This is a genomic window from Rhodospirillales bacterium, assembly GCA_016710335.1.
Lineage (GTDB): Bacteria > Pseudomonadota > Alphaproteobacteria > Rhodospirillales > Defluviicoccaceae > JADJXQ01.
The window spans coordinates 572,997-630,373 of sequence record JADJXQ010000001.1 but is presented as its reverse complement, the minus strand read 5'-3'; the positions used below and the strand labels follow the sequence as shown (position 1 = coordinate 630,373).

At 65.9% G+C, this 57,377-nt stretch carries 52 protein-coding genes, 1 tRNA gene and 2 pseudogenes (2 of these 55 cut by a window edge); 43 read left to right on the top strand and 12 right to left on the bottom strand.

Going from position 1 to position 57,377, the window contains the following annotated elements:
• The 10 genes and pseudogenes from IPM60_02910 to IPM60_02865 all read left to right on the top strand — a co-directional run.
• Positions 1–1,066: the 3' portion of a hypothetical protein gene (locus tag IPM60_02910; protein MBK8906870.1), read on the top strand. It extends 644 nt beyond the left edge of the window; the window shows 1,066 of its 1,710 coding nt (coding positions 645–1,710); its start codon lies off the left edge, out of view; its stop codon occupies positions 1,064–1,066.
• A gap of 45 nt (positions 1,067–1,111) precedes the next feature.
• Positions 1,112–4,084: a virulence factor SrfB gene (locus IPM60_02905; protein ID MBK8906869.1), complete on the top strand. Its 2,973-nt coding sequence runs from the start codon at positions 1,112–1,114 to the stop codon at positions 4,082–4,084.
• Positions 4,081–6,771: a putative virulence factor gene (locus IPM60_02900; GenBank protein MBK8906868.1), complete on the top strand. Its 2,691-nt coding sequence runs from the start codon at positions 4,081–4,083 to the stop codon at positions 6,769–6,771. The genes IPM60_02905 and IPM60_02900 overlap by 4 nt, the downstream gene beginning before the upstream one ends.
• Before the next feature lie 29 nt (positions 6,772–6,800).
• Positions 6,801–7,904, top strand: a complete 1,104-nt coding sequence (locus IPM60_02895) for a sel1 repeat family protein (GenBank protein MBK8906867.1) — start codon at positions 6,801–6,803, stop codon at positions 7,902–7,904.
• 41 nt (positions 7,905–7,945) lie between these two features.
• Positions 7,946–9,951, top strand: a pseudogene (locus IPM60_02890) (VWA domain-containing protein).
• A 57-nt stretch (positions 9,952–10,008) separates the two neighbouring features.
• Positions 10,009–10,737: an ATP-binding cassette domain-containing protein gene (locus tag IPM60_02885; GenBank protein MBK8906866.1), complete on the top strand. Its 729-nt coding sequence runs from the start codon at positions 10,009–10,011 to the stop codon at positions 10,735–10,737.
• Between the two features lie 29 nt (positions 10,738–10,766).
• Positions 10,767–12,011 (top strand): ABC transporter permease, encoded by a 1,245-nt coding sequence (locus tag IPM60_02880; protein ID MBK8906865.1) that lies wholly within the window; start codon positions 10,767–10,769, stop codon positions 12,009–12,011.
• A gap of 46 nt (positions 12,012–12,057) precedes the next feature.
• Positions 12,058–13,619, top strand: a pseudogene (locus tag IPM60_02875) (SUMF1/EgtB/PvdO family nonheme iron enzyme).
• A 21-nt stretch (positions 13,620–13,640) separates the two neighbouring features.
• Positions 13,641–14,384 (top strand): hypothetical protein, encoded by a 744-nt coding sequence (locus IPM60_02870; protein MBK8906864.1) that lies wholly within the window; start codon positions 13,641–13,643, stop codon positions 14,382–14,384.
• A 64-nt stretch (positions 14,385–14,448) separates the two neighbouring features.
• Positions 14,449–14,940, top strand: coding sequence for a hypothetical protein (locus tag IPM60_02865; GenBank protein MBK8906863.1), 492 nt, complete (start codon positions 14,449–14,451; stop codon positions 14,938–14,940).
• Between the two features lie 81 nt (positions 14,941–15,021).
• On the opposite strand, the gene IPM60_02860 is transcribed toward IPM60_02865, so the two are convergent.
• Positions 15,022–15,282: a hypothetical protein gene (locus IPM60_02860; GenBank protein MBK8906862.1), complete on the bottom strand. Its 261-nt coding sequence runs from the start codon at positions 15,280–15,282 to the stop codon at positions 15,022–15,024.
• A gap of 349 nt (positions 15,283–15,631) precedes the next feature.
• On the opposite strand from IPM60_02860, the gene IPM60_02855 reads away from it, so the two are divergent.
• Both IPM60_02855 and IPM60_02850 read left to right on the top strand, forming a co-directional pair.
• A complete protein-coding gene (locus IPM60_02855) occupies positions 15,632–15,832 on the top strand; it encodes a hypothetical protein (protein MBK8906861.1) in 201 nt (66 codons plus the stop codon).
• Positions 15,833–16,527: 695 nt separating this feature from the next.
• Positions 16,528–16,614 (top strand) — tRNA-Leu (locus IPM60_02850).
• Positions 16,615–16,655: 41 nt separating this feature from the next.
• Here the strand turns inward: IPM60_02850 and IPM60_02845 are convergent.
• Positions 16,656–17,669, bottom strand: coding sequence for an asparaginase (locus IPM60_02845; GenBank protein MBK8906860.1), 1,014 nt, complete (start codon positions 17,667–17,669; stop codon positions 16,656–16,658).
• 111 nt (positions 17,670–17,780) lie between these two features.
• On the opposite strand from IPM60_02845, the gene IPM60_02840 reads away from it, so the two are divergent.
• The 4 genes from IPM60_02840 (at position 17,781) to IPM60_02825 (ending at position 20,252) form a co-directional block, all read left to right on the top strand.
• A complete protein-coding gene (locus tag IPM60_02840; protein MBK8906859.1) occupies positions 17,781–18,317 on the top strand; it encodes an invasion associated locus B family protein in 537 nt (178 codons plus the stop codon).
• A 31-nt stretch (positions 18,318–18,348) separates the two neighbouring features.
• Positions 18,349–18,795 carry a rhodanese-like domain-containing protein gene (locus tag IPM60_02835; protein MBK8906858.1) on the top strand — a complete coding sequence of 149 codons (447 nt, stop codon included), beginning with the start codon at positions 18,349–18,351 and terminating at the stop codon, positions 18,793–18,795.
• Between the two features lie 99 nt (positions 18,796–18,894).
• Complete coding sequence (locus IPM60_02830; protein MBK8906857.1) at positions 18,895–19,563, top strand: EI24 domain-containing protein; 669 nt, start codon at positions 18,895–18,897, stop codon at positions 19,561–19,563.
• Between the two features lie 287 nt (positions 19,564–19,850).
• Positions 19,851–20,252, top strand: a complete 402-nt coding sequence (locus IPM60_02825; protein MBK8906856.1) for a polymer-forming cytoskeletal protein — start codon at positions 19,851–19,853, stop codon at positions 20,250–20,252.
• Positions 20,253–20,393: 141 nt separating this feature from the next.
• Here IPM60_02825 and nth read toward each other — a convergent pair whose 3' ends face one another.
• Positions 20,394–21,059, bottom strand: coding sequence for an endonuclease III (nth, locus tag IPM60_02820; GenBank protein ID MBK8906855.1), 666 nt, complete (start codon positions 21,057–21,059; stop codon positions 20,394–20,396).
• Positions 21,060–21,154: 95 nt separating this feature from the next.
• Between nth and IPM60_02815 the strand changes: the two genes are divergently transcribed.
• From IPM60_02815 to IPM60_02805, 3 genes are all read left to right on the top strand, one after another.
• Positions 21,155–21,640 carry a DUF2244 domain-containing protein gene (locus IPM60_02815; GenBank protein MBK8906854.1) on the top strand — a complete coding sequence of 162 codons (486 nt, stop codon included), beginning with the start codon at positions 21,155–21,157 and terminating at the stop codon, positions 21,638–21,640.
• Positions 21,641–21,817: 177 nt separating this feature from the next.
• A complete protein-coding gene (locus IPM60_02810; protein MBK8906853.1) occupies positions 21,818–22,024 on the top strand; it encodes a hypothetical protein in 207 nt (68 codons plus the stop codon).
• Positions 22,025–22,113: 89 nt separating this feature from the next.
• Positions 22,114–22,314, top strand: a complete 201-nt coding sequence (locus IPM60_02805) for a hypothetical protein (protein MBK8906852.1) — start codon at positions 22,114–22,116, stop codon at positions 22,312–22,314.
• 169 nt (positions 22,315–22,483) lie between these two features.
• Here IPM60_02805 and IPM60_02800 read toward each other — a convergent pair whose 3' ends face one another.
• The 3 genes from IPM60_02800 to dnaK form a co-directional block, all read right to left on the bottom strand.
• Positions 22,484–23,284: a 4-hydroxy-tetrahydrodipicolinate reductase gene (locus tag IPM60_02800; protein ID MBK8906851.1), complete on the bottom strand. Its 801-nt coding sequence runs from the start codon at positions 23,282–23,284 to the stop codon at positions 22,484–22,486.
• An 11-nt stretch (positions 23,285–23,295) separates the two neighbouring features.
• On the bottom strand, positions 23,296–24,414 hold the full coding sequence (gene dnaJ / locus IPM60_02795; protein MBK8906850.1) for a molecular chaperone DnaJ: 1,119 nt from the start codon (positions 24,412–24,414) through the stop codon (positions 23,296–23,298).
• 106 nt (positions 24,415–24,520) lie between these two features.
• Positions 24,521–26,467: a molecular chaperone DnaK gene (gene dnaK / locus IPM60_02790; protein ID MBK8906849.1), complete on the bottom strand. Its 1,947-nt coding sequence runs from the start codon at positions 26,465–26,467 to the stop codon at positions 24,521–24,523.
• Positions 26,468–26,658: 191 nt separating this feature from the next.
• Between dnaK and IPM60_02785 the strand changes: the two genes are divergently transcribed.
• Positions 26,659–27,243 carry a TIGR00730 family Rossman fold protein gene (locus tag IPM60_02785; GenBank protein MBK8906848.1) on the top strand — a complete coding sequence of 195 codons (585 nt, stop codon included), beginning with the start codon at positions 26,659–26,661 and terminating at the stop codon, positions 27,241–27,243.
• 18 nt (positions 27,244–27,261) lie between these two features.
• Entirely contained in the window at positions 27,262–28,239 is a 978-nt protein-coding gene (locus IPM60_02780; protein ID MBK8906847.1) for a ChaN family lipoprotein, read from the top strand.
• A 10-nt stretch (positions 28,240–28,249) separates the two neighbouring features.
• Here the strand turns inward: IPM60_02780 and fabD are convergent, their stop codons facing one another.
• The 3 genes from fabD to IPM60_02765 all read right to left on the bottom strand — a co-directional run bounded on the left by fabD (position 28,250) and on the right by IPM60_02765 (position 32,502).
• Complete coding sequence (gene fabD, locus IPM60_02775; GenBank protein ID MBK8906846.1) at positions 28,250–29,254, bottom strand: ACP S-malonyltransferase; 1,005 nt, start codon at positions 29,252–29,254, stop codon at positions 28,250–28,252.
• A gap of 261 nt (positions 29,255–29,515) precedes the next feature.
• Positions 29,516–31,150, bottom strand: coding sequence for a cation:proton antiporter (locus tag IPM60_02770; GenBank protein MBK8906845.1), 1,635 nt, complete (start codon positions 31,148–31,150; stop codon positions 29,516–29,518).
• Positions 31,151–31,302: 152 nt separating this feature from the next.
• Positions 31,303–32,502 carry a class I SAM-dependent rRNA methyltransferase gene (locus IPM60_02765; GenBank protein ID MBK8906844.1) on the bottom strand — a complete coding sequence of 400 codons (1,200 nt, stop codon included), beginning with the start codon at positions 32,500–32,502 and terminating at the stop codon, positions 31,303–31,305.
• A gap of 326 nt (positions 32,503–32,828) precedes the next feature.
• Here IPM60_02765 and ccoN point away from each other — a divergent pair, with 326 nt between their 5' ends.
• From ccoN to IPM60_02720, 9 genes are all read left to right on the top strand, one after another.
• Positions 32,829–34,298, top strand: a complete 1,470-nt coding sequence (gene ccoN / locus IPM60_02760) for a cytochrome-c oxidase, cbb3-type subunit I (GenBank protein MBK8906843.1) — start codon at positions 32,829–32,831, stop codon at positions 34,296–34,298.
• Between the two features lie 12 nt (positions 34,299–34,310).
• Positions 34,311–35,036 (top strand): cytochrome-c oxidase, cbb3-type subunit II, encoded by a 726-nt coding sequence (gene ccoO, locus IPM60_02755; protein ID MBK8906842.1) that lies wholly within the window; start codon positions 34,311–34,313, stop codon positions 35,034–35,036.
• A gap of 30 nt (positions 35,037–35,066) precedes the next feature.
• Positions 35,067–35,228 carry a cbb3-type cytochrome c oxidase subunit 3 gene (locus IPM60_02750; GenBank protein ID MBK8906841.1) on the top strand — a complete coding sequence of 54 codons (162 nt, stop codon included), beginning with the start codon at positions 35,067–35,069 and terminating at the stop codon, positions 35,226–35,228.
• Positions 35,228–36,088 carry a cytochrome-c oxidase, cbb3-type subunit III gene (gene ccoP, locus IPM60_02745; protein ID MBK8906840.1) on the top strand — a complete coding sequence of 287 codons (861 nt, stop codon included), beginning with the start codon at positions 35,228–35,230 and terminating at the stop codon, positions 36,086–36,088. Before IPM60_02750 ends, ccoP begins: the two co-directional genes overlap by 1 nt.
• A gap of 78 nt (positions 36,089–36,166) precedes the next feature.
• Positions 36,167–37,696, top strand: a complete 1,530-nt coding sequence (gene ccoG, locus IPM60_02740) for a cytochrome c oxidase accessory protein CcoG (GenBank protein MBK8906839.1) — start codon at positions 36,167–36,169, stop codon at positions 37,694–37,696.
• Positions 37,697–37,713: 17 nt separating this feature from the next.
• Positions 37,714–38,316 (top strand): FixH family protein, encoded by a 603-nt coding sequence (locus IPM60_02735; protein ID MBK8906838.1) that lies wholly within the window; start codon positions 37,714–37,716, stop codon positions 38,314–38,316.
• Positions 38,210–40,744: a cadmium-translocating P-type ATPase gene (gene cadA / locus IPM60_02730; GenBank protein ID MBK8906837.1), complete on the top strand. Its 2,535-nt coding sequence runs from the start codon at positions 38,210–38,212 to the stop codon at positions 40,742–40,744. Before IPM60_02735 ends, cadA begins: the two co-directional genes overlap by 107 nt.
• 11 nt (positions 40,745–40,755) lie before the next feature.
• Positions 40,756–40,950 carry a cbb3-type cytochrome oxidase assembly protein CcoS gene (ccoS, locus tag IPM60_02725; GenBank protein ID MBK8906836.1) on the top strand — a complete coding sequence of 65 codons (195 nt, stop codon included), beginning with the start codon at positions 40,756–40,758 and terminating at the stop codon, positions 40,948–40,950.
• A 146-nt stretch (positions 40,951–41,096) separates the two neighbouring features.
• A complete protein-coding gene (locus IPM60_02720) occupies positions 41,097–41,564 on the top strand; it encodes a hemerythrin family protein (GenBank protein MBK8906835.1) in 468 nt (155 codons plus the stop codon).
• A gap of 211 nt (positions 41,565–41,775) precedes the next feature.
• Here the strand turns inward: IPM60_02720 and IPM60_02715 are convergent, their stop codons facing one another.
• On the bottom strand, positions 41,776–42,261 hold the full coding sequence (locus IPM60_02715; GenBank protein MBK8906834.1) for a peroxiredoxin: 486 nt from the start codon (positions 42,259–42,261) through the stop codon (positions 41,776–41,778).
• Positions 42,262–42,474: 213 nt separating this feature from the next.
• On the opposite strand from IPM60_02715, the gene IPM60_02710 reads away from it, so the two are divergent.
• Positions 42,475–43,047, top strand: coding sequence for a YqgE/AlgH family protein (locus IPM60_02710; GenBank protein ID MBK8906833.1), 573 nt, complete (start codon positions 42,475–42,477; stop codon positions 43,045–43,047).
• Positions 43,048–43,072: 25 nt separating this feature from the next.
• On the opposite strand, the gene IPM60_02705 is transcribed toward IPM60_02710, so the two are convergent.
• Positions 43,073–44,335, bottom strand: a complete 1,263-nt coding sequence (locus IPM60_02705) for an insulinase family protein (protein MBK8906832.1) — start codon at positions 44,333–44,335, stop codon at positions 43,073–43,075.
• Entirely contained in the window at positions 44,332–45,741 is a 1,410-nt protein-coding gene (locus tag IPM60_02700; protein ID MBK8906831.1) for a threonine synthase, read from the bottom strand. Before IPM60_02700 ends, IPM60_02705 begins: the two co-directional genes overlap by 4 nt.
• A gap of 504 nt (positions 45,742–46,245) precedes the next feature.
• On the opposite strand from IPM60_02700, the gene rpsF reads away from it, so the two are divergent.
• The 12 genes from rpsF to IPM60_02640 form a co-directional block, all read left to right on the top strand.
• Positions 46,246–46,842 carry a 30S ribosomal protein S6 gene (gene rpsF / locus IPM60_02695; protein MBK8906830.1) on the top strand — a complete coding sequence of 199 codons (597 nt, stop codon included), beginning with the start codon at positions 46,246–46,248 and terminating at the stop codon, positions 46,840–46,842.
• On the top strand, positions 46,839–47,072 hold the full coding sequence (locus IPM60_02690; protein MBK8906829.1) for a 30S ribosomal protein S18: 234 nt from the start codon (positions 46,839–46,841) through the stop codon (positions 47,070–47,072). Before rpsF ends, IPM60_02690 begins: the two co-directional genes overlap by 4 nt.
• A 180-nt stretch (positions 47,073–47,252) precedes the next feature.
• Positions 47,253–48,140 carry a DUF2232 domain-containing protein gene (locus IPM60_02685; protein ID MBK8906828.1) on the top strand — a complete coding sequence of 296 codons (888 nt, stop codon included), beginning with the start codon at positions 47,253–47,255 and terminating at the stop codon, positions 48,138–48,140.
• Positions 48,140–48,736 carry a 50S ribosomal protein L9 gene (gene rplI, locus IPM60_02680; GenBank protein MBK8906827.1) on the top strand — a complete coding sequence of 199 codons (597 nt, stop codon included), beginning with the start codon at positions 48,140–48,142 and terminating at the stop codon, positions 48,734–48,736. Before IPM60_02685 ends, rplI begins: the two co-directional genes overlap by 1 nt.
• A gap of 221 nt (positions 48,737–48,957) precedes the next feature.
• Entirely contained in the window at positions 48,958–50,187 is a 1,230-nt protein-coding gene (locus tag IPM60_02675) for a class I SAM-dependent methyltransferase (GenBank protein ID MBK8906826.1), read from the top strand.
• 150 nt (positions 50,188–50,337) lie between these two features.
• The gene (locus IPM60_02670; protein ID MBK8906825.1) at positions 50,338–51,780 is read left to right on the top strand and encodes a replicative DNA helicase; all 1,443 of its coding nucleotides are present in this window, start codon (positions 50,338–50,340) and stop codon (positions 51,778–51,780) included.
• 9 nt (positions 51,781–51,789) lie between these two features.
• Positions 51,790–52,905 carry an alanine racemase gene (alr, locus tag IPM60_02665; protein ID MBK8906824.1) on the top strand — a complete coding sequence of 372 codons (1,116 nt, stop codon included), beginning with the start codon at positions 51,790–51,792 and terminating at the stop codon, positions 52,903–52,905.
• Positions 52,902–53,675 carry an ABC transporter permease gene (locus IPM60_02660; protein ID MBK8906823.1) on the top strand — a complete coding sequence of 258 codons (774 nt, stop codon included), beginning with the start codon at positions 52,902–52,904 and terminating at the stop codon, positions 53,673–53,675. The genes alr and IPM60_02660 overlap by 4 nt, the downstream gene beginning before the upstream one ends.
• The gene (locus tag IPM60_02655; GenBank protein ID MBK8906822.1) at positions 53,672–54,448 is read left to right on the top strand and encodes an ABC transporter ATP-binding protein; all 777 of its coding nucleotides are present in this window, start codon (positions 53,672–53,674) and stop codon (positions 54,446–54,448) included. Before IPM60_02660 ends, IPM60_02655 begins: the two co-directional genes overlap by 4 nt.
• Before the next feature lie 30 nt (positions 54,449–54,478).
• Positions 54,479–55,885: a DNA repair protein RadA gene (gene radA / locus IPM60_02650; GenBank protein MBK8906821.1), complete on the top strand. Its 1,407-nt coding sequence runs from the start codon at positions 54,479–54,481 to the stop codon at positions 55,883–55,885.
• Positions 55,878–56,600: a CvpA family protein gene (locus IPM60_02645; protein ID MBK8906820.1), complete on the top strand. Its 723-nt coding sequence runs from the start codon at positions 55,878–55,880 to the stop codon at positions 56,598–56,600. Before radA ends, IPM60_02645 begins: the two co-directional genes overlap by 8 nt.
• Positions 56,600–57,377 carry the 5' portion of an amidophosphoribosyltransferase gene (locus IPM60_02640; protein MBK8906819.1) on the top strand. 695 nt of this gene lie beyond the right edge of the window, so only the first 778 of its 1,473 coding nucleotides appear in the window; the start codon lies at positions 56,600–56,602; its stop codon lies beyond the right edge, outside the window. The genes IPM60_02645 and IPM60_02640 overlap by 1 nt, the downstream gene beginning before the upstream one ends.

The following is a 57,377-nucleotide window of genomic DNA, read 5'->3' as shown; positions in this document are numbered from 1 at the left end:
GCTGTTCGGCCTGCAGGAGTGCGGGTATTACGACGTGCGGGGGCTGTTAGGTCTTGCGCCGGACAAGCCGCCGGTGATCGAAGAGACGCTCGAAGAACCCGGGGTGGACGACCGGACGGATCAGGTCGAGATCCACGACGGCGCCGCTGGACTTCATGATCGCGACACGGTGGTCGATCGCGACACTGTCATCGACCGCGGCGTGGTCATCGACCGCGACGGCACTGCAACGACAACCGTGATCGACCGGGACGGTGGTGGCGTCGTCGATGACGGGATCGTCGGCGACCAAGCCGTCACCGGCGACACCGGAACCGCGGTCGAGGGCGATGCAGCAGCGCTTCCCCCGGAGGGCGAAGCGGCCATCCCTGATGCCGAGGGCGCCGGCGCCGAGGGCGAACAACCGCTGGCCGAAGGCGAGGCGACCGCCGAACCGGACGCGGGCGCGCCCACCGAACCAGACGCGGGCGCGCCGGCCGAACCAGATCCGGGCGCGCCGGCCGACGCGCCGGTTCCGGCGGACGAACAGGCGGCGCCATCGGAGGCTTCGGCCGACGCGCCCGTCCCACCCGAACTCACGCCTCCTCCTGGGAGCGCTCCGCCCGGGTCGCCTCCGGAGGCCGCGCCCGGCGCGCCGCCGCCGGACGTGTCGGCGCAGCCGGGTGCCTCCGGAAGCGCGGCACCGGCGAGCGACCCGTTGCGCATCCCGGCCGGCGCCGCCGCCCAGGGGTCAACGCAATTTCTCGATGGGCAGTGGCGGTCGGTCACCGGCCTGCAGGACGCCGAGGGCCGGCCGATGCAGCTTCAGTATCAGTTCAAAGACGGCCAGGGTACTGCCAACCTTCGCTATCAGGTTGGCTCCGAGCAGCGCACCTGCAGCGCTCCGGTGAACTCGCAAATGAAGGACGGCAAGCTGGTCATCGAGGGGCAGCAGGATTTCCGCTGCCCCGACGGGCGCACATTCCAGCGATCGCGGGTGGAATGCACGCCGGGCGAACAGGGGCGCGCCCGATGCCGCGGCGTTAATCAGGACGGCTCCAGCTATGGCGTGCGGATCGTGAAATAACACGGAACAAGGCCGTCGCAGAACGCTCGCAGGGAAACACGGAGCATGCTGGGGGAACTCGTCACTTTTTCGGAACAAGCAACGCTGATCATGCGGAGCGGCGTGCAGTTCATGGACTTCGGCCTGACGCTCGATCTGCGCAAGGAGCCGTCCGGAGAATTCGCAATCCAGGCCAGTCGCGGCTCGCTTGCGCGCCTGGAGTACGATGAGCGCGGCGATCGCTATGTCCATCCCGGCAACCCGACGGTGTCAGTGACTCCAAAAGAAAGCATCGCGGTCGACGAGACGTTCAAGCTGCTGGAGGGCTGCTGGCTGCCGCTGCCGGTGCTCCGCGCCGGACCCCAGCGACAGTTCGCGGAGGGTCCGACCACCTGGGCGCGCGGGCGCATCGTGCGGGTGGCGGAGGGCGAGGACCTGCAACGCCACACCCATCGCCTCACCATCGCGTTCGACACCGGCATCTTCGAGTCGATCGAGGACCTCGCTTACCTCGCGCCGACGCGCGCCGACGTGCAGACCGGCGCCTCGTTCCTGCTCGCCCACCGAGCCCACGAGATGGGCTGGTTCACGGAGGTTCCGTGGGTCAAGGAGTGGATCAAGGAGGTCTATCAGGATCAGGCCGCGCTCCGTCTCGGCATGGCCCGCGAGGACATCGACGACGAACTCGTCAAGCTGATCCATCACGCCCACTACCTCAATTTCCTGGCGATGATCGGCGCGCACGCGGACATTCCCGAGATCCGCATCCGCTCCAACGCCCGCGACGACGTTCTTGCGCCGATCCCGGTCGACATGGTGCTCGACGTCGGCAATTCTCGGACCTGCGGCATCCTTATCGAGGATCACCCGCAACAGGAACACGGCCTCAAGAACCGCTATCAACTCGCGCTGCGCGACCTGACCGAGCCGCATAAGATCTATGCGGAGCCGTTCGAAAGCCGCATCGAATTCGCCCAGGCCATCCTCGGCAAGGAGCACCTCGCCTGCCAGAGCGGCCGCAATGACGCCTTCGTGTGGCCGACCATCGCCCGCGTTGGGCCGGAGGCGGCGCGCCTCGCCAATCGCCGCCGCGGCACCGAAGGCTCGACAGGCCTCTCCAGCCCCAAGCGCTACCTGTGGGACGAGGACCGCTACGAGCCCGGCTGGCGTTTCAACGTCGCGTTCAGCGGCTCGGAAATCGAGCCCCATGCGACCGGCGCACCGTTCGGCAACCTGATCAACGAAATCGGCGACGCGCTCTATCTGCTCGATCCCGAAGACCGCATGCCGGTGTTCATGCCGCACTATTCGCGGAGCGCCCTGATGACGTTCATGCTCGCCGAAGTGCTGGTGCACACCCTGGTGCAGATCAACAGCCCGGCGCAACGCCTCAAGCAGGGCGATCCCGAGAAGCCCCGCCACCTGCGCTCGATCATCCTCACCGTGCCGCCGTCGATGCCGAAGCCGGAGCGCGACATCTTCGCCGCCCGCATGGAACAGGCCATGGCGCTGGTGTGGAAGGCGCTCGGTTGGCACCCGGAAGACGACACCATGGACGCCGATGGGCAAAGCACGGCTTGGCCGCCGTTTCCCGCCGTGCACACCCATTGGGACGAGGCCACCTGCGCGCAGGCGGTCTATCTGTTCAGCGAGGCGCACGAGCATTTCGCCGGGCGCGCCGAAGACTTCTTCCGGGCCATCCGGCGCAAGGCCACGGGGGACGACGGCAGCCGCATTACGGTCGCTTCGATCGACGTCGGCGGCGGCACTACGGACCTCGTGGTGAGCGACTACCGCCTCGATACCGGACAGGGCGCCAACGTCTACATCCTCCCGGAGCAGCGCTTCCGCGACGGCTTCAAGATGGCCGGTGACGACATCCTGCTCGAGGTCGTGCAGCGCCTGGTGGTGCCGGCGATCGAGGACAGTCTACGCGAGCGCGGCGTCAACGATCCGGCGCCGCTGCTCTCGCGGCTGATCGGCTCGGAGCCCATCCCGGTGCAGCAGAGCGCGCTCCGCCAGCAACTGGCGCTGCAGGTGATGTACCCGCTGGGGCTCAGGATTCTCAAGGACTACGAGAACTTCGATCCGGTCGCAGGCGCCGAGGTGGAGACGCTCACCATACGTGACATGCTGGCCGGGCGGGATGCGCCGTCGCCGCAGGTGCTGCACTACTTCGCCACCGGCGTGCGCCGCGAGATCGGTTCGGCGGGCGGCGACTTCGACCTGATGAGCGTGCCGATCGCCAAGGACCTCGGCCGCCTCCACCGCGGCTTTCTGGAGGACCAGTTCGAGATCTGCAAGGTCATCCAGTCGCTGTGCGAGATAGTCCACCTCTACAATTGCGACGTGCTGTTGCTGAGCGGCCGACCGTCGCGCCTGCCGGGCATCCAGGCGCTGTTCCGGCTGTTGCTGCCGCTGCCGCCCGACCGCATCGTTCCGCTGAATGGCTATCGCACCGGCACCTGGTATCCGTTCCACCGCGACGGCCGGGTGCAGGATCCAAAGACGACGGCGGCGGTGGGGGCGATGATCTGCAAGGTCGGCGGCGAGCGGCGCATCCCCAACTTCAATTTCCTCGCCAACACCTTCGCGGCCTATTCGACGGTGCGCAACATCGGCCTGATGGACCAGAACATGGTCATCTCCGACGAGAACGTTTTCTACCGCAATGTCGATCTCGACGACGAGGACTACGAGCTGCCGGAAACGCCGTTCGAGGTGCGCTCACGGATGATCCTCGGCTTTCGGCAATTGGATAGCGAACGCTGGGGCGCGAGCCCGCTTTATGTCCTCGACCTGACCGACAAGGCGAAGCGCGCCCTGGGGCGAGCCGACCGCGGCGAACCGGCGGTCCTCAAGGTGCAACTGAAGAAGGACAAACGCCGTCGCGCCGAGCGCTTTGAGGTCGCCAGCGTCACCTCGGAGCAGAACGTCAACGTGAACCGCCAGGATCTGATCCTAAAGTTGAGCACGCTTACCACCGTCGGCATGGGCGAGAACAGCTACTGGCTGGATACGGGCAGCATCATCCGATGAGCACTAACACGCCGGAAGCGCTCAGCGCCCGCTGCAAATCCATCTTCAAAGGCGCCGGCGAGGCCATCTCCTGGGTCGCGGAGGTTCGCGGCAACTCGCAGCGCCTCGATCGCGACGCCGATGGCCTGATCGAGCGGCTGCGGCGCACGCGCAACCTGTCGCGCCGGCTTGGCGCCGCCGCCAAGCGGCCGTTCTCGGTCGGCGTGTTCGGCATGTCGCAGGCCGGCAAGTCGTACCTTGTCTCGACGCTGGCTCGCGGTGAAGACGGCAACATCAAGACCAGGCTAGAAGGTCATGATCTGCAGTTCATCGGACACGTCAATCCGCCCGGCGGCGGCAAGGAGGCGACCGGGCTGGTCACCCGCTTCACCCGCCAGACGATCGAAGCCCCAAAAGGCTATCCCATCGAGTTGACGCTGTTCTCGGAGGCCGACGTCGCCAAGATCCTCGGCAACAGCTTTTTCAACGATTTCAATCGGGAAAAGGTCAAGTTCAACACCGAGGCGATCCATATCCGCCAGCATCTGGCGGCGCTCGAAAAGCAACGCCAGCCCAATCCCACCGGCGGCATCAGCGAAGACGACATGGTCGACATCCGCGACTATTTCGAAAACCGCTTCGAGCAGTCGATGGCGCCCCTCAGCGCCGACTTCTGGCCCGCCGCCATCGAACTGGCGCCGCGGCTGCCGCCGGCGGCGCGGGCAAAGTTGTTGTCGGTGCTGTGGAACGAGATCCCCGAACTCACCGATGCCTACCTGCTGCTCCGCAACGCACTTGCAGAGGTGTCTTTCGCCGGGCGTGTCTACGTGCCGTTGGAGGCGCTGGTCATGGGCAGCGGCGCGAACCTCGAATGGCGTCCGGACAGCATCCTCAACGTCGACGTGCTCAACCGTCTCGGCAAGGACGGGAGTGGGCCGCTCGCCGTGCTGCCGGTGACCGACGAGGAGGTGCTTCCCGAAGTCGGCGTGGCGCGATCGCTGCTTGCCGCACTCACGGCGGAGATGAAGTTCGTGCTGGCCGACAAGCCGGTGGCGAGCCTGCTCGAAAGCGTCGATCTGCTCGACTTTCCCGGCTACCGCGGCCGCCTCGACGTCGTGGACATGGCCGAGGTGCGGAAGGAGGTGAAGGCGGAAAATGACCCGGTGGCGCAGTTGCTGCTGCGCGGCAAGGTCGCCTACCTGTTCGAGCGGTACACCGAGGACCAGGAAATGAACGTTCTGATGATGTGCACCCGCTCAGACATCCAGATCGAGGTGACGACCCTGGCGCCGGCGTTGTCGGCGTGGGTGCACAACACCCAAGGCATCAAGCCGGAGGCGCGGGCGGCGCGGATGCCGGGTTTGATGTGGGTGCTCACTCAGGTCGATCGCCGCCTTGAAGCCAAGCCGGGACTGACTGCGAGTCAGCAGGCCGAAGAATGGACCAGCATGATCCACATCACCCTGCAGGAAAAATTCGCGGGGTGCGACTGGCTGAACGATTGGGCAAACAGCCAGCCGTTCAACAACGTTTTCCTCGTCCGCAAGCCGGGCATGCTGCCCAGCACCTTCAAGGTCGATAAGAAAGAGCAGGAGTTCGATTTTCTCAATCCGGAAGCACAACAAAGATTGAGCGTGCAGCGGTCGATGTTCGTGGACAACGACGCCATCCGGCGCCACGTGCGGGATCCGGGCGAAGCATGGGACGCCGTCGTCGGCATCAACGACGGCGGCATGAACAGGCTCGCGGATTACCTCGCGGGCGTCGCCGTCCTGCAGACCAAGCTCGACCGGATCAAGGAGCAGATCGACCAGATCACCGAGGAGATCGCCGACCATCGTTTGGCTATCTACTATCAAGCCGAGGGCGCAGGCGAGGTGGAGAAGAAGCAGCGCATCGGCGAGCAGGTGTCGGACGCCATCGTGTCCAACCCGGACGCGTTCGGCGAACTGTTGTTCAGTCTGCAGCCTTCCTCCGAACAGCTCCGCCGGCTCTATCTGCGGGCGGAGGCGAGCCCGTCCGGTGACGGTGCCGGCGGTAACGAGCCGGAGGCCGGGCCGAAGTCAGGGCGCCGCAGAATGATTAACCTGCCGGGCGGGAGTGCGCTGAGCGACGACAAGCGGATGGTCAATGCCGGTCGCGCCGGGGTGTTCGCCAAGGCGGTGATCAGCGACTGGATCCGGCGGCTCCGGGAGATTCCGGACAACCAGCCGCTGGCGCGGCATCTCGACCTTGCCGGAGAGATCCTGCAGGCGCTGACCGACGAACTGGTCACCGGCTCCGACCGCTGCCGGGTCGAGGAAGATCTGGTTGCGGTGTTGCGGCCGCTGGAGGACAAGCGGTCGACGACGCGCATCGGGATCGTCGATCAGCAGGTCACCCTGGCGACGGTGGTGGTCAACGACTTTGTGGACTATCTCGGCTACGCCGGCACGCCCATCGCGGATCGCCCGGACTCACCCATGGACGGCCGCAAGATCTTTCAGCCGCCCGAGCCGCTCGGCCCCAAGGCGCTGCCGCGCCTGGCGCCGGAGGAGCCGCCCTACACCGGCACCTATATCGTCGACTGGCTGGCGGCATTCCGCAAAATGGCGATCGGCAATGCCGGGCACAGCGCCGGCCGCGAGATCACGCCGGAACAGAACCTGCGCTTGGGAACAATTCTAGCGGATGTGCGCGGTCAGGATCCGGCCGCGGCCTCGGCCTGAGCGGTCACGGGACGGGGGAGAGACACGCCTTGGCGATCCAGTGCGATTTGGACAGCGACAAGGACCGCGGCCCCGGCCACGGCGTGCTGAAGATCACCGGGCTCGGTCCGGTGGACGGGCCGTTGGACCTGTCGCTGATGCGGAACCAGGGCACCGCGCCCTATCTTGGCCGCGATGGGCACTGGCAGGCGACGGAGGCTTGGCACACCGTCACCGGTGTGGAGTCGCGGGGGGATGCGTTGATTGCCCGGGTCGGGCCCGGCATCGTGGATGCGATCGTCGCCTTGCCGCCGACGGTTGCCTACCGGCTGACTGCCGCCGACGGCGCCCGCAAGCAGGTCGGGACGCTGAAGGTCAACCGGCCTCTGCTGGGCTCCACCGCCGCTGCCGCGGAAGAGCGACTGCAGCCCGCGCCGCCACCACCACCGCCGCCGGAACCTGAGCCTGAGCCTGAACCTGAGCCGGAACCTGAGCCGGAGCCCCGCCCGGAGCCGATCGCCGCCGCACCGGCGCCGCCGGTCGCCACGGCGGCCTCGTCGCCAGAAAGGCGGCGAGGGTGGCTGCCGGTGCTGCTCGCGATAGCAGTCCTGCTGCTGCTTGTCGGTGGCGGCGTGTACGCCTATCTCAACTGCCTGATCTCCGGCTTCGGGCCGGCGAGCTGTGCGGCGCCGGAACCAGAACCGGAGCCTGAGCCTGAGCCGGAACCTGCCCCCGTGCCGCCGCCGCAGCCGACCGCATGCACCGATGCGGACTCCTGCGTGGCAGCCGCGGCCGCCGCCGTGGAGGCGGGAGAGACGGAACGCGGACGGGAGCTGTACCAGAAGGCGGCGCGCCTCGGCTCGGTCCCGGCCAACGTGCGCATCGCCGAGATGTACGATCCGGATACCTGGTCGGCGGAAACCAGCCCGCAGCCCAACCCGGACTGGGATACCGCCGCGTACTGGTATGAAGAAGCCGCGCGTCAGGGTGACCGGGGCGGACAGATCGGCGCCGGCCGGGTGTTGTGTCGCCATGCGACCGACCGCGTGCAGCGGGAGCGGGGCCTCCGCTACTTGGAGGACGCTGTCGCGGGCGGCGGCGGCGACGATGCGCTGCAACAGCTTGTGAGCGAGTGCAAAGGGAAGCTGGAATGATCGGAACTCGCGGCGCCAGGGCCTGCGTCTTCAGCCTGCTGATGGCGATCGTCGCCCTCGCCGCCGCCGATCTCGCCGCCGCGACGCGGGCGCCGCGCCTCATGGAGGGCAAGCAGACGATCTTCGAGCGGGTCCTGACCCGGCCCGGCGCCGAACTGGTGAACCAGCCTGGGCCGGGCGATGGCAAGGTGCAGCCGGCGCTGTCCCGGTTCTACGTGTACGATCGCAAGACGGTCGGCAGCACCGAGTGGGTGGAGGTCGGCGGCGACATCCATGGCAAGGTCGAGGGATGGATCGACGCCAGCGCCACCCTGCCGTGGAAGCAGCAGATGGCGCTGACCTTCACCAACCCTGCCAATCGCGAGCGGACACTGATGTTCGACAGCCGCGACACGCTCATGGACCTGCTCCAGGCCGAGGATCCCGGCGTCGCTGCGAAGCCGCTCCGTGAAGCCGTGGAGGCGGGGAAGCCCGCACCCGGCGTCGTTTCCATCGAGCCTCGCGAGCACATCGACTTCAGCAAGGAGTTTTACCTCCTGCCGATCCTCGAGGCGAAAGAGGTGGTGACGCACCGGGGATATGTTCGCGCCCTTCAGATCGCCTCGGTCACCGAGGAGGAGGATGGCGTTGATCCCACCGGCGCTGCTTCACAACCAGGCGGAGCCACCCCGGAGATTCATCATCGGGCGAGCCGGCGGCGCTGCGGAGTTTCTCGGCGACGGTGACCTTCGTCATCGACTCGACCATCTCCATGGGCCCCTACATCGACCGGGTGCGCGAAGCGGTGCGGCGGATCTACGACAGCATCGAACAGGCCAACCTCCTCGACCAGATCAAGTTCGGGCTGATCGCCTATCGCTCCAGCATCGAGAAGGCGCCGGGCCTGCAATACGTGTCCAAAGTCTACGTCGATCCGAACGACGTGGCGGGTGGCGAGGATTTCCTCGAGAAGGTCGCCGGTCTCGGCCCCGCCGACGTATCGAGCGCGCGGTTCGACGAGGACGCCTATGCCGGCGTGATGACGGCGCTGGAGACCATCGACTGGAGTGCGTTCGGCGGACGCTACCTGGTGCTGATCACCGATGCCGGGGCCCTCGAGGGCAGCGACGCCCTTTCCGCCACGCAACTCGGGGCCGAGCAGGTCAGGCTCGAAGCCGAAGAACTTGGCGTCGCCATCTACGCGCTGCACTTGAAGACGCCGCAGGGCCGCAACAATCACGCCAGCGCCGAGCGGCAGTACGAGGCCCTGAGCTACAACAAGGTGCTGCAGAAACCGCTATATTATCCCGTCGAATCCGGATCGGTGGCGGCGTTCGGCAGCGTCGTCGACCAACTCGGCGCTGCAATCGTCGAACAGGTGGAAGCGGCGGCGATGGGAGAGGAGGCCGCCGGCAGCGCTCGCACCGCCAGCGGCGCAACGCCGAGCCAGCCGGCGCCGGCGGCCGCGCCGGACGACGTGGCCGCCCAGATCAAGGCGGATGCGCGGTTGCTGGGCCACGCCATGCAGTTGGCCTACCTCGGGCGTCAACAGGGCACCGAGGCACCCGACCTGTTCAAGGCGTGGCTTGCCGACCGCGCCTTCGGCAATCCCGCCGTGCCGACCACCGAGGTGCGGGTGCTGCTGACCAAGAACCAGCTCAGCGACCTCCGCGACGTGGTCAAAGCGATCCTCGACGCCGGCGAACAATCCCAGGATCCCGAGGCGGTGAGCACCGCCGACTTCTTCGATCTGCTGCGCTCGTCGGCGGCGCATCTGGCGCGGGACCCCAACCAGCTCAGCAATCCGGACGCAGCCAAGCTTGGCGAACTGGGGTTGCTCGGCGAATACCTCGACGATTTGCCGTACAAGAGTCAGGTGATGACCTTGACGGCCGATGAGTGGGAGCAATGGAGCATCTCGCAGCAGGAGGACCTTCTGGATACGCTTCGCCGCAAGCTCCGGCACTATCAGATCTACCATGACGACACCGACCGCTGGGTGTCGCTCGGCGGCACCGGCGATCCCGGCGAAGCGGTCTATCCGGTGCCGATCGACGCTTTGCCATGAGCAGCGCATCCGTTGCCCTGTCATGACGGATGCGACGGACTCGCCCGGCTCCCGGCCATGACCGAGCCGCCTGTCGTCCTGGCGTTGCGACAGGTGACGCGGCGCCGGGGGACGGGTCCGGACGGGTTCACCCTGGAAATCCCGTCGTTCACGGTGCGCCGCGGCGAGTTCGTGGCGCTGACCGGCCCCAGCGGCTGCGGCAAGAGCACGCTCCTCGACCTCCTCGGCATCGTTCTCAAGCCTCACGGCGCCGAAACCTTTCTCCTGCACGGCCGGTCCGGCGAGGCCGTCGACGTGGCGGCATTGTGGCGGGACAACCGCAGCGCCGCGATGGCGGCAGTGCGCGCCGAAAGCATCGGCTATGTGCTGCAGACGGGCGGCCTGTTGCCGTTCTTGCCGGCGCGGGACAACATCGTGCTGTCCCGGCGCCTGCTCGGCATGAAGGAGGACGGCCTGGTCGAGCACCTGGTCGAGCGCCTGCGCATCGGGCACCTGTTGGCGAAGAAGCCGCGCGCGCTGTCGATCGGCGAGCGGCAGCGAGTGGCCATCGCCCGGGCGCTCGCCCACCGGCCGGCGCTGTTGCTCGCCGACGAGCCGACCGCCGCGCTCGATCCCGCCCATGCGGTCGAGGTCACCGAGTTGTTGCTGGAACTGATTGCCGGGCTGGACAGCACCGCCATCATCGTCAGCCATGACTGGGACCTGGTGCGCTCGCTCGGCCTCCGCGAAATCCACGCCATCCCGATGCGACGTGGATCCGCCAGTGCCACCCGCTTCGAGGGCTGAGATGGTGGAACGATGATGGGCACGGGTCGATGACGAGGGACGGGCGGCGTCTCAGCGCCTCGCGCCAATGGCGCCAGACGGCGATCCTGGCGTGGCGCGACTTCATCCATGAATGGAAGGTCTCCCTGTGCCTGATCCTGGCGCTGGGCGCGGTGCTGGCGCCGTTGCTGGTTCTGTTCGGCCTCAAGTCCGGGATCGTCACGACGATGACCGAGCGCCTCAAGGCCGACCCCCGCAATCTGGAAGTGATCATCAAGGGCAACAGCCGGGTCGATCAGGAGTGGGTCGACGCCTTGCGCCATCGTTCCGACGTCGGGTTCGTCCTGCCGCGCACCCGCAGCCTGGCGGCAACCGCCGACCTTGTCGGCGTGGATCAACGGGCCGCGCCCAACATCGACATGATCCCGACCGCCGCCGGGGATCCCCTGGTGCCGGAGGGGCTGCCCGCCCCGACCGGCCTCGGTCAGGTCATCCTCAGCCACACCGTCGCCGCCAAGCTCGATGCGGAAATCGGCGACCAGGTCGACGCCTTCGTCCGCCGCCGCTACGAGGGCGCGTCCGAAGCCGTGACCATTCCGCTGACCGTGGTCGGCGTGCTGACGGAAGCCTCTTTCGCCCGCGACGCAGCGTTCCTTTCGCTGGCGCTGCTTGAGGCGACCGAGGACTACCGCGACGGGCTCAAAGTCCCGGAACTCGGCGCCGACACCGGCACTGCGCCGCCGGAGCGCGATCGCACATACGCCGGGGTCCGTCTCTACGCCGCGTCGCTGGACGATGTGGCGTCGCTCGCGGCGCATGTGCGAAGCCGAGGCTACGACGTCGTCACTCGCGCCAAGGACATCGAGACCGTCAAGGCCATCGACCGGGTGCTCACCTTCATCTTTTTCGTCATCGCCGGGGTGGGGATCACCGGGTTCCTGCTGTCGCTGGCGGCAAGCCTGTGGGCCAATGTCGATCGCAAGAGGCGCGATCTCGCCATGCTGCGCCTGCTCGGGCTCGGCATCGGGCCTCTCATGGCCTTCCCGGCGATGCAGGCCGCCATCGTCGCGGCCGGCGGCGGCGTCCTGTCGTTGGGTCTGTACGCGCTGGTCTCGACCGTGTTCAATACGGTGCTGGCGTCAAACCTGGAACGCGAGGAGTTCGTCTCCCGCTTGTTCATTGGCGACGCGGTGGTTGCCATGCTCCTGACCATCGCTTTCGCACTCGGCGCATCCGCGGTTGGAGGATATCGTGTCGCACAGATCGATCCCGCCGAAAGCCTCCGCGAACCCTGATCGGCGGGGCGCCGCGCTGCGGCTGCTGGTATTTGCAGGGGGCCTGATGCTGGCGCTGCCCTCCGCGGCGCGCGTTGCCGACGTGGCATGGCCGGAAGCCTACTGGAACCCGGCGCCGGCAGCTGACGACGTCATCCTGCCGATGCCGTGCGGCGGCGCCATGGCGTTCCGCAAGATCGCCATCCCCGACCAGGGGCCGCTTAACGATTATCGCGTACAGCTTGGAACGGGCGACGACGACCGCGGCTTCGCGGAAGGCGTCCATCCCGCCTACATCGCTGGCAGCTTCCAGGATGGCGAGGCGGAGCGGTACTACCTGCTCGGCAAGTACGAGGTAAACCAGCTTCAGCACCAGGCGCTGACCGAGGGCGAGTGCCCCGTACCGGACCCGGCGATGGCGCTGCCGCAGACCCAGCTTGGCTGGTTCGCCGCCGTCGCCGCCGGTGACACGTACAGCCGCTGGCTGCGCGAATCCGCGCCCGAGACCCTGCCGACCGACGGCACCGAAGCGGGCTTCGTGCGTCTGCCGACCGAGACGGAGTGGGAGTTTGCCGCCCGCGGCGGCACTGCGGTGTCGGCTGCAGATTTCAGCGAAACCACCTTTCCGATGCCGGCCGGCGACCTCGCCGGCTACGTCTGGTACGCGGGCACGGAATCCGCCAATGGCAGACCGCAGTTCATCGGCGGAAACCGAACCCGTTGGGATTGCACGATATCCTTGGCAACGTCGACGAGATGGTGCTGGAGCCGTTCCGGCTCAATCGTCTCGACCGTCTGCACGGCCAAGCGGGCGGCTACATCGTGCGCGGCGGCAATTACCTGACCCCCAAGTCAGACATCCGCAGCGCCTACCGCCAGGAGGTGCCGTACTACAAGGGCAGCGACGCTAGGCTGAGCAAGACCACCGGCTTCCGCTTTGCCGTGGTGGCGCCGGTCATTTCGTCGCGAGACCGCCTGATGGCCATCAAGACGGCGTGGAGCGAGCTCGGCTCCGAAGCTTCGGCCGAGCAGCAGCAGGCGGAGAAGGACGAGTCCAAGCTGTCTGGGCAGCCGCTGGATGACCCCGTCAAGGAACTGGGCGTCATCGCTGACGCCGCCGACGACGACGCCATGAAGGCGCGTATTGGCGGAGTCCAGAAACAGCTCCAGACCATTCAAGCAAACCTAAGGGCGCGCATTCAGGAACGCGACGATCAGCACCATCTGGCGGCGCGGGCTTCGCTCCGCCTCGGCGCGTTCCTCTGCCAGAAGCTGTCCGTCGATGGCGATTGGGTCGACTATCTTGAAGATGTGGCGAAGAGGAGGGAAGCAAGTGTGGGTGCGGATAATGAGCGGACCCAGAAGGCGCGCGACGAACTGCGCATCAACCGCGAGGCGCTGGACGCGATCCTGCAGTACTACGCCGACACTGTCCTGACCACGGTCGACATCTACGACCGCACCGTTCTGGAAGACGAACTGGCGGTTCTGAACACGGAGTTGAAGCGCAAAGGCTACGAAAACTCGGCTCTGTTCGCCGCGCGACACCACGGAAATCTCGTCAACTATCGCAAAAATCAGCGGGTTGCGCGATCTGATTGGCTGGATGCGTGCAAGTCGGTACAATGACGGGATAGGGAGGATGACGCCATGGTCTTACCGTTTTTCGCCGTCCGGCAATCTGCAAGGGTCCTCAAACGCTTTTCCACAGTTTCGCTGCTGTCGTTCGCCCTCCTCGCCGCGGGATGTGCCACCGGTCCCGAACAGACTGCCGGCGGCCCTCCGCTGACGCCCGACGAACAGCGGCTTCGTCAACAGGCGGACGCCTATAACGAGACGGTGATTGAGGGCGCCATCGTCGGCGCGCTGGTCGGCGCTCTCGCCGGCGCGCTGATCGGCGGCGACGCCCGTGGCGCCGCGATCGGCGCCGGCGCCGGGGCGGCGCTCGGCGGCGGCGCCGGCGCGTACTTGGGCCAGAAGCAGAGACAGTACTCGAACGAGGAACAACGGCTCGAATCCATCACCGCCGACGTTCAGGCCGACAACGAGCGCACCGCCAACATCCTGGCATCGGCTCGCAAAGTCATTTCCGCCGACAAGGAAAAGATCAAGCGCATCGATCAGCAACTGGCTTCCGGCCAGATCGACCTGGCGCAGGCGCGGGATCAGATGAAGACGGTCGATGACAACAAAGCCTATCTCGAAAGCACCATCGCCAACCTCAAGACCAAGCGGGAGCAGTGGTGGCAGGTGGCCAACCAGTCGCGCGCGCAAGGAAATCCGAAGCAGGTCGCCGAGATGGAGACCGAAATCAAGAAGATGGAACGGCAGATCGCGGCGCTGGAATCGGAACTGGACTCGCTTGTGGAACGCCGGCGCATCTCGCGGGTGTGATCCCCGAGACATCGAAACCGATACGGCGGAAGCGGGTCGGCAACCGCAGAAAGGGTAGCCTGACATGACCATTCTGAAATTCTGTGCCGCCGTGCCTGTGCTTGCCGTAACACTCACAGCCTGCGCCACCGGCGAGTGTGATCCTTCCCAAGGTGGCTTCATCCGCGGCATCGGCTGCTCTGCCAGCGGCTCCTATGGCGAGCGGCAGGAACAGAAGCAGGCGGCATTGCAGCAGGAGCAACAGCGGAAGTCCGAGCTTCAGACGGAGGTGGAGCGGACGAGCCAGGAAAAGGCCGCGGTGCGGTCGCAACGGGAGGCGGCCGAACGCAAATACGCGTCTCTGCAGAACGACCTCGACGCCATGGAGGCCAAGCTGGCGAAGTCGAAGACCGAGAACAAGGACCTGGAGGAGCGGCTCGCGGCGCTGCAGGCGGAGACGGTGCTGGCGAAGACGGACACCTCGGCGTCCGACGCAGAGCGTCAAAAGCAACTGCGGCTCCTTCAGGAGCAGAAAGACACCCTGGAGGATGAGATCGACCAGGCCCTGACCCGCTGATCCGGTCGCGCCGGCTCTCGGGCTCGCTTACCCAGCCGCTCTAAACGCTCAGGGCGAGGAGCCGCCCGGTGCGTGACCCGCTTATTGCGGAGCCCTTGGGGCAGCGCCCTGTTGCAGGACGGCAGCGGCCTCGGGATTCGTGCAGACGTCGGTCGCCAGAACCTCTTCCAGCTTGGCGATGCGTTGGCGAAGCGCTTCGTTGCGCGCCTGCTGCTCGGCAAGCTGTTGCTCGAGCGACGCCTTTTCCGCCGCGACGGCATCCTGCGGCGCCCCCGTCGCCGATTGCTGCTGAGCATTACCCGGAACGCTCGACAGCACACATGTGGCGAACATCGTCGACACGACGATCGTTTTCCTGATCAGTCCTCGGAATGCGCTTGTCATTGCGGTCCACCGTCCAAGTTCCAGATAACGCACCACGGACTCTCTGCGCGCTCGCACCGTCGCCAAGGATTATCCTTTCTTGGACGGCCGGGAGCAATGATCCTCATCGCGAATGGCGGCACCGCAATGGGGTGATGACGCCGAGGCGTTCATTCTTGCGCAATTTTCTTGTTGTAACCTCGCGTTAGTTGGGTTAGGCCAATGACCCGATTGGGTTATGGGAACACTGATGCAGTGCCAGCATTATCTATCATCCCACGGACGCAGAGCGGTGACGGTACAGACGTTGTCGTACGGAATGCAGGTGATGCAGATGCAGATCATCACAACGCGATATGAGACAATTCATCGGCGCAAGCCCCGCGGCTATCGGCTCTGGTATTTCCAGATGCCGGACGGCCTGACGTTCAGCTATGCGGGGACGTACGCGCGCGCCAAGCAAGCCGCAACTGTTCAAGCGATGAGGCGTTGCCGCCATAACCAGGTCGCCATCCAGGTCTGCGCCTGATCCGCCGGAACAGCCTGCCCGCGATCGGCGTACCCTTCGGGCGGCGATCGCCCCGACTGTTGCAAGGCCACGCCGGCCGCAGGGATCAACCGGCGAATGTCTGCATCAGGTAAGCGACATTAATGCCGGCGGCCGCAAGCGCCACGGCCATGGCCAGCAAAGTTGCGCGCTGCTCTTCGGTAAACATTTTCGCCTCCAGTGTCGAAGGCCGGAACATCTGCTTCCGGGCCTGCCGCCACATCCTAACGCGTCAGCCCTTTACACAGCGTAAACGGACGTGAACGCCGCTGTTCTGACGAAGCAAGGGCGCGAACCCGCCGATCGGCGGTCCGCGCCCGACCCCGGGGCCCCCCTCGCATCCGGCTCATGCCGGCTACCCGGGGATTGTGCCTGTTCGCTATTCAAATCGCTCGAACTGCACATCTCCGACGTAGCACGTGGACCATCGCCTGTATGTGAACCAGTTCACAGTTCAGATCAGGCCGTACAGGTCGCGGATACTATCTGGTAGCGGACGCTTGAGACCGAGGTTGCGCATGAACCTGGAGATTTCACCCGCGCCGTTCATGAAATCTCTCATGACCTGCCGATCCCGGGTTCGACTCTCCTCCGCTACGGGTTGCTGCTCGCGGACACGCGGGTATCCAACACGAAACATATGACAGTCCCGCCGTAAGCCGATATCGTGCGCCCGCGCCCGGATGGCGGAATTGGTAGACGCGCTGGTCTCAAAAACCAGTTCCTTTACGGGAGTGCCGGTTCGACTCCGGCTCCGGGCACCAGCCTTACCTGCAACGCAACTCTCATCGAACCGATGATGTTGCTACGACAGCCAGTCCGGCGCGACGCGGGTGGCGCCGACGCGGGTGCCGGCGGCGTTGCGGAGCGGCAGATCGAGGTACGGCAGCAGAGCCCAGCGCAGCTTCTCCGCCGGTTTTGCGAACGCCAGCAACAGGCCCGCCATCGCGGTTTCTGCGGCGCGCTTGCCGCCGTCGTCGATCTTCAGCGCGATGCCCAGGCCGAGTTCCGGCAGCACTGCGCACTGCACGCCCTCCGCTCCCCCCTTCACCACGACGGCGCCGCCAGCGGCGGTCAGCACCATGGTGTCGAACCGCCCGCGGCCGGCGACCAGGGTCGGATGAGCAGCCATTGCCGCAAGAATTCGCCGAATGGCCTCCGTTCGCAAGCGGCCGAATCGGGACGGATCGGCAAGTCGCGCCATGCACAACGCCAGGCTGCGAAGCGGCATCGCGAACGTGGGGACGCTGCACCCGTCAACGGCGATCATGTCATCGCGGAACTCGACTGCCGCGAACTGCGATAGCACCTGGCGGACACGAAGCTGAACGGGATGAGACGAGCCGCCATAACCGGTCGTCGGTTCGCGGAGGAAGATGGCGGTGGTCAAGAACCCGGCGTGCTTCCCGGAGCAGTTGTTGTGAAGCGGCGACGGTGCTTCGCCCGTACGCACCAGTGATTCGGCCGCCTGCGCCGACATCGGCGGATGCGCGCCGCACACCAGGTCGTGCGGCCCGAGTTCAAGCCTGTCGAGCCAAGCGGCGACGGTGGCGACGTGCTCTTCCTCGCCATTGTGGGAAGCGCACGCCAGCGCCAGTTCCCGGTCGCCAACGTGCAAACGATCCGCCGCGCCCGTCTCTAACAAAGGCAACGCCTGCAAAGGCTTGACGGTCGAGCGCGGGAACACGGGGCGCTCTACGTCACCCCATGCGGCGACGACCGATTCGTCGGCGCGCACGATGGCGGCGGCCCCGCTGTGGCGACTTTCGACAATCGCGCCGCGGGTGACTTCCACCATTACCGGATTGCCTGTATTCATGGGGCTGGATGCGTCCGTTCGGTTCCTGGTGGGTTTTGTGTGCCATGGGGGTGACGGATGTGCAATCCCCCCGCTTGCATTCGCAACGCCGCTTGGTATGAATTGGTGGTCATGAGAACACTCATCCGCATTTTGGCATGCTGTCTGGTTTCGGTGACGTTTTCCGTCGGAAGCCAAGCGGCCGACACCGAGCGCCAGCAAATCGGCGCTTACGAGGATTGGACTGCGTACAAGGGCGTAAAGGGCTCGAAGCGCTACTGCTATATCGGCACCGAGCCGAAGGAAGCCAAAGGCGACTATACGCGCCGGGGGCCGACGTACGTGCTGGTGACCCACTGGCCCGACGACAACATTTTTGGTGAGGTCAGCGTCGAGGCCGGCTACCCCTATGACACATCCAAGGATACGACCGTCGACATCGGCGGCAAGACCTACAAGCTGTTCACCAAGAACAGGAACGGCGGCGATGGCATCGCCTGGACCTATGAAGAATCCGCCGATGAGGCTTTGGTCGCCTCGATGAAGTCGGGCGCGACGATGGTCGTGGAAGGCATCTCCTCGCGCGGCACCAAGACCAAGGACACATATTCGTTGAAGGGGTTCACGGCCGCCTATGAGGCGATTACGGAAGCATGTCGCGCGCAATAGCGGTGAGACGTCTCGCTGCAGGAGGCAGGCGATGATGGGCAAGCTATGGGTGCGCCTGGCGCCGGCGATGGCGGTTGCGCTTGTCATGCTGGTGATGCTGGGCCATGGTCACGCCGGACCTTTGAGGCCGGCGACCGTGGCCAGCGACGAAGTGCAGGCGCTGGTGGAGCGCGGTGTCGCGGTGGTCGACGTCCGCACCCCGCGGGAATGGCGGCAAACCGGCGTCATTCCGGGAAGCCGGCTGATCACCGCATTCGACGAGGCGGGGCGGTTGAAGCCTTCGTTTGCAGCTGACTTACGGCAGGCCGTGGCGCAGGACCAGGAGGTGGTCGTCATTTGCGCCACCGGACGCCGTTCTGCGGCGATCTCCCTTCTGATGGTCAGCGAGGGCGGCTACACGCAGGTTTATGACGCCACGGATGGCATCCAGGGCTGGCTCCGCTCCGGACATCCGCTCCTGTCCTGCCAAACCTGCTAAAACAACACGGCTAGAACAAGACTCTCGAGAGCAGGTCCGGTCGATCGCCTCGATCTGCCCAATGCCGTCACTCTCGAACCAGATCGGCAGGACATCGACGTGTTTTCCGCATTCACCAAAGCCATCGAACAGCTCGGCGAGCCGGCGACCCGGCGCGTGCTCGGGATCAGCATCGCCACCTCGATCGGCGTGTTCATCGCGCTGCTGGCCGTGGTCTTCTTTCTCCTGACCAAGACCGCCCTGTTTTCGATCGGGTGGCTCGACGCCGCCGTGGATCTGCTCGGCGGCATCGCCGTTCTGGTGCTGACGTGGCTGCTGTTCCCGGCAGTGGTCAGCGCCTGCGTCGGCCTCTACCTCGACAGGGTGGCCGACGCGGTGGAGGCTCGGCATTACCCCCATCTGCCGCCGCCGCGCGAGGCGCCACTAGGGGAGGTCATCGCGACCACCCTCAAGTTTTTTGGCGTGATGGTGGGAATGAACTTGATTGTGCTTGTTTTCCTCCTGTTTCCACCGGTTTTTCCCTTTGTTTTCTACTCTGTCAACGGCTACCTTCTGGGCCGCGAATACTTCGAGCTGGTCGCGTCGCGGCGCATGGACGTAACAGAGGTGCGCGCGCAACGGTGGGCGCATCGCTGGGCGGTTTTCGCGGCGGGGCTCCTGATCGCGTTGCTGCTGACGGTTCCGCTCGTCAACCTCATCGCGCCCATCATCGGAACCGCGGCGATGGTTCATCTGGCGGAGAAGTGGCGGCGGACGTCCTTGGCCTAATCCGGGCGCCGCCCTATGGCGACCGAATGCCGGCGGCTGAGCGCCGCGCCTGAATCAAAACACAATGGAAAGGGGAGAGAGATGGATATGTTCGGAAGGAAGAAGGAAAACGGTATCGAAGCGGCGGTCGACGATGCCGGGCGAGCGCCGGATCCGACTGAGGCGACGGCGCGGGCGGCTTCGCGACCCGGCCCCAACATTCCTGGACGCGCCTCCAGCGGCCCGCTGGCGCGGCCTTCGATCCCGGCAACCGGCCAAGCGCGGCAGCGCAGCAACCCCAGCGAAACGTGGCCGCGGGCGCGATGCAGCAGAGCGCGGCGGAGGACAAGAAGCTCATCGTCGGCAACCACATTCGCCTCAAGGGCGAGGTGACGTCCTGCGACACCATGATCGTTGAAGGACAGGTGGAACTGTCGCGGTCAGAAGCACGCCACATCCAGATATCTCCAACCGGCATATTCCTCGGCGACGTAGAGGTCGACGAAGCGGATATCTCGGGTCGCTTCGAAGGTGGCCTGACGGCCCGCGAGCGCGGTGGTGCGGTCGACCGGCGAAGTGAAGGGGCGCGTCCGATACGGCAAGATTATCGTCGAATCCGGCGGCACCATCGCCGGCGAGATCGGGGCAATCGGATCCGACGCCGACAAGCCGCGCACAGTGTCACCGTTCGGCGGCAAGCCCGCGGATAAGACCGAGACGGCGCCGACCGGACCGGAAGCGGCGACAGACAAGGCTATCGGCTCCTGACCTCGTTCGCGGTCGAGTTGATTGCACGTGTTCAAACCAGGACCTCATGCGGAGCCCGTCGAAGCATGAGCGGATGAGTTCCGTCACCCTCGTCCGCGGGAGACATTGCCGCTCACACCGTTGGTCTTGGCGTCGTAGCGGCAGAGGTCGTTGACCGGGCACTGCTCGCAGAGGGGGCGGCGCGCCCGGCAGATGTAGCGGCCGTGCAGGATCAGCCAGTGGTGGGCGTGGTGCAGCCGAAGCTCCGGCGTCCGCTCCATTAGCCGTGTCTCGACCTCCAGCGGCGTCCGGCCGGGCGCCAAGCCGGTGCGGTTGGCGACCCGAAAGATGTGGGTGTCGACGGCGATGGCCGGCTCTCCGAACGCCACGTTCAAGACGACGTTTGCAGATTTGCGGCCGACACCCGGCAGCGCCTGCAACGACTCCCGGTCGCGCGGAACCTCTCCGCCGAAGCGCTCAACCAGCCGACGGCTGAGGGCGATGATGTTGCGGGCCTTGGTATTGAACAGACCGATGCTCTTGATCCGCTGGCGAAGTCCCTCCTCGCCGAGCGACAGCATCGCTTCCGGAGTCTCCGCCACCGCGAACAATCCCGGCGTCACCTTGTTCACCGAGACGTCGGTCGCCTGTGCCGACAACACCACGGCTACGAGCAGGGTGAACGGGTTGATGAAATCCAACTCTGACCTGGGTCGTGGATTGGCCGCCGCCAGCCGGCTGTAGAACTCTTCTATCTCTTTCGTTTCCACGTCCACCGTTCCGCACGTATTGGATTCCAGCGGCTCCTTTGCTAACGTAAATGCAAACCGTTTGCATTGGCAAGTTGAGAGGGACCGGCGGGGCGATGGTCAAGAACCCGGATAGCGCCGTAACTTACAGTGTTGTTCTGCGCCCTCAGCGCAGCGCCGACGACCGCACCTTGCGGACCGTGGTGCTCGCCTTCGCCGGTGTGTGGTTCGTCGCCGGCGTGGCCTTCATCGCCGCAGGCGCGTGGCCGGTGACGCCGTTTCTGGGGCTGGAGGTGGTGCTGCTGTACGGCGCCTTCCGCCTGAATCGCAGAGCCGGCAATGCCTACGAGGCGATCAACCTGTCCGCGTGCGCCCTGACGGTGCGGCGCATGGATCATTGGGGCAAGGAGTCGGATTTTTCGTTCCCGCCGCACTGGCTGCAGGTCAACATCCAGGATCCCCCCGACCGGAAGAGCCCGCTCGAATTGCGCTCCCATGGGACGTCACTGATCATCGGCAGTTTCCTGCTGCCCCAGGAACGGCTGAGCCTCGCCCATGCGCTCCGCCGAGAGTTGGCCCGTCTGACGCGGGCAAGCGGTTAGGGCTTGAATGCTTGCCCTCCCAATGACAAATCTACCACGGCTATCACATGTGCGCGATCCGTTCCTGAGGTGCGTGGCGGACAACGTGTACGCTGGCGCTCATGCTTCTGACGTGGTGATCAACGGTGCGAACGCGGCGCGGCATGGGCAAGCATCAATAACCAAGGGAACTCTGCGATGCCCCAAATCAGTTTCGTGGTGAATGATAAGTTTCTGGAAACCCTTGAGGAGCTTAAGCAAACCTTCGGGGTGACCAGCAATGCCGAGGTTGTGCACAGGGCGCTGGCACTGGCGCAGGTTGCCGCGGAAAATGCGTCCGCGGATCACACTGTGACAATCGGCGACGGCCACGACAAGAGCCACAAGGTGTTGCTCTCGGGTTGAACGCGCCCCCTCGGGGGCGGTCGCCGCACCGAGCGGTCGGGATCAAAGAGAGGTCGGGCTTCGTTCGTGACGCCGCCTTGGGGGCCTGAATGCCGAACAGCGATGACACGGTGAAGCCCGAGAAGCTTTCAAAAACCGCCGATCGAGTGGGATCGATAAATGATGCGATCGCGCTCGGCGAACATCAAATGAAGAAGGAAATCGCGCTTGGCGAACACGGGATGAAAAAAGCTTTGGTGGCAAGAATTACGGTTCTTTTCGTTCTAACAAATATTTTGTATTTTGTGTAGCCGGAGCGCTTCTTGCAGTAGATTACAAAATTCTGGTTACAAGCCCCGGTTCCAGCCGAGTTGTAGACAAAGAAGTTTTGCAGTGGTTGATTGGTGCTACGGTCATACAGACTGGCATGATCATGGCCGGAATCGCCACATCCTTCTTTCCAAGGACCGGCTCGACAAGTTAGTCCAGCCCCAGCACTTGGCGCATGGAGTAGAGGCCCGGCGGCTGGGCGCGGGTCCACAGCGCGGCGCGGACGGCGCCGCGGGCGAAAATGGTGCGCGCCGTCGCCCGGTGGGTAATCTCGATGCGCTCGCCGTCGCTGGCGAAGATGACGGTGTGCTCGCCGACAACGTCGCCGCCCCGCAAGGTCGCAAAGCCGATGTCGCCCTGCCGGCGTGCGCCGATGCGGCCGTCCCGCACCCTCTGCGCCACTGAGTCAAGGGACGTCCCCCGCCCCGCGGCGGCGGCCCGCCCCAGCGCCAGCGCCGTCCCCGAAGGCGCGTCGACCTTGTGGCGGTGATGCATCTCCACGATCTCGATGTCGTAGTCGTCGCCGAGCCTCGCTGCGACCTGCTCGGTGAGGCCGAGCAGCAGGTTGACGCCGACGCTCATGTTGGCCGCCTGCACCACCGGGACCACGCGCGCGGCAGAGGCGATCGCCGCTTGATCGTCCGGCTCCAAACCGGTGGTGCCGATGACGAGAGCGGCCTTATGTCGCGCCGCGAGTTCCGCGTGCCGCCGCGCCACGGCCTGCACCGTGAAATCGATCACCGCATCCGCTTCCGCGAATAACCGTTGGGGATCGTCGCCGACCGACACCCCGCAGGCCGAAGCGCCGCTCTGCAGGCCGACATCCGCGCCGATAGCGGGATGGCCCGGCTGCTCCGTGCCGCCGACAAGCACGACGCCGTCCGTAGCGGCGATCGTCTGCACCAGCATTCGTCCCATGCGGCCGGCGCAGCCGACGACACCGATCTTCATGCTTCGCCCCCTCAGTCGCGCAACTCTTCCCACAGCTCCTTGACCTTGGCAAAGAAGCCGTGCGACTGCGGGCTGTGGGTCTCCTCGTTGCCGGCCTCCTCGAATTCGCGCAATAGTTGGATCTGACGCTCCGTCAAGTCGACTGGCGTCTCGACCATCGCCTCGATGTACAGGTCGCCGCGGCCAGCCGAACGCAGCACCGGCATGCCCTTGGCCTTCAGGCGGAACTGGCGTCCGGTCTGCGTACCGGCAGGGACGTTGATGCGAGCGCGCGTGCCGTCCAGGGTGGGCACCTCCACGGTACCGCCGAGAATTGCCGTCGTCATCCGGATCGGGACGCGGCAGAACACGTTGGTGCCGTCGCGAACGAAAAAGCGGTGCGGCGAGACGGTCACGAAGATGTAGAGGTCGCCGGCAGGACCGCCCCGCAAGCCCGCCTCGCCCTCGCCCGTGAGGCGGATGCGGGTCCCGTCCTCGACCCCGGCCGGGATCGACACCTGTAGCGACTTCTCCTTGTGCATCCTGCCCGATCCGCTGCAGGTGCGGCAGGGATTGCGAATGATTTGCCCGGTTCCACCGCAGTTCGGGCAGGTGCGCTCCACGGTGAAGAAGCCCGACTGGCTGCGTACCCGGCCGGCCCCGTGGCAGGCGGGGCACGAGACCGGCTGGCTGCCGCCTTCGCTGCCGCGGCCGTCACATGCCTCGCAGGAAACCGACGTCGGGACGCGGATGGCGGCCTGCTTGCCGGTGAACGCCTCCTCCAGCGTCACTTCCAGGTTGTAGCGGAGATCCGCGCCGCGGCCGCTGGATCGCCCTCCGCGCCGACCGCCGCCCATGAAGTCGCCGAACATCTCTTCGAAGATATCGGCAAAGCCGGTGTTGCCACCGCCGAACCCGCCATCGCCGCCACCCTCGAACGCGGCGTGGCCGAAGCGGTCATAGGCCGCCCGCTTCTGACTGTCCTTCAGGACTTCATACGCCTGATTGACTTCCTTGAACTTGTGCTCCGCCTGGCTGTTGCCGGGATTGCGGTCGGGATGAAACTGCATCGCCAGCTTGCGATAGGCCTTCTTGATGTCCTCGTTGCTGGCGTCCCGCTCTATTCCGAGAACGCGATAAAAATCCTGCATCGCACGTGACCCGACGCTTATGGCGCTGAACAAACGAAAGGCCCCGCCGGCACGTCACCAGGACGGTCGGCAGGGCGCTCAGTGGCAAAACCTTCGATCTCGAAAATCAGCCGGCCTTCTTGTCCCGCTCGGGATCGACTTCTTCGAAGTCCGCATCGACGACCTTCTCGCCGTCGGCAGCCTGCTCCCTGCCTCCGCCCGGACCCCGTGCGGCGTCGCCCGCGCCAGGACCTGCCCCGGCGTCGCTTTGCGCCGCCTTGTACATGGCTTCGCCCAGCTTCATCGACGCCTGGGCCAGCGCGTCGGTCCGCGATTTGATCGCCTCGGCATCGTCCTTCTCCATCGCAGAGCGCAGATCAGTGATCGCCTGTTCGATCGGCTGCCTTTCAGCGTCCGAGACCTTGTCGCCGACCTCCTTGATGGTCTTTTCAGTGGAGTGGATCAGGCTATCGGCGTGATTGCGGGCCTCAACCAGCTCCTTCCGCTTCTTGTCCTCGGCGGCATGCGCCTCGGCGTCCTTGACCATGCGCTCGATGTCGGCATCTCCGAGGCCTCCAGAGGCCTGGATGCGGATCTGCTGCTCCTTGCCGGTCGCCTTGTCCCTCGCCGACACGTTGACGATGCCGTTGGCGTCGATGTCGAACGTGACTTCGATCTGCGGCATGCCGCGCGGCGACGGCGGGATGCCGACGAGGTCGAACTGCCCGAGGATCTTGTTGTCTGCGGCCATCTCGCGTTCACCCTGGAAGACGCGGATGGTCACCGCAGTCTGGCCGTCCTCGGCGGTCGAAAACACTTGGCTCTTGCGGGTCGGGATCGTCGTGTTGCGGTCGATGAGACGGGTGAATACGCCGCCCAAGGTCTCGATGCCGAGGGACAACGGCGTCACGTCGAGAAGCAGGACGTCCTTGACCTCGCCCTTCAGCACGCCGCCCTGGATGGCGGCGCCGATGGCGACGACTTCGTCCGGATTGACGCCCTTGTGGGGCTCGCGGCCGAAGAAGTTCTTCACCGCCTCGACCACCTTGGGCATGCGGGTTTGGCCGCCGACCAGAATGACCTCGTCGATGTCGCTCGCCTTCAGTCCGGCATCCTTCAGTGCTGCCCGGCAGGGGCCGATGGTCCGTTCGACCAGATCCTCCACCAGCGCTTCCAGCTTGGCGCGGGTCAGCTTGATGTTGAGGTGCTTGGGGCCGGCTTGGTCGGCGGTGATGAATGGGAGGTTGACCTCTGTCTGCATGGTGCTGGAGAGCTCGACCTTGGCCTTCTCTCCGGCCTCCTTCAGGCGCTGCAGGGCAAGGCGATCCTGGCGCAGGTCGATGCCCTGCTCCTTCTTGAACTCGTCGGCGAGATAATCGATGATCCTCTTGTCGAAGTCCTCGCCGCCGAGGAAGGTGTCGCCGTTGGTGGACTTGACCTCGAACACGCCCTCGCCGATTTCCAGCACGGAAACGTCGAAAGTGCCGCCGCCCAGGTCGTAAACGGCTATGGTGCCCGCGCCCTTCTTCTCGAGCCCATAAGCAAGCGCGGCCGCCGTCGGCTCGTTGATGATGCGCAGAACCTCGAGCCCGGCGATCTTGCCGGCGTCTTTCGTGGCTTGGCGTTGCGAGTCGTTGAAGTAAGCCGGGACGGTGATCACCGCCTGGGTGACGGCCTCGCCCAGGTAGCTTTCCGCCGTCTCCTTCATCTTTTGCAGGATAAAGGCGCTGATTTGGCTGGGGCTGTAGGGCTTGCCCTGTGCCTCCACCCATGCGTCGCCGTTGTCGGCCTTGACGATGCGGTACGGCACCAGGTCCTTGTCCTTTTCGGTCAAGGGGTCCTGGTAGCGGCGGCCGATCAGCCGCTTGATCGCAAAAATGGTGTTCTCGGGATTGGTCACCGCCTGGCGCTTCGCCGGCTGACCGACGAGGCGCTCGCCGGAGTCGGCGAATGCGACCATCGACGGCGTCGTGCGTGCGCCCTCGGCGTTCTCGATGACCTTGGCGTCCTGACCGTCCATGACGGCGACGCAGGAATTCGTCGTCCCCAGATCGATACCAATGACTTTAGCCATGCCTCACCTCGTTCTCGGCAAATCCATCGCGGCCCGACACGGCGCCACACGGATTTCCTATCCAGTTAATGCCAAAAAACAGCCAAACCCGGCCGATGACTGGCGATATATATGTGGGTGCCCGAAGGCGCGCAACTGCCGCCGGGCGCCTTCGGGCACCTCGCAACAACAGCTACCGGGATGATCATGGCATGACGTCGCACGTACGATCGGTCTGCGTCCTTTGTGGATCCCGGGAGGGTCACAATCCCGCTTATCGTGATGCCGCGGCGCGGCTCGGCGCGATCCTGGCGGACGAGCGCGTGCGCCTCGTCTACGGCGGGGGGTCCATCGGCCTGATGGGCGTGATCGCCGATGCGGTGCTGTCCGGAGGGGGACAGGTGGTCGGGGTAATCCCGGACTTCCTGCTCAAGTACGAGGTCGGGCACCGCCAACTGAGCGAGTTGATCACGACCGGATCGATGCAGGATCGCAAGCGCGTGATGTTCGAAATGTCGGACGGCTTCGTCGTTCTTCCGGGCGGGCTCGGCACCCTCGACGAAGCATTCGAGTACATCACCTGGAAGCAGCTTCGCCTGCACGCGGCGCCGATCGTGGTGCTCGACATCGACGGCTATTGGGAGCCCTTTCACAAGCTGGTGGAGGCGGTGGTCGCCGCAAGGTTCGCCGATCCGATGGCGGGCTCGCTGTACTCGGTGGTCACGGCGGCGGAGGATGTGTTGCCGGCGCTGGACGCGGCGCCGCTTGTGCAGCCTTCCGCATCTCGTCGACTTTAGTCAGGGCCGAGAGACAGCATGTTTACCCGTTTCCTCCTTCTGGCGGCACTGCTGGCCCCTGTTCTCGGAGCGCGGGCCACCAGCCTGGCGCAAGCGGAGGAGCCGGTGTGCGCGGAGGCGGGGCAATGGGTGCTGCCGCTGCGAGGCGAGGCCATTGCCGCCGACCTTCTCTACACGACGCTCGCGACCCGGTCGCTGATCCTGCTCGGTGAGCATCACGACAACGCCGATCATCACCGCTGGCAACTCGCCACCATCGCAGCGCTGGCCGGACGCCGGCCGGACATCGTCCTCGGCTTCGAGATGTTTACGGGGGACGCGCAGCCGGTGCTTGACCGCTGGGTGCACGGCGACCTGACGGAGGAGGCGTTTCTGGAACAGGTGCGCTGGGACGAGACTTGGGGATACGATGCCGCGCTGTACCTGCCGCTGCTTCATTTCGCCCGCCTCCACCGGGTGCCGATGGTGGCGTTGAATGTCGACCGCAGCCTGATCAGGCGCGTCGCGGAAGAGGGCTGGGAGGCCATTCCGACAGACCAGCGCCTCGGCATCGGCGACCCGATCGCGGCGAGCGGGCCCTATCGGCAGTCGCTGGCCGCGATCTACGCGTACAAGAGCCGCGGGCGTCACGGGGCCGCCGGGGATCGGCCGGCGGATGACGACGCGGAGAGCGCCCCGTCGCCCGAGGAGATCGCGGGCGCGCTTGCCGACCCGGGCTTCGATCGGTTCGTGGCGGCGCAGCTCACCTGGGATCGCGCGATGGCGGAGGCTCTGGCGGCGGCGCGGGACAGCGCTGGCGGTAGCGCCGACGCCCTGATCGTCGGCATCATCGGGCAAGGGCACCTCGAGCATGGCTGGGGTGTGCCCCGTCAGCTCGAGCACCTCGGATCGGCGGATGCGGCGGTGCTGCTGCCGATGGCCCGCGACAAAGCATGCCCGGGCCTGCCCGGCACCCTTGCCGACGCCGTCTTCGTCTACGAGCCCCAGAAGCGGTAAGGGAGCACCGTCACAGGCTTTCGGCGAAAGCGGACAGGGTGCCGGCTGTGCCGATGGCGCGGCCGGTCAGGCTCCGGTCGATGCTTCGGGCGAGGCCGGACAGAACGGTCCCCGGCCCAAGCTCGAGCAACTCTTGGACGCCGCATCTCTTCAAGTGAAGGCAGGTTTCGCGCCAGCGCACCATGCCGGTGACTTGCGCCACCAGGTTTTCGCGGATGACTTGCGGCGAGGTTGCTTCCCTCGCGGTGACATTGGCGATCAGCGGCACCACTGGTGGCCGGAGGTCAACGGCGGTGAGCGCCGCGGCGACGTCCCAGGCAGCTGATTCCATCAGCGGGCAGTGGAACGGGCCGCTGACCGAAAGCGGAACGACACGCCGGGCGCCTTGATCGAAGGCAAGCTCGGCGGCGAGGGCAACGGCCTCCGGCGTGCCGCTGATCACCACCTGTCCTGGCCCGTTGTCGTTGGCCGCAACACAGACGGCCCCGGCAGGGCTCTGCAGGGTGGCCGCACGGGCGATGTCTCTCACGACGACCAGATCGAGTCCTATTACCGTCATCATGGTGCCGGGGCGGAGCGCGCCCGCGTCGCGCATCGCCAGGCCCCGTCGGCGCAACAGCCGCGCGGCGTCTCCGAGCGCAATGCTGCGGGCGACGACCAGCGCCGAGTATTCGCCGAGAGAATGACCGGCAACGAAGGCGGCGAGCTGCTCCACGGGGAGACCGGTCTCGTTCTCCAAGGTGCGGACGATTGCCGCGCTGACGGCCATGATCGCCGGCTGCGCGTTTTCGGTGCGCGTCAGCTCGTCGAGCGGGCCTTCGAACATCAGGCGCGACAACCGCTCCCCAAGGGTTTCGTCAACTTCGTTGAAAACGGCTCGGGCGGCAGGAAACTGCTTTGCAAGGTCGCGCCCCATCCCGACGTGCTGCGAGCCCTGGCCCGGAAACACCAGCGCCCGAAACCGCGAGGGGGGCGTGGGCGCCACGGTGGCCGCACGGCGCGGAGGCGCACCCATGATCACGGCCGAAGGAGTGGTCTCGTTGATGTCAGTCATCGTTTTTGACCTTTCCAGGTGGGGATGCTGTTTTTCCCCACTTAGACGGCCAGCCTTGCAGGAACAAGCTCCTATAAGTAGGAGTACAAGCGTAAATTGGCGTGGATGGGCGGCGCCTAGTGCACAGACCCATTCAGGCGGTACATCTGACTGGGTAAGATCGTGCACCAGGATCAATTGGTTGCATGCAGCGACCGTGCATTCTTTGAATGCACCGCTGCACTAGGCCGCGTCTGGCGCTTCCCAGACCAGAACCACGCGCTCCGCCAGCTCTACGGCGGTGGTGAGGCCCTCGACGACAACGGCGCTGGCCCCGGCTTTGCGCACCCTCTGCACCCAATCGGGATCGGGAACACGTGTAAGGATATACAGACGGGGAAAGGCTTGCCGCGCGACGGCAGTGATTCTCTCCGCCGTGCTCGCTTCCGGGACCGCGACCACGAGCGCCTGGGCGCGATCCAGGTGGGCGGCGCGCAGCACGTCCGCCCGCGCCGCATCACCGTAGAACACCGGCAATCCGCGCGCCCGGCTGGCCGACACCTGATTGGGGTGCATATCGAGCACCACGATGGGGATGTGCAGTTTGGCGAGGTGACGGGCGACAGCCTTACCGACTTGGCCGAAGCCGGCGACCACCACATGCCCGCTGAGCTCCCCGCCCTCCTCCTCCAGCTTGCCGAGAGCCGAGCGGGTGGGTCGCAGGCGCGCGCGCGTAAGGCGCCGGACCAGCATGGTGCCGCCGGCGGTGACCGCCATGGTGATGCCGACGGCGGCAATGAGCAACTGTGCGAGATCGGTCGGAAGCAGCGCGCCGGCCGCGGCCACGCCGAGGACGATGAACGCGAATTCGCTCCCTTGCGACAAAAGGCCACCGACCGCAAAAGCCCGCTCCCAAGGCAGACCGAACAGACGGGCGAGACCGGTGAGGATGATGGCTTTTAAGACCATCAGTCCGACGACCAACATGACAAGGTCGGGCGCGCGCTCCGCGGCGAGGCCGATGTCGAGCCTCATCCCGACGGTCATGAAGAACAGGCCGAGGAACAGGCCGCGGAAGGGCTGGATGTCGGCCGCGACTTGGTGCCGGAACTCGGTGTCGGCCACCATGATGCCGGCGAGAAAGGCGCCCAGGGCCATCGACAGACCGGCCTGCTCCGTCGCTCCGCCGACCCCGAGCACCAGCAGCAAGGTCGCGCCGGTGAGCACCTCCGGCGAACCGGCGCCTGCCGCCCAGCGCAGCAGCGGACGGAGCAGGGTGCGCTCCGCCATATAGATGAGGATGACCACGATCAGGGACTTGAACAGGGTGATCCCGAGGGTTCCGGCGAGGCCGCCTCCCCCTGCCGCCGCCACCGACATAAACACCAGAATGGGGCCGACCATTGCGTCCTGGACGAGGAGGATAGCCAGCGCCACACGACCCAAGGCCCGCGTCATCTGCACCCGCTCGCCGAGAAGCTGCAGGACAACGGCGGTCGACGACAGCGCCAAGGTGGCGCCGACCAGCAACGCGGCAGTGGTGTCGAGTCCGGAAACGCGAGCGATGGTACTCAGGACCACGGTCGTCACCAGGAATTGCGCGAGACCGAGCCCGAACACCTTGGGGCCGAACAGGCGCAGGCGGTCCGGCTTGAGTTCGAGGCCGATGGCGAACAGCAGAAACACGACGCCGAATTCGCCGAGAACCTCGGCTCCCTCGACGTCGGAAATCAGGCCGAGCAACGACGGGCCGATGACGACCCCGGCGGCCAAATAACCGAGCACGGTTCCGATGTGCAGCCACTGAAAGAGCGGCACGAACACCAGTAGCGCCGTCAACAGGACCAGGACATCCAAGAGGTGACTGTTCTGGGCCATGGGTCTCCGCTGACGTTGGGCCTGTCGCCGCATTTTCGGGGGATGCGCCCAGCAAGGTGCGAACCGCCCCGCCGCAAGTATGGCATAAACGGGGAGCCGTTGCGGAGTGTCCGTGCCGACAGCCGCAGGTCGCCGGCGACCCCGGTCCAACTTCAATCGAGTTGAAACACCAGGGTTTTAAGGTACCCGGATTCCGGCAGGTGCGGATGTACGGGATGGTCGGGACCGGCGCCGGCGGTGTGGATGATTCGGCCATTGCGGCCGGCGCCGGCGATTCCGATTCGCGTCTCCTCGAGAAACTCGGCCGCGGTCGCGTGGTGAGAACAGGATGCGAGGAACAGAAAGCCGCCCGGGCGGACCACACCGGCCGCCAGCCGCGCCAGCTTGCGATAGCCGCGCAGTCCCGCCTTCATGTCTTTCTTGGATTTGATGAACGCGGGCGGATCGGCGGCAACCACCCCGTAGCGCTCGCCGCCCGCGCTCAGCGCCGCCAACGCCTCGAAGGCGTCGCCACGCTGGAAGCGGCAGCGCTCGGCGACGCCGTTCAGCCCCGCACCCTCTTCCGCCAGAGAGAGCGCCGGCGTGGACGAGTCGATGCCGAGGACCTCGGTTGCGCCGGCCGCCGCCGCCGCAATGGCGAAGGCGCCGGAGTGGCAGAACACGTCCACCATGCGCTCGCCGGAGGCAAGCGTCGCTAGGAACGCGCGGTTGAAGCGCTGATCATAGAACCAGCCGGTCTTTTGCCCGCGCACGACGTCGACCGGGAAGGTCAGCGGCCCTTCTCGAACATGAAGCGGCGCTTCGACGCTGCCCTTGATGACCGCCACGTCCTGGCTCAAGCCTTCGAGAGCGCGCGCTCTCGAATCGTTGCGGAGCACCACCGCCGCCGGCGCCAACACCCGGTCGAGTGCATCGAGGAGCGGCGCGGTCAGCGCCTGCATGCCGGCGGTGTTGAGTTGGAGGACCACCGTGTCGCCGAACCGGTCGGCGACCAGCCCCGGCAAGCCGTCAGCTTCGGCATGGGCCAGCCGGTAGTACGGCTCCTTGAACAGGCGCTCGCGCAACGCCAGAGCCGCCATCAGCCTGTTCGTGAGGAAAGCCGCGTCGATGCGGACTTCGGGCTTGCGGCTGAACAGGCGCACCGCGATAAGGGCGTGGGGGTTGACGGTGCCGATTCCGTACGGTCGGCCGTCGACGCGGTGGAGGGTGGCGATTGTCCCCGCCGGCAGCGCCTTCGTCTCCGCGTCCATGCGGATTTCGTTGGAGAAGGCCCACGGGTGTCCGGCGGCGATGCGGCGATCGTGACCGGGCAGGAGGAAAACGCGGGGGCAGGCGGGATGCGGATCGGCCATGGTGCGACGCAGGGTAACCGCGCGCCCACCTTGAGGCACGCGCAATCGCGGCACCCCTACGTAGAACCAGCTATGCTTGCAGGGATTATTGACTTTTGTGCACCTGCACACTAACATGCGATCCCGCTAAAGTACAGCAGGTCGAGCAGGGGCATGGGGCAGTATGACTTGATTGTTGTCTTGAACGCGCTCGAGGCGATGTTCAAGGCGAAACAGTTGTTAAAGTACAACGCCCAACGAGTCTTGTCACATATGAAGATGACAGTGGCGGGTCGATTTGTGCCTGTCGCTGCCGGAGTGTTCGGGAGCACGCGATGAGCGCAGCGATGGCAGCCGCCCCCCGGCCTGATATCGGGTCGGTCTACAACGAAGACGTCGTCAAGAAGTTCACGATCGCCACGGTGTTCTGGGGCGTCGTCGGGTTCGCGGTCGGGCTTTTTATCGCCCTGCAGCTGGCGTTTCCGGTGCTGAACCTGGATCTGCCGTGGACCACGTTCGGCCGCCTCAGGCCGGTGCACACCTCCGCGGTGATCTTCGCCTTCGGCGGCAACGCCCTGTTCGCGACGTCGCTCTATGTGGTGCAGCGCACCTGCCGCGCGCCGTTGTGGGGCGGCAAGGTGACCGGCGACTTCCTGTTCTGGGGCTACCAGCTGTTCATCGTCATGGCCGCGCTCGGCTACGTCCTCGGCGTGACGCAAAGCAAGGAGTACGCCGAGCCGGAGTGGTACGTGGACCTGTGGCTGACTATCGTCTGGGTAGTCTACCTGGTGGTCTTCGTGGCGACGATCATGCGCCGCAAAGAACCGCACATCTACGTCGCCAACTGGTTCTTTCTCGCCTTCATCATCACCATCGCCATGCTGCACCTCGGCAACAACGCAGCGGTGCCGGTCTCGTTCTTCGGCGCCAAGAGTTACATTGTATGGGCGGGCGTGCAGGACGCCATGACCCAGTGGTGGTACGGCCACAACGCGGTAGGGTTTTTTCTGACCTCCGGGTTTCTCGGGATGATGTACTACTTCATCCCCAAGCAGGCCGATCGCCCGGTCTACTCGTATCGTCTAAGCATCGTCCATTTCTGGACGCTGATCTTTCTCTACATCTGGGCCGGGCCCCATCACCTGCATTACACGGCGCTGCCGGACTGGGCGCAGATCCTCGGCATGACGTTCTCGGTGATGCTGTGGATGCCGTCATGGGGCGGCATGATCAACGGCATCATGACCCTGTCCGGCGCCTGGGATAAGCTGCGGACCGACCCGATCCTGCGTTTCATGGTGGTGTCGGTGGCGTTCTACGGCATGAGCACCTTCGAGGGGCCGCTGATGTCGGTGAGGGCGGTCAACTCGCTCAGCCACTACACCGACTGGACGATCGGACACGTGCACTCGGGCGCCCTCGGCTGGGTCGCGTTCATTACCTTCGGCTGCATCTATTTTCTAGTGCCGGCCGTGTGGAAGCGCGAGCGGCTCTATTCGCTGCAACTCGTCACGTACCACTTCTGGATCGCGACCATCGGCATCGTGCTCTACATCACCGCCATGTGGATCTCCGGGATCATGCAAGGCCTGATGTGGCGGGCCTACGATAACCTCGGCTTCCTGCAGTATTCGTTCATCGAGACGGTGGAGGCGATGCATCCGTACTACGTGATCCGCGCCGCCGGCGGCGGGCTGTTCTTTCTCGGCTCGCTGATCATGGTCTACAACATCGTCAAGACCATCCAGGGCGAAATCCGCAGCGAGACGGTGCTCGAGCCCATCCAGACGGCGCCGGCGGCCGGGCCGGCCGAGTAGGGAGACGGGACGATGAAGCACGAAATCCTTGAGAAGAACGTCATCCTCCTGTCGATCGCGGTGCTCATCACCGTCGCCATCGGCGGCCTCGTCCAACTCGTGCCGCTCTATACCATGGAGCAGACCATCGAGAAGGTGGAGGGCATGCGCCCCTATTCGCCGCTCGAACTGGCCGGCCGCAACATCTACGTGCGCGAGGGCTGCTACGTCTGCCACAGCCAACAGATCCGCACCTTCCGGGACGAAAATGAGCGCTACGGCCATTACAGCCTCGCCGCCGAAAGCATGTACGACCATCCGTTCCAGTGGGGCTCCAAGCGCACCGGGCCGGATCTGGCGCGGGTCGGCGGCAAGTACTCCAACGACTGGCACGCGGCGCACCTGATCGACCCGCGCAGCGTCGTTCCGGAGTCAATCATGCCGCCCTACGGGTTCATGGCCGAGCGCGACCTCGGCTTCGATGATGCCGCCGACCATCTCGAGACGTTGCGCATCGTCGGCGACCCCTACACCGACGAGATGATCGCCAGTGCCGACGCCGACATCGCCGCCCAGGCCGGCTTGGAGGGCGGCGACACCGATGCGCTGCTGGCGCGCTATCCAAAGGCGGTGATCGGCGACTTCGACGGCGATCCGGAGCGGGTGACCGAACTGGACGCGGTCATCGCCTACCTGCAGATGCTGGGGACGCTCATCGACTTTACCGAGTACGAACCCGCGCCGGAAGACTACCGTTAAGGGCGCGGCGACACAGTTCGGGAGCGGGACATGGACTTGGCTGCACTTTCGGAACAGTTCCGCCCCTGGTGGGTGGTTTGGCTGGTGATCCTGTTCGTGGGCGTGGTGTTCTGGGCGTATCGGCCGAAGAACCGGAAGAAGTTCGAGGAGGCAGCGCAGATCCCGCTCAAGGACGACAAGGAGCAGAAGTAATGGCGGACAAGTATGTCGATCCGTTGACCGGCACCGAGACGACCGGCCACGAGTGGGATGGCATTCGCGAGCTCAACAATCCGTTGCCCAAGTGGTGGCTGTACGTTTTCTACGCCACCATCCTGTTCTCGATCGTATGGTTCATCCTGTTTCCGGCATGGCCGAGCCTCAGCGGCTACACCCAGGGCGTGCTCGGTTACTCGTCGCGGGAAAGACTCAACGCCGAGCTTGAAGAGGTACGCCAAAGCCGCTCGTTCTGGATGGATCGGTTCGAGCAGTCGAGCGTCGAGGACATCGCGAAAGATCCCGAGTTGTTGAACTTCGCCATGGCCGGCGGGCGGGTCATCTTCGGCGACAACTGTGCCCCGTGCCATGGCAGTGGCGGCGCCGGCGCGCCCGGCTATCCGATCCTGGCGGATGACGAGTGGATGTGGGGCGGAAGCCTGGATGCCATCCACCAGACCATTACCTACGGTGTCCGCAATGAACACGCGGACACGCGGTATTCGGAAATGCCGGCGTTCGGGGCGGACGAAATTCTGGAGCCGGCGCAGATCGACGCCGTTGCGGATTACGTCCTGTCCATTTCCGGGCAGGGGGAGGCGGCCGGCGGCGACGGGGAGACCGTGTTCGCCGAGAACTGCGTCGCGTGTCATGGCGAGGACGCCAGGGGCATCCCGGAGATGGGTGCTCCCAACCTGACGGACGGTATCTGGCTTTACGGCGGTACCAAGGACGAGATCGTCGCCCAGGTCGTCAAGCCGAAGCACGGCGTCATGCCGTACTGGATCGGGCGCCTGTCGGACGCCGAAATCAAACAGGCGGCCATCTACGTGCACTCGCTCGGCGGCGGCGAATAACCCTCGGGCCTTGCGGCGGCGGCACGGAGGGTTCATATCTGTGAAGGTCTATATCGAAATCCTAATGTAAGGACGATCATGACGCCGGCACACACTGCAGTTGCCGGGGAGTTTCACGGCAAGAAGTCCACTACCGCGACCCCCGTTGCCAATGGCCGCCGAACCGGCGTGCAACAAGAAGCCCCGACTCCGGCCGACAAGCAGCCGATGTACGCGGACCGGGTCAAGATCTACCCGCGCAGGATCCAGGGCACGTTCCGCCGGGTGAAGTGGGCGGCGCTGTGGGTGCTGCTCGGGCTCTACTACATCGGCCCGTGGCTGCGCTGGGATCGGGGGCCGGGAGCCCCGGATCAGGCGCTGTTGATCGACATGGCGGGCCCGCGCGCCTACTTCTTCGGCATCGAAATCTGGCCGCAGGAGGTCTACTACCTGACCGGCTTGCTCATCTTCGGCGCCATCGGACTGTTCCTTGCCACCGCCTGGTTCGGGCGGGTGTGGTGCGGCTTTACCTGCCCGCAGACGGTATGGACCGACCTGTTCATGTGGGTGGAGCGCAAGATCGAGGGCGACCGCAACGCCCGCATGCGCCTCGACAAGGGGCCGATGACCGGCGACAAGGCCGTCAAGAAGGCCGCAACGCACGTGGCGTGGCTGCTGATCGCGTTCGCCACCGGCGGCGCCTGGATTCTCTACTTTGGGGATGCGCCGACCCTGGTCCGTGAGTTCTTCACCGGCCAGGCCTCGCTCAGCGTCTACGGCTTCACCGCCCTGTTCACCGGCACCACCTATCTCCTCGCCGGCTGGGCACGGGAGCAGGTTTGCATCTACATGTGCCCGTGGCCGCGCTTTCAAGCCGCCATGTTCGACGAGCACTCGCTCATCGTCACCTACGAGGAGTGGCGGGGAGAGCCGCGCGGGGGCGCGCGGAAAGATCAGTCGTTCGAGGATCGCGGCCACTGTGTCGATTGCGGGATGTGCTGGCAGGTCTGCCCCACCGGCGTCGACATTCGCAAGGGGCAGCAGATGGCCTGCATTGGCTGCGCGCTGTGCGTCGATGCCTGCAACAGCGTCATGCCCAAGTTCGGGCTCCCGCCCAACCTCATCACCTACGACTCCATCTCCAACCAGGCGGCGCGCGCCCGCGGCGAGCCGACCCGCTATCGGTTCTTCCGCCCGCGCACCATCGCCTACATGGTGCTGCTCGCCGCGGTCGCCGCGGTCATGGCCTTCAGCCTTGCCACGCGTACGCGCCTTGAGGTCAACATCCTGCATGATCGCTCACCTTTGTTCGTGCAGCTTTCCGGCGGCGGGATCCGCAACGGCTACACGTTCAAGATCCTCAACATGGCGCGGGAGGAGAAGACATACGCGCTTACCACCGCTGGCATCCCGAATGCGGAGCTGACCGTCATCGGCGTGCAGAACGATCCTGCCCCCAATGTGGAACTCGAGGTCAGGCCGGACGACATCGGCAGTTTCCGGGTCTTCGTAACGGCGCCGCGCGAGAGCGTTCCTGCGGCCGCGAACGATATCGAGTTCGTCCTCACCGACACCTACACCGGCGAGACGGCTACGAACGCTACCGTCTTCTCGGCGCCGGGCCGCTAGGCGCGGGCGACGGGCTGATGGCGTCTCGGCGCGAGTCTTCCGGTAATGCGCGTCAGCGCCAGTCCCCCGGTAATGCGCGTCAACGCCAGTTCTCTGGCAATGCGCGTCAACGCCAGTCCCCTGGCAATGCGCGTCAACGCGCGGCGGGCTGGTGGTATCCTTGGATCTTCGTCGCCGGCATGCTGGTGGTGATCGCGGTCAACAGCGTGCTGGTGTATTTCGCGCTGCAAAGCTGGACCGGCATCAGCACCGAGGATGCCTACCGCAAGGGGCTGGCCTACAACCACGCGCTGGCGGCGGCGCGCGCTCAAGACGAGCGTGGCTGGAGCGCGGAAGTCGCCTTCGACGGCAAGGACGGCGATGGAGATGGGCGTACCGGCCGGCTTTCGGTGGCGTTCACCGACCGCAATGGCGATCCGCTGGAGGATCTGCGGGTAACCGCTGAGCTGCTGCGGCCGACCCACGAGGGTCATGATCAGCTCGTGGCGTTGACGCAGCAGGGCAGCGGCGTCTATGCCGAGGAGGTCATCCTGCCGCTGCCCGGTCAGTGGGACGCACGGATCGAAGCCCGTCGCCGGGACGACGCCTTTGTCGCCAGATACCGCTTCAACGTTCCCTGACGACTTGGACGTTAACCCCGTAGCGCTGGTCGGCGGCGCGACGCGGTCGCGTGCGCTGCCGGCCTGTCGCCACTGCGGCACCGCCGTTCCGGAGGGCCGCGTTCCGGGCAGGGAAGGTCAGGATGGCCCCTTCTGTTGCTCCGGCTGCGAGGCGGCATTCGCGCTCATCCGCGGTCTCGGCTTGGACGGCTACTACCGCCGCCGGTCGCTCGACCCCGACCAGCGGCCGCTGATCCCGGACGCCGACGCCGCACCCGTCGACTACGCGTCCTACGTCCGCCGCGAGAGCGACGGCATCTCGTCCTTGCACCTCATGATCGAGGGCCTGCATTGCGCCGCCTGCGTCTGGTTGATCGAGTCCGTGCTCGGGCGCCAGACGGGTGTCATTTCCGCCCGCGTCAACATGACCACCCGGCGGCTGGCGCTGCGTTGGAACGACCATCGGAATGATGCCGAGACCCTGGTTGCCGCGGTCGCCCGCCTTGGGTACCGGCTGGTTCCTTATGATCCGACCCTGATCGGCCGGGACGGCGAGCGGCGCGAGACCCAGTTGCTGCGCGCCCTGGCGGTGGCCGGCTTCGCCGCCGGCAACGTCATGCTGTCCGTCGCCGTGTGGGCCGGGCATGCGCAGGGAATGGGGGAGGCGACGCGCGGCCTGCTGCACTGGATTTCGGCGCTGATCGCGCTGCCGGCCGTTGCCTATGCCGGCGTCCCTTTCTTCCGTTCGGCGCTCGGCGCGCTTCGCGGCGGTCACGTCAACATGGACGTGCCGATCTCGCTCGCCGTCATTCTGGCAGCGGGGATGAGCCTGCACGAGGTCGCAGTCGGTGCCGAGCACGCCTACTTCGATTCGGCGGTGACGCTCCTGTTCTTCCTGCTCGTCGGCCGCTACCTGGATCATCGCGCCCGAGGCCGCGCCCGCTCGGCGGCGGAGCACCTTCTTGCCCTCGGCGCGTCGGCGGTCACCGTCATCGACGATGACGGGTCACGACGGCTGCTGACGCCGGCGCAGGTGCGGCCCGGGCTGCGAGCGCTGGCCGCCGCCGGCGACCGCATCGCTGTCGACGGCCGGGTGGTCGATGGCGACAGCGACGTGGACACCAGCCTCATCGACGGCGAAACCGTGCCGACCGCGGTGGCGCCGGGTGCGCACGTATTCGCCGGGACCATCAATGTCAGCGGCCCGCTGGTCATCGAAATCACCGCTGTCGGCGAAAACACCCTCCTCGCCGAAATCGCCCGTCAGGTCGAAGCGGCGGAGCAGGGGCGCAGCCGCTACGTCGCCGTCGCCGACCGCCTCGCCCGGCTGTACGCGCCGGTGGTGCACGGGGCGGCCGCCGTCACCTTCCTCGGCTGGTGGCTTTATGCGGGCGTCCCTTGGCAATCCGCGCTGCTGACCGCCATCGCCGTGCTGATCATCACCTGTCCGTGCGCTCTGGCGCTCGCGGTCCCGGCCGTTCAAGTCATCGCCACGGGGCGGTTGCTGCGAAAGGGCATTCTGGTCACCTCGGCGACGGCGCTGGAGCGCCTGGCGACCGCCGACACCATCGTGTTCGACAAGACCGGCACCTTGACCGGGGGCCGGCCACGGCTGGATCGTTCTGCGAGCGCGTTCGACCGCGACGATCTGGCGCTGGCGGCCAGCCTTGCGCACTCGAGCCGCCACGTCCTCGCCCGCGCCGTGGTGCGCGCCGCCGAGGCGACCGGCATTGCCGCCTCGCCGGCGACCGGCGTGCGCGAAGTGTCGGGACGCGGCCTCGAATGGGACGGAGACGCCGGAACCGTGCGCCTCGGCAGCCGTGCCTTTGTCGGAGTCGCCGATGATCGCAGCGCAACGGGAACGGAACTCTGGCTGACGCGACCCGGCGCACCGCCGATCCGGTTCGGCTTTGTCGATCCGCCGCGGTGCGACGCCGCCGCCGTTGTCTCCGCCCTCGCGGCCAAAGGCTCTTCGCTGGCGATCCTCTCCGGCGACCGCGAAGCGGCGGCATCGGCCGTTGCCGTCGCGGTCGGGATCGCAGACTGGCGGGCCTCCTGCCTGCCGGCGGACAAGTGCCGACGACTAGGCGAACTGGCAGCGGCCGGCAGGCGGGTGGCCATGGTCGGCGATGGCCTGAACGATGCTCCGGCGCTGGCCGCGGCGCACGTCTCCCTGTCGCCGTCGACGGCGGTCGATCTCGCCCGCACCGCCGCCGATGTGATCTTCCAGGGCGCGCGTCTGGCGCCGGTCCTGGAGTGCCTGGAGGTTGCGCGCCGCGCCTACCGGCTGGTGCGCCAGAACTTCGCCCTCGCGTTGCTCTACAACGTCGTGACGGTCCCGCTGGCGGTGGCGGGGCTGGTTACGCCGCTGGTGGCGGCGATCGCCATGTCCGCATCGTCGCTGGCAGTGATCGCCAATGCCCTGAGGCTCAACCGAACCAACTTCTGACGAGGCCGACGGTGGATATCCTCCTGTTCCTGATTCCGGCGGCGCTGTTTCTGGGCCTGGTCGGGCTCGGCGCATTCTTGTGGGCGCTCAAGTCCGGCCAGTTCGATGATCTCGACGGCGCCGCCCACCGCATTCTGTTCGATGACGACGACCCGCCGGCAGCCGAGGAGGAACGCACCGCGCGGCGCCCGCCTTCGCCCGATTGAGGTACGGAACCGGAAACGCTTGCTGCGCCGCGAACATGGCTCCTACGCAATGTTTCGTATGGTTTACGGAACCGTCACGTGCTAGATTTTTTGCAGTGCGAAAAGAAGGGAAAAGATGAAAGTGCTGGTCTGACATGGGCAAAAGGATGCCATACTTCCAGTGGACCGAGGCGATGAGCGTCGGCGTCGAGTCGCTTGATACCGACCATAAGTGCCTGGTGAGGATCATCAACTTGCTCGACGGAATCAACCGGAACGATGACGCCAAGCGGACGGTGCAGACGGTCCTCGACACGCTGCGGCTTTATGGGCGTTTCCACTTTCGGCGTGAGGAACGGGTGATGGAGGCGGTCCGGTTTCCGGGTGCGGCGTTCCATCGGGCGGAACATCAGGGTTTCGCGCGGTACATCGAGACTCTGCGGGCCCGCTACGGCGAACAGGGCGATCCCAAGATGGCTCGGGAACTGCTCGACTACCTGACCGGGTGGCTGCGCCACCACATCCTGATCCAGGACTTCGCCTACAAGCCCTACGTGGCGGACCGTGATCTGGCAGACGAGATGGCGCGGGAAGCCGCGCCGGTGATGCCGAACTTCCTCGAGCTGGCCGGCTAGCCAGCCGCCGAAGGCTCTGCCGCCTCCGGTTGCGGCCGGGCAGGGCGCCCGGTTCTCAGGCGCGGCAGCGATGCGCCGCGGCGTTCATTCCCGCGCGGCCGCCCCCACTCTCTTTTCTCGGCACAACAACCACCCTCTTTCTCAGCACAACAACCACCAGCGCGGCGGGGCCGCTGCCGACCCCGCTTCCAGTCCTAAGCCTGCGCCGCCGCTACGGCAGCTGAGACAGCATGGTCTCGGCGCTGGTCTTGTCGTAGGAGCCCGGCGGATCGATGTTCAGGCGCCTGACGATCCCGTCCTCCACCAGCATGGAGAACCGCTGACAGCGTAGCCCCAGCCCCTTGCCGGTGAGATCGAGTTCCAGACCCGCCGCCTTGGTCAACACGGCGTCGCCGTCGGCCACCATCTCGATCTCTTTGTCGATGCCGTTGTGCTTGCCCCACGCGTCCATGACGAACACGTCGTTGACCGAGGTGCAGACGATGGCGTCCACGCCTTTTGACTTCAGGGCGTCGGCGTGGGCGACGAAGCTCGGCAGGTGCTTGGCAGAACAGGTCGGCGTAAAGGCGCCCGGAACCCCGAACATCGCGACGGTCCGGCCCTTGAACAGCGCGTCCGTGCTGACGCCCTCCGGCCCGTCGGCCCCCATCCGGGTCAGTTTTACGTTCGGTATCGCATCGCCCACTTTCAGTGCCATCGTCCTCCCTTTCCATCGGTGACAGATTGCGCGCGCAAGTGCAGGCCGACACATAAGCGATCCGGTCCGGCAAAGCAAAGCCCAGAAATTACCGCTCCGCGCGCCGACGCTTTCATCGCTGACGCCCCTGTGGCAAACTGAGGCATGGAGAAATCGCGGCGCTCAGGTTTTCGGACAGGATCGCTGCAGCGTCGCAAGGGTGGTGAAGGACACATGACCGGACGCGCGACCGGAAGTTCGTTCGTCGGGCAATGCCTGGTCGCAATGCCGGCAATGCCTGATCCCCGATTCGCCAAAGCGGTGATTTACATATGCGCTCATAATGACGACGGCGCCATGGGGCTGGTGGTCAACAGGCCGTTCGAAGCGCTGACTTTTCCGGCGTTGCTGGAACAGCTTAGGATCGAAACCAAGGTTGCGCCCGCCGACGTGAGTATTCATTTCGGCGGACCGGTGGAAACGGGGCGCGGCTTCGTGCTGCATTCCCGCGACTACATCCATGAAGGCACTCTGGTCGTCGCCGACAGGGTGGCGCTGACCGCCACAGTCGACATCCTGAAGCGCATCGCCGACGGCTCCGGCCCGCGCCAGCATCTTCTGGCGCTCGGCTACGCCGGCTGGGCTCCGGGTCAGCTCGATTCGGAGATCTTGGCCAACGGCTGGCTCACGGTCGAGGGCGACGACGAGCTGTTGTTCGACCCGGACCTGGACACCAAATGGCAGCGCGCCATGGCCAAGCTCGGCATCGACCCCCTCCTGCTGAGCGACAGCGCCGGCCACGCATAGTCCGGCGCCGCCCAGCGGGGCGCCGTCACGGACTGAGACGACGGGAGACGGAGCCGTAATCGTCCATGCGCTCGATGGGGCCGAGGGCGGTGACGGTCGGCGAGCCGGAAAGCAGCCGTTTCGCTACCCGCTGCACGGCGTCCACGTCCACCGCCTCGATGCAGCTGACGATCTCGGCGATCGGCAGCGGACGGCCGAAAATGATAAGCTGGCGCGCCAGTTGCTCGCAACGGGACGACGTGCTCTCCAGCGACATGAGAATGCTGGCCTTGATCTGGGCGCGGGCCCGGGTCACTTCGTCCTCGCCCACGTCGGACACCACCTTGCACATCTCGTCGCACACCAGCGGAACCAGCTCCGTCACCTCGGTTTCGCCGGTCCCGGCGTAGATGCCGAACACCCCCCCGTCCGCGAATGAGGTGGGGAACGAGTAGATGCTGTAGACCAGCCCGCGCTTCTCCCGGATCTCCTGAAACAGACGCGATGACATGCCTCCGCCGAGGACGGTCGACAGCACCGACAGCGCGTAGAAGTCGGGGTCGTGGAAGGCGACGCCCTCGAAGCCGAGGATGACGTGCACCTGCTCCAGGTCGCGCTGGTCGCGGCAATCGCCGCCCACATAGCGCGCCGGATCCCGTTTCGGCATGTGGCCGGGAGAGAGACCGGCGAAGGCGTCCTCGGCCAAAGCCACGAGCGCGTCATGCTGGAGATTGCCGGAGGCCGCCAACACCATGCGCGACGACCGATAGTGTTCGTGCATGTGGGTGATCAGGTCATCGCGCCCGATCGCCTTGATCAGGTCCGGCGTGCCGAGGATCGAGCGGCCGACCGGCTGGCTCGGGAAGGCGGTCTCCTGGAACCGGTCGAACACGATGTCATCGGGGGTGTCCTCGGCCTGCATGATCTCCTGGATGACCACCGCCCGTTCGCGATCCAACTCCTCCGCGTCCATCACCGGGTTCTGGACGATGTCGGCGATGATATCGACGGCCAGCGGAAGATCGTCCTTCAGGACCTTGGCATGATAGGCGGTGTACTCCCGCGACGTATGGGCATTCAGGTGCCCGCCGACGTTCTCGATCTCCTCGGCGATCGCCCGGGCGCCGCGACGCCCGGTGCCCTTGAACACCATGTGCTCGATCAGGTGCGAGATGCCGCAGCGCTCGGGGGCCTCGTCGCGTCCGCCCGCCTCGACCCACACGCCGACCGATGCCGTCTCCACCGTCGGCATGAAGTCGCTGGCGACGCGGAGCCCGTTCGCCAGCGTGCTCACCTGGATGTCACTCATGCCGGCACCTCCCGCTCGGAATGCGCGCGTACGATGTGGTCGCGGATGGCGTCGGTCTCGGCGGGAAGGATGGCATAGTGCTCTTCCCTGTCCATCAGATCCGCGAGAGCCGGCGGCAATGGCGGGCGGGAACCGATGGCCCGTTCGACGGCATCGGAAAACTTGGCGGGGTGGGCGGTGGCAAGAGCGATCGTCGGCACGGACGCGTCCTCCATGCATCGGCGGGCGGCGGCGACGCCGATGGCCGAGTGCGGGTCCAGAATGATGTTTCGGTTGCGGTAGACCGCGCGGATAGTTGCCGTGGTTTCGCGATCGTCGAAGCGGGCGGCCGGAAACAAGGCGCGCGCGACCTCAAGCCGGTCGGCGTCGATGGTGAACTTGCCGGTGTCGCGGAGGCCGGCCATCAGGGAGCGGACCGCGGCCGCGTCGCGATCGTACAGGTCGAACAGCAGCCGTTCGAAGTTGCTCGACACCTGAATGTCCATGCTCGGGCTCAAGGTAGGGTGCACCGCCGTCACCTCCATCCTGCCGCTGTGGAAAAAGCGGGTCAGGATGTCGTTGCTGTTGGAGCCGACGATCAGCCGGCGGATCGGCACGCCGATGCGCTTCGCGACATACCCCGCGAACACGTTGCCGAAGTTGCCGGTGGGCACCGCGAAATCGACTTCGCGCTCCGGAGCGCCAAGAGCGAGCGCGGCGCGCGCGTAGTAGACGACCTGGGCTGCGATGCGCGCCCAGTTGATCGAATTGATCGCGGCGAGCCCCATGCGGTCGCGGAAGGCGGCGTCGGCAAACAGCGCCTTCACCAGGGCTTGGCAATCGTCGAAGGTGCCCTCGACGGCGACGTTGTGGACGTTGCCGGCGGCGACCGTCGTCATCTGCCGGCGCTGCACCTCTGACGTACGTCCTCGGGGGTGCAGGATGAAAATCTCGATGCGGTCCCGATCGCGACACGCCTCGATGGCCGCCGAGCCGGTGTCGCCGGAGGTGGCGCCGATGATGGTGATCCGCTCCGAGCGTTGGGCGAGAATGCGCTCGAACAGCCGCCCCAGGATCTGCAGGGCGTAGTCCTTGAACGCCAAGGTCGGGCCGTGGAACAGTTCGAGCAGGAACAGGTTGTCGCCGAGCGGGATCAGCGGCGCGACGTCGGGGTGATCGAAGCTTGCGTAGGCGTCGGCGGCGATGTCGTGGAGTGCGGCCTCGTCCAGGCATGGCGCCGCGAACGGGGCCATCACCCGCGCCGCCACCTCCGCATAGGTCGCATCCCGAAGCGCCGTCAGCGCGGCGCCGGCGAGCGGCGGCCACGTCGCCGGGACGTAAAGGCCACCGTCACGAGCCAGCCCGGCTAGAACCACATCGTCGAACGAGAGAGTGGGCGCTTCGCCCCGCGTGCTGCCGTAATACAATTCGCGTCACCGGTGTCGTCTCGGTTCAGCCTATACACGTCCCGCCGACAACGTTCAAGCCGGCCCGGATTGATGCGGTTTTGTGGCTTTTTGACCGGGCGTCAGGGCGCTAACATCATGAAGTTAAACGAAATGTGTCCGTTTCGGTTGCGAAAATGTATGCGGATGTAGTCGGATGTACTCCAAATCGACCGTAAGCCGCTGATTTTTTTGTATTCGAATTCTGATCGAAGATTCTGTATCCTGGCCAGGTAATGCAACTCACTCGGGTGTACCAGGAAAATCCTACACCTGTTAATCAAATCGGTTCGCGGCGAGGTGCGGTCAAGGGCTTCCACGTGGATGCCATCGCCATTGACGCATATATGCCGCGGTATCCTGCGCCGCTTGCGTTGAACCCCGGCGGCTGTATAGTGCGTGCCTTCACCCTTCATTCTCCCCGCCGGGGCGACCGGCTATGCCTGTATGGACAGGCTGAGACAAGCCATAGGGAGCGGCTGACACGTGGCACACTACGAAAGCATTTTTATCGCGCGGCAGGAAATATCCGCGTCACAGGTCGACTCGCTTGCGGATACCTTCGCCAAGATCGTCGAGGATCAAGGTGGAAGCGTCGTCAAGCGGGAGTATTGGGGGCTCCGAAGCCTCGCCTTCCGCATCAAGAAGAACCGCAAGGGCCACTACGTGATGTTCGGCATCGACGGTCCGCCGACGTTCGTTCAGGAACTGGAGCGGCAGATGCGCATCAACGAGAACGTGCTGCGCTATCTCACCATCCGCGTCGACGAAGCGGAGGCGGGTCCGTCGGCCATGATGCAGTCCCGCTCCTCCGGCCGCGGCGATGACCGCGGCGGCCGCCGCGAAGTACGCGGACGCTTCGACGAACAGCGCGGTGAGGATTCTCGGGGTGGCGAGGGGCGCGGTGGCGAGGGGCGCAGTGGTGAGGGGCGCAGTGGTGAGGGGCGGGGCGGGGACTTCCGAGGTCGTAACGACCAGAGCCGCTTCGACCGGCCCGAGGGAAGACGGGAGGATGGTCAGCACGCCCGTGGCCCCCAGACCGCCCGCGCCTCCGAGACCGACAGCGAAGGAGACGCATCATGACCGCGGCCCGCCGACCCTTTTTCCGCCGCAGGAAGTCCTGCCCGTTCTCGGGGACGAACGCGCCCAAGATCGACTACAAGGACATCAAGCTGCTGCAGCGGTTCACGTCGGAACGCGGCAAGATCGTTCCCAGTCGGATCACCGCGGTTTCGGCGAAAAAGCAACGGGAACTGGCGCGCGCCATCAAACGCGCGCGGTATCTCGCGCTCCTGCCCTACGTGGTCAAGTAGGAAGGGCCACGACCGGCCGCTGGCCGCACGGAACTCGGCGCCGCCGCGGCACGGTCGAGTCCCGCTGCGGCTGATCGTTGAGCCGGTTGCGACAGAGCCGCGACCAGGTTAGGAACCAGGGCACCTCCAATGGGGACCGGAACGCTGATCGCTCTCGGGGGCGGGACGCTGAGTGCAGCGATGTCCACTGCAGCGCTTTCAGGATCCCTTGCGGGCGCTGCGCTGGCATATTTTACCCCGCTGCCGCTGCTCATGACGGGCCTCGGGCTCGGTCTGGCGTCGGTGGTCATGGCAGGGGTTGCCGGCGTCATCATCGTCGGTGTCTTCGGCGGCGCCGTGGCAGCCCTGCTGTACGGCGGCATGCACGCCGTGCCGGCGTGGCTGGTGGTGCGGCACGTTCTGCTGCAGCAACCCGCGGCCGTGCAAGGGGCCGGAGAGCGTCTCGGCGCCATCCTCGGGCTTCTGGCGGCGCTGGCCGGTGCGGCGGTCGCCTTGACGCTCCTGTTCGGCGCGGGCAGCGATGGCGCCGAAGCGACGGTGCTGGGGTTCTTGAACGAGACCCTGACGGTCGCCATGCCGCATCTGGGCGAGGACGATCGCACCACCCTGGTCGCCACCATAGTCCCGTTTTTCGTCGGTGGCTGCGGCGCGACGTGGGAGATCATGATCGTCGTAAACGCAGCGCTGGCCCAGTCATTGCTGTCGTCGCGCGGGCGCAACCTGCGGCCGTCGCCCCGTTGGTCTGCGATCCAGCTCCCGGAGTGGGTCGCGTGGCCGCTTGTCGCGGCGGCAGTTGTCGCCCTTGTCGCTCCCGGCGATCTGCAGTTTGTGGCGAGAAACCTTGTGTTGGTGTTCGCGGTGCCGTACTTCATCCTCGGCCTCGCCGTCGTCCATACCCTCGCGCGCCGCACTGCGGCCAAGGGGATGTTCCTCGCCGCCTTCTATATAATGCTGGCACTGTTTTTCCTCGGCGCGGCGGTGGCGGTCGCCGGGCTCGGGGTGATCGAACACTGGTTCGGCGTGCGACGCCGGCTCAAAGGAAACAACATCGACCAGGAGACGACGTGATGCAGGTCATTCTCATGGAGCGGATCGCCAAGCTCGGCAACATGGGCTCGGAGGTCAACGTCCGCCCCGGCTATGCGCGAAACTATCTGCTGCCGCAAAAGAAGGCGGTGCGCGCCACCAAGCAGAACCGTATGCAGTTCGAAGCCCAGCGCGCGCAACTGGAGACCGTCAACCAGGAGCGGCGGTCGGAGGCCGAAGCGCGCGCCGGGGAGATGGCGGGTCTGGCGGTGGTTCTGGTCCGCCAGGCCGGAGAGAGCGGCCAGCTCTACGGCTCGGTGACGGCACGCGACGTCGCGGAGGCGGTCACCGAAAAGGGATTCATCGTCCGCCGCCAACAGGTGGAGCTGTCCACCCCGATCAAGAGCCTCGGCGTCCATTCCGTAGCGGTGGCCCTCCATCCCGAAGTTACCGAGATTGTTACGGTCAACGTGGCGCGGTCGCTTGATGAGGCGGAAATCCAGTTGCGCAGCGGGCGGGCGGTGCTCGGCTTCGACGCCGAAGAGGAGGCCGAGGCGTACGAGGAAGATCGCGGAGGCGAAACCTTCGACTCGGACCTCGAAGCGGCTCTCGAAGGTTCCCGCAGCGACGAGGCGTAAAGACGAAGAGGCTGGGCCCGCACGCAAAGCGGGCCGCTTCACCCCATGATCTGGATGAAAAGGGAACCGAAAACGGCATCAAGCGTTGCAATGGGATAACAACGTGGTCCGCAGAAGACGGGACATTGCTGTCGCTGGGCGACTTGGCATGTGGGGCGCGACCGGCGCCCGCATCCAAGGAAGGGAAGGGAAGGGAAGGGAAGGAAAGAGGGAGTGCGCGCATGTTGCTCGCGAGGCTCCTCGAACGTGGGATCACCAATGGCCGCCTCACCGTCATCGATGCGAGGGGGCGGAAGCACGAGTTCGGGCAAGATGCGAGCCCTGCCGTGGCGATCCGCCTCCATGACCGCGCACTGCATTGGCGCTTGCTGCTGAACCCGGCGCTCGCCGCCGGAGAAGCGTACATGGATGGTACGCTGACGATGGAGCGGGGCAGCCTCTATGATTTCCTGGATCTGGTCGGCCGCAATTCGGAGGGCGTCAGGAAAGGCACCCTGGCGGACCGGCTGAGTCTCCTGCTTCGCAGACTTCACCAACACAATTCGGCGCGGCTCTCGCGACGCAACGTCGCCCACCATTACGACATCTCGGAACGCCTCTACGATCTGTTTCTGGATCGGGACCGACAGTACTCGTGCGCCTATTTTCCGGACGGCGACGAGTCGCTGGAGACTGCGCAGCTCAGGAAGAAGCAGCACATCGCCGCCAAGTTGTTGCTGAAACCCGGCCAGCGGGTGCTCGACATCGGCTGCGGGTGGGGCGGTCTTGCGCTGTATCTGGCGGAAACGTGGGGGGTGGATGTGACGGGCATCACCCTCGCCGAAAACCAGGTCGACCATGCGCGACAGCGCCTTGAGCGGGCGTCCGCCGGCGATCGGGTCCGTTTCGCGCTTCGCGACTACCGCGACCAGACGGGGAGCTTCGAGCGCATCGTGTCCGTCGGCATGTTCGAGCACGTCGGCATCGTCAATTATCGTTCGTTCTTCGACAAGCTCGCGGAGTTGCTCGCCGATGACGGCGTCGCACTTCTGCACACCATCGGACGCTGCGAGCCTCCTGGCGCCACCAACGCTTGGCTGCGGAAGTACATATTTCCTGGCGGCTACTCTCCTGCTCTCTCCGAGGTGCTGCCGGCCATCGAGCAGGCAGGGCTGTGGGTGACGGATATCGAGGTGCTCCGCTTGCATTATGCCTACACCCTCAGGCACTGGCGCCGGCGCCTGATTGCCAACTGGGGAGAGGTCGCGGCATTGCACGGCGAACGCTTTTGCCGGATGTGGGATTTCTATCTGGCGGGGTGCGAGATGGCGTTCCGCTACGATCGGCTGGCCGTGTTTCAGATCCAGTTGAGCAAGAGCATCGAAGCCGTGCCGCTGACGCGGGACTACATGTTCGAGACCGAGCGGCGCGTTCGGCGGGAGCGCCACGAGGCAGCCGACCAGGCCGCTTGAACTGCGGCAACGGCGATATGCACAGGGTTTTCCCCTGTTGTCCTCGCCATTCACAGCTTCCGGCCCGGACCTTGCAGGTATCCACGCTGGCCTTACAATTCCGGGGGGATAGAGGCTGCAGCGGGTCCGGCGACGCGCTAAGGTGCGGGCATGTCCGTGACGATCACCGAGGATCGGCGCGCCGGGTTATCCCCGCTCGGGTTCCGGCGCCTGCCCCACAATGTCGATGCCGAAAAGGGCCTGCTCGGCGCGATCTTTCTCGACAACCGCCGCGCCTACGAGATGGTCTCGGACTATCTGCGCCCCGAGCACTTCGCGCTCCTCGAGCACGGCCGCATCTTCGAGGCCTGCGCCGCGTTCATTGAACGCGGGCAGACGGCGAACCCGACAACCTTGTCTCCGTACTTCCAGCAGAACCAGACCCTGGGGGACATCGGCGGTCCGGCGTACCTGATGGAGCTCGCCAACTCGGCGGCGACCATCATGAACGCCGGCGAATACGGGCGGATGATCTACGACCTGCATCTTCGCCGCGAACTGATCGCGCTCGGCGAGGAGGTGGTCAACCGGGCCTACGAGTACGAACTCGATGAATCCGCCAACCATCAGATCGAGCGGGCGGAGCAAACCCTCTACGATCTTGCCACCCGAGGCGAACAGGACGCCGGTTTCCGGCCGTTCAAGGACTCGCTCGTCGCCGCCCTGGAGATGGCGCGGTCAGCGCACGGGCGCGGCGGCGAGTTGGTGGGCGTGACCACCGGCTTGACGGATCTCGACACCCACCTCGGCGGGCTGCATTCGTCCGATCTCATCATCCTCGCTGGCCGCCCGGCCATGGGCAAGACGGCGCTCGCCACCAACATCGCCTCCAATGCCGCGTACGCATGGCACCAGAGCGAAGGGAGCAAGGGCGCGGTGGTCGGCTTCTTTTCGCTGGAAATGTCGAGCGAGCAGTTGGCGAGCCGCATCGTCTGCGAGCAGACCAACATCCCCTCCGACCGCATGCGCAAGGGCAAGCTCACCAACGAGGAGTTCACGCGGGTGTGCGCCGGCATGCAGGAGCTGCAGAAGCACCCGATCTACATCGACGACACCCCGGCGCTGACCATCACCGCGCTTCGCACCCGCGCCCGCCGCCTGCAGCGCAAATACGGGCTCGGCCTGATCGTGGTCGACTACCTGCAACTCATCTCGTCGGCGCCGGGGGCCCGCCACGACAACCGCGTGCAGGAGCTCTCGGCCATCACACGCGGGCTCAAGACGCTGGCCAAGGAGCTCAAGGTGCCGGTCATCGCGCTGTCGCAGTTGTCGCGGGCGGTGGAACAACGCGAGGACAAGCGCCCCCAGCTCTCGGACCTGCGGGAATCCGGGTCGATCGAGCAGGACGCCGACGTGGTGATCTTTCTCTATCGGGACGAATACTACCGGCGCGGCCCCGATGGGGACGCCGGCGATCCGGATTTCGAGAAGAACGTCGCCGAGGCCATCATCGCCAAACACCGCCACGGCGCCACCGACACCATCAAGCTGCGGTTCATTCCCGAGTTCACCCGGTTCGCGGATCGCGAAGTGCGCGACGATCGCTTCTCGTGAGGCGCCGCCGTGGCCTCTCCCGATCGTGAGCGTGCCGGCGCTATCCTGACCATCGACCTCGGCGCGGTCCGCGCCAACTACAACGCTCTCCGCGCCCGGTGCGCGCCGGCGGAGTGCGCCGCCGTGGTCAAGGCCAACGCCTACGGCCTCGGCGCCGACCGCGTCGCGCCGGTGCTGGCGGCGGCGGGCTGCCGCACGTTTTTCGTCGCCACCGTCGATGAAGCGTTCGCGCTGAGGCAGGTTCTGGATGACCAGCTGGCGATTTACGTTCTGAGCGGCGCGGCCGTCGGCGTCGAGGACCTGTATCTCGCCCATCGCCTGATCCCGGTGCTCAACTCGCTCGCGGACGTGGACGCCTGGACGATGTTCGCCCGCCGCACCGGCGCCGCCGTTCCGGTCGCGCTGCATGTGGACACCGGCATGTCGCGGCTCGGCCTGCCGGAAGTGGAGCTGGACGCTCTGTCCGACGATCCGTCCCGCCTCGACGGCCTGGATGTGCGCCTGGTCATGAGCCACTTCGCCTGTGCCGACGAGCCCCGCAACCCTATGAACCACGTACAACTCAAAGCGTTTCGCGACGCCCGGCACCGGCTGCCGGCGGCGCCGGCGTCGCTCGCAAATTCCGCCGGCGTGTTCCTGGGACGCGACTGCCACATGGACCTCGCCCGCCCCGGCATCGCCTTGTACGGCGGCGCACCGAACCCGGAGAGCCCCAACCCGATGGCGCAAGTGGTTCAGCTGCAAGGCAAAATCCTGCAGGTGCGGGAAATTGACACGGGTCGGACGGTTGGCTATGGTGCAACGCATCGTGCCGACCGCCCGGAGCGCATCGCAACGGTCGCGGTCGGTTATGCCGACGGCTACTTGCGGTCGCTGAGCCATCGCGGTGGTGGCGCCATCGACGGCATTCGCGTGCCGCTTGTGGGACGTGTCTCCATGGACCTGATCACTTTCGATGTCAGCGGCGTGCCCGAACACGCGGCGCGTCCGGGGTCGATGATCGAGCTCATTGGGTCCCGCAATCCGATAGACTTGGTCGCTGCGGAAGCGGGGACGATTGCCTACGAGATCTTGACCAGCCTGGGATCGCGATACCACCGGGTCTATCGCTGCTCCGCCGCATGAACCCGCTGCAACCCGTCGGCCACATCTTTCTGGAGTTCCTGGCGACCGCCGGCCGCCTGATCATCTTCGCCGGCTCGGCGTTGAGCTGCATCGTGCGCCCACCGATCTACGTGCGCAACATTGCCCAACAGATGATCGAGATCGGGTACTTTTCCCTGCCCGTCGTCGGGCTCACCGCCATCTTCACCGGCATGGTGTTGGCGCTGCAAAGCTACACCGGCTTTGCCCGGTTCTCCGCGGAGGGGGCGATCGCCAACGTCGTCGTCGTGTCGTTGACCCGGGAGCTGGGGCCGGTGCTGGCCGGGCTGATGGTGGCCGGGCGCATCGGCGCGTCGATGGCCGCCGAAATCGGCACCATGCGGGTGACCGAGCAGATCGACGCCCTGACCACGCTGTCGACCAACCCGATGAAATACATGGTGGCGCCGCGGCTGATCGCCGGCGTGCTGATGCTGCCGTTCCTGGTGCTGATCGCCGACATCATCGGGGTGTTCGGGGGGTTTCTGGTCGCCGTGTACAAGCTCGGCTTCAACCCCGCCAACTACATCCAGGACACCTGGGACTTCCTCCAGGCCGAGGACGTCATCTCGGGGCTCGTCAAGGCGGCAGTGTTCGGATTCATCATCACCTTGATGGGCTGCTACCACGGATATCAGTCGCGGGGCGGCGCCCAGGGGGTCGGCGCGGCGACGACCAACGCAGTGGTTTCCGCCGCGATCCTGATCCTTTGCTTCGACTACATTCTGACGGAGGTATTTTTCGCCAAGTGAGCCGGGATGTGCCCAAGATCCGCGTGCGCGGCCTCTGCAAGGCGTTCGGCGACAAGGTCGTCCTCGATGGCCTGGACCTGGACGTGGGGGTGGGGGAGTCCGTCGTCGTCATCGGCGGCTCGGGCACCGGCAAGTCCGTGCTCCTGAAATGCATCATCGGCCTGCTCGCCCCCGACTCCGGCAGCATCGAGATCGACGGCGTCGAGGTCATCGGCCTAAGCGGCAGCGACCGGGAGGATGTCACGCGCAAGTTCGGCATGTTGTTCCAGGGCGGCGCCTTGTTCGACAGCCTGCCGGTGTGGGAGAACGTGGCGTTCGGGTTGCTGGCGGCAAAAAGGGCGCGGCGTTCCGAAGCGCGCACCATAGCCGTCGACAAGCTGACGCGCGTCGGTCTGCGCCCGGAGGTCGCGACCCTTTATCCGGCCGAACTCTCCGGCGGCATGCAGAAGCGGGTCGCCCTGGCGCGGGCCATCGCCACCGACCCGGAGATCATTTTCTTCGACGAGCCGACCACCGGCCTCGATCCGATCATGGCGGACGTCATCAACAATCTGATCGTCGAGATCACCAGCGGCGTCGGCGCGACGGCGCTCTCCATCACCCACGACATGGCGAGCGCCCGCAAGATCGCCGACCGCATCGCCATGATCCACGAAGGCCGGATCATCTGGGCCGGCCGCGTTGCCGAAATCGACACCTGCAGCGAGCCGCACGTGGAACAGTTCATCCACGGCCGCGCCGAGGGACCGATAACGATGGCGGTGCGCGCATGACGGGGAGCGGAGGAGGACGGGCTCGGGCCAATGGCGAAGACGAGTAGCGCGTACGTCTGTCAGTCGTGCGGCTCGGTGCAGCCGAAATGGAGCGGCCGCTGCGACGGCTGCGGCGGCTGGAACACGCTGGTCGAGGAACAGCGCAGCGAGGGCCCGCCCAAGAGCCTTGGACGCAGCAAGGGCGGGCGGCGGCTGCAGTTCGTCCCTCTCGACGGCGAGACCGAGCCGATCGCCCGGCTCCCTACCGGCATCGCAGAATTCGACCGCACCACCGGCGGCGGGCTGGTGCCGGGCTCGGCGCTGCTGATCGGCGGCGATCCCGGCATCGGCAAGTCGACGCTGCTGCTGCAGGCGGTCGCCGCCATGGCGATGCGCGTCCTGTGCGCCTACATCTCCGGCGAGGAGGCGCTCGACCAGCTGCGGCTCCGCGCGGCGCGCCTGGATCTGGCAAAGTGTCCGGTGCAACTGGCGACGGCGACGTCGGTCCGCGACATCGTGGCCTCGCTCGACCGCACCGACGCACCGCAGGTGGTGGTGATCGATTCCATCCAGACGCTCTACCTGGACACGCTCGAATCGGCGCCCGGCACCGTCGCCCAGGTGCGCGCGGCGACGCAGGAGTTGATCCGCCTCGCCAAGCAGCGGGGCTTCATTCTGCTCATGGTCGGGCACGTGACCAAGGAGGGGATGATCGCAGGGCCGCGGGTCGTCGAGCACATGGTCGACACCGTTCTCTACTTCGAGGGCGAGCGCAACCATCAGTTCCGCATCCTGCGGGCCGTGAAGAACAGGTTTGGAGCGACGGACGAGATTGGCGTGTTCGAGATGACCGGCGGCGGCCTCGCGGAGGTGGAAAATCCGTCGGCGGTGTTTCTCGCCGACCGCGAACGCGAGGCGCCCGGCTGCTGCGTGTTCGCCGGCATCGAGGGTTCGCGCCCGGTGCTGGTGGAGGTGCAGGCGCTGGTGGCGCCGTCGGCGCTGGCGACGCCGCGGCGCGCGGTCGTGGGATGGGACACCGGCAGGCTGGCGATGGTGCTGGCGGTGCTGGAGACCCGCTGCGGCATGACCTTGGCCACGCGCGACGTCTACCTCAACGTGGCGGGGGGGCTGCGGCTGAGCGAGCCGGCGGTCGATCTTGCCGTGGCGGCGGCGCTGGTGTCGTCGGAGACCGGCCGGCCGCTGCCGCCCGACGCCGTGGTGTTCGGCGAAATCGGCCTTGCGGGAGAAGTGCGCGGCGTGACGCGGGAGGACGCGAGGTTGAAGGAAGCCGCGAAGCTGGGGTTTCAGCGCGCCTTCCTGCCCAGGCGTTACAGCGGCCGCGACGCCCGGCCCTCGCAGGCCCTGCAGGTGAACGAGATCGGCAACGTGACGGACTTGCTCGAAACGCTCGGTGCAGGCACCGACACCGTCAGGGAGCGCAGGGTGCGGCATGGATGAGCTTGGGATAACGATCGCCGACGTCATCGTCATTGCCGCCATCGTGGTGTCCGGCTTCCTGGCGTTCAGCCGCGGTTTCGTCCACGAGGTTCTGGCCGTGGCCGCTTGGATCGGCGCCATTGTGGCGACCATGTACGGCCTCCCGCACGTTCGGCCGTTCGCGCGACAATTGGTGGGCGAGGAGCCCCTGCCCGTCGTCGGCGACTACGTCAGCAACGAGATTGTCGCCGATGTGGCCGCCTGCGCGGTGATCTTCGTACTCACTCTGACGGTGCTGTCGATGCTGACCGGCTCCGTGTCGTCGCGGGTCAGGGACAGCCAATTGAACGCGCTCGATCGCTCGCTCGGTTTCGCGTTTGGCGCGCTGCGCGGCGCCGTCCTGGTGTCGCTGGTCTATCTCGGCATCGAATGGCTGATGCCGCCGGCGCAACAGCCGGCGTGGCTGCGGGAGGCGCGTTCTGCGCCGCTGCTGCAGGCTGGCGCCGACATGTTGCGTTCCGTCGCGCCGGAGTCCCTGGAGCCGGGAGCGCGCCCATCGGAAAAGGTGGTGCAGTCCGGCCGGAAACCGCTTGAAACGGACGAGGTCCTGCGCGAGATGATGAGTCCGGAGCCGAGAGCGCCGGGGGCCGATCGACCCGCCGCCGATGGTTACAGCGACAGGGAACGGGAACAGCTTGATCGGTTGATCGAATCCAATCCGGGGCGCAACCAGTGATGACGCGCTCAGTATCGAAACAGGACGAAGCCGCCATCGTTCAAGACTCTGACCATTTCCATGAAGAGTGCGGGGTGTTCGGCATCTGCAATCACCCGGACGCCGCCGCCGCCGCCGCGCTCGGGCTGCACGCCCTTCAACACCGCGGCCAGGAAGCCGTGGGAATCGTCAGCTTTGACGGCGACCATTTCCACAGCCACCGCGCCCTCGGCCTGGTCGGCGACAACTTCGGCTCCAAATCCGTCATCCGCCGCCTGCCCGGCGCCGCCGCCCTTGGCCATGTGCGCTACTCGACAACCGGCGACACGGTGTTGCGGAACGTCCAGCCGCTGTTCGCGGATCTCGAGTTCGGCGGCCTCGCCATCGCCCACAACGGCAACCTCACCAACGCCATGCGGGTGCGGAAGGAACTGGTGCGGCGCGGCTCGATATTCCAGTCGACAATGGACAGCGAGACCATCGTCCACCTCATCGCCACCAGCCACTACTCCACCGTCGTCGATCGGTTGATCGACGCAATGCGACAGTTGGAGGGCGCCTATTCGCTGGCCGCCATCACGCGGCGCAAGCTGATCGGCATGCGCGATCCGTACGGCGTGCGGCCGCTGGTGCTTGGCCGTCTCGGCGGCGCCTACATCCTTTCGTCCGAAACCTGCGCGCTCGATATCATCGGAGCGGAGCACGTACGCGATGTGGAGCCGGGCGAAATCGTCGTCATCGACGAGAAGGGGCTCCGCAGTGTCCGCCCGTTCGCCAAGGCGCCCCGCCGCTTCTGCA

What these genes read in the sequence shown, in the direction of transcription:
- IPM60_02905 (MBK8906869.1), top strand. Translation starts at nt 1,112, where the DNA reads ATGCTGGGGGAACTCGTCACTTTTTCGGAACAAGCAACGCTGATCATG.
- IPM60_02900 (MBK8906868.1), top strand. Translation starts at nt 4,081, where the DNA reads ATGAGCACTAACACGCCGGAAGCGCTCAGCGCCCGCTGCAAATCCATC.
- IPM60_02885 (MBK8906866.1), top strand. Translation starts at nt 10,009, where the DNA reads ATGACCGAGCCGCCTGTCGTCCTGGCGTTGCGACAGGTGACGCGGCGC.
- IPM60_02880 (MBK8906865.1), top strand. Translation starts at nt 10,767, where the DNA reads ATGACGAGGGACGGGCGGCGTCTCAGCGCCTCGCGCCAATGGCGCCAG.
- IPM60_02870 (MBK8906864.1), top strand. Translation starts at nt 13,641, where the DNA reads ATGGTCTTACCGTTTTTCGCCGTCCGGCAATCTGCAAGGGTCCTCAAA.
- IPM60_02865 (MBK8906863.1), top strand. Translation starts at nt 14,449, where the DNA reads ATGACCATTCTGAAATTCTGTGCCGCCGTGCCTGTGCTTGCCGTAACA.
- IPM60_02855 (MBK8906861.1), top strand. Translation starts at nt 15,632, where the DNA reads ATGCAGATGCAGATCATCACAACGCGATATGAGACAATTCATCGGCGC.
- IPM60_02845 (MBK8906860.1), bottom strand. Translation starts at nt 17,669, where the DNA reads ATGAATACAGGCAATCCGGTAATGGTGGAAGTCACCCGCGGCGCGATT.
- IPM60_02840 (MBK8906859.1), top strand. Translation starts at nt 17,781, where the DNA reads ATGAGAACACTCATCCGCATTTTGGCATGCTGTCTGGTTTCGGTGACG.
- IPM60_02835 (MBK8906858.1), top strand. Translation starts at nt 18,349, where the DNA reads ATGATGGGCAAGCTATGGGTGCGCCTGGCGCCGGCGATGGCGGTTGCG.
- IPM60_02815 (MBK8906854.1), top strand. Translation starts at nt 21,155, where the DNA reads ATGGTCAAGAACCCGGATAGCGCCGTAACTTACAGTGTTGTTCTGCGC.
- IPM60_02810 (MBK8906853.1), top strand. Translation starts at nt 21,818, where the DNA reads ATGCCCCAAATCAGTTTCGTGGTGAATGATAAGTTTCTGGAAACCCTT.
- IPM60_02805 (MBK8906852.1), top strand. Translation starts at nt 22,114, where the DNA reads ATGCCGAACAGCGATGACACGGTGAAGCCCGAGAAGCTTTCAAAAACC.
- IPM60_02800 (MBK8906851.1), bottom strand. Translation starts at nt 23,284, where the DNA reads ATGAAGATCGGTGTCGTCGGCTGCGCCGGCCGCATGGGACGAATGCTG.
- dnaJ (MBK8906850.1), bottom strand. Translation starts at nt 24,414, where the DNA reads ATGCAGGATTTTTATCGCGTTCTCGGAATAGAGCGGGACGCCAGCAAC.
- dnaK (MBK8906849.1), bottom strand. Translation starts at nt 26,467, where the DNA reads ATGGCTAAAGTCATTGGTATCGATCTGGGGACGACGAATTCCTGCGTC.
- IPM60_02785 (MBK8906848.1), top strand. Translation starts at nt 26,659, where the DNA reads ATGACGTCGCACGTACGATCGGTCTGCGTCCTTTGTGGATCCCGGGAG.
- IPM60_02780 (MBK8906847.1), top strand. Translation starts at nt 27,262, where the DNA reads ATGTTTACCCGTTTCCTCCTTCTGGCGGCACTGCTGGCCCCTGTTCTC.
- fabD (MBK8906846.1), bottom strand. Translation starts at nt 29,254, where the DNA reads ATGGGTGCGCCTCCGCGCCGTGCGGCCACCGTGGCGCCCACGCCCCCC.
- IPM60_02770 (MBK8906845.1), bottom strand. Translation starts at nt 31,150, where the DNA reads ATGGCCCAGAACAGTCACCTCTTGGATGTCCTGGTCCTGTTGACGGCG.
- IPM60_02765 (MBK8906844.1), bottom strand. Translation starts at nt 32,502, where the DNA reads ATGGCCGATCCGCATCCCGCCTGCCCCCGCGTTTTCCTCCTGCCCGGT.
- ccoN (MBK8906843.1), top strand. Translation starts at nt 32,829, where the DNA reads ATGGCAGCCGCCCCCCGGCCTGATATCGGGTCGGTCTACAACGAAGAC.
- ccoO (MBK8906842.1), top strand. Translation starts at nt 34,311, where the DNA reads ATGAAGCACGAAATCCTTGAGAAGAACGTCATCCTCCTGTCGATCGCG.
- IPM60_02750 (MBK8906841.1), top strand. Translation starts at nt 35,067, where the DNA reads ATGGACTTGGCTGCACTTTCGGAACAGTTCCGCCCCTGGTGGGTGGTT.
- ccoP (MBK8906840.1), top strand. Translation starts at nt 35,228, where the DNA reads ATGGCGGACAAGTATGTCGATCCGTTGACCGGCACCGAGACGACCGGC.
- ccoG (MBK8906839.1), top strand. Translation starts at nt 36,167, where the DNA reads ATGACGCCGGCACACACTGCAGTTGCCGGGGAGTTTCACGGCAAGAAG.
- IPM60_02735 (MBK8906838.1), top strand. Translation starts at nt 37,714, where the DNA reads ATGGCGTCTCGGCGCGAGTCTTCCGGTAATGCGCGTCAGCGCCAGTCC.
- cadA (MBK8906837.1), top strand. Translation starts at nt 38,210, where the DNA reads ATGCCGAGGAGGTCATCCTGCCGCTGCCCGGTCAGTGGGACGCACGGA.
- IPM60_02720 (MBK8906835.1), top strand. Translation starts at nt 41,097, where the DNA reads ATGCCATACTTCCAGTGGACCGAGGCGATGAGCGTCGGCGTCGAGTCG.
- IPM60_02715 (MBK8906834.1), bottom strand. Translation starts at nt 42,261, where the DNA reads ATGGCACTGAAAGTGGGCGATGCGATACCGAACGTAAAACTGACCCGG.
- IPM60_02710 (MBK8906833.1), top strand. Translation starts at nt 42,475, where the DNA reads ATGACCGGACGCGCGACCGGAAGTTCGTTCGTCGGGCAATGCCTGGTC.
- IPM60_02705 (MBK8906832.1), bottom strand. Translation starts at nt 44,335, where the DNA reads ATGAGTGACATCCAGGTGAGCACGCTGGCGAACGGGCTCCGCGTCGCC.
- IPM60_02690 (MBK8906829.1), top strand. Translation starts at nt 46,839, where the DNA reads ATGACCGCGGCCCGCCGACCCTTTTTCCGCCGCAGGAAGTCCTGCCCG.
- IPM60_02685 (MBK8906828.1), top strand. Translation starts at nt 47,253, where the DNA reads ATGTCCACTGCAGCGCTTTCAGGATCCCTTGCGGGCGCTGCGCTGGCA.
- rplI (MBK8906827.1), top strand. Translation starts at nt 48,140, where the DNA reads ATGCAGGTCATTCTCATGGAGCGGATCGCCAAGCTCGGCAACATGGGC.
- IPM60_02675 (MBK8906826.1), top strand. Translation starts at nt 48,958, where the DNA reads ATGTTGCTCGCGAGGCTCCTCGAACGTGGGATCACCAATGGCCGCCTC.
- IPM60_02670 (MBK8906825.1), top strand. Translation starts at nt 50,338, where the DNA reads ATGTCCGTGACGATCACCGAGGATCGGCGCGCCGGGTTATCCCCGCTC.
- IPM60_02660 (MBK8906823.1), top strand. Translation starts at nt 52,902, where the DNA reads ATGAACCCGCTGCAACCCGTCGGCCACATCTTTCTGGAGTTCCTGGCG.
- radA (MBK8906821.1), top strand. Translation starts at nt 54,479, where the DNA reads ATGGCGAAGACGAGTAGCGCGTACGTCTGTCAGTCGTGCGGCTCGGTG.
- IPM60_02645 (MBK8906820.1), top strand. Translation starts at nt 55,878, where the DNA reads ATGGATGAGCTTGGGATAACGATCGCCGACGTCATCGTCATTGCCGCC.